The sequence below is a fragment of the Streptomyces sp. NPDC055243 genome (genome assembly GCF_044544025.1).
Taxonomy (GTDB): domain Bacteria; phylum Actinomycetota; class Actinomycetes; order Streptomycetales; family Streptomycetaceae; genus Streptomyces.
In genome coordinates this window covers 1-55,379 of the sequence record NZ_JBITWR010000011.1, presented here as the reverse complement: position 1 = coordinate 55,379, position 55,379 = coordinate 1, and the positions used below count along the sequence as shown (strand labels likewise).

The 55,379-nt window shown below is 69.6% G+C and carries 58 protein-coding genes (1 of these 58 running past the window's edge); 27 read left to right on the top strand and 31 right to left on the bottom strand.

Annotation, left to right across the window (positions count from 1 at the left end):
- The 4 genes from ACIGXX_RS29125 to ACIGXX_RS29110 all read left to right on the top strand — a co-directional run.
- A protein-coding gene (locus tag ACIGXX_RS29125; protein ID WP_399980056.1) for a plasmid mobilization protein crosses the window boundary here: on the top strand, positions 1-33 show its final stretch. The gene continues 375 nt to the left of window position 1, outside the view; 33 of the gene's 408 nt are visible here — the last part of the coding sequence; its start codon lies off the left edge, out of view; it ends in the stop codon at positions 31-33.
- Positions 34-37: 4 nt separating this feature from the next.
- Positions 38-1,714, top strand: coding sequence for a mobilization protein (locus tag ACIGXX_RS29120; protein WP_399980053.1), 1,677 nt, complete (start codon positions 38-40; stop codon positions 1,712-1,714).
- 167 nt (positions 1,715-1,881) lie between these two features.
- Entirely contained in the window at positions 1,882-3,600 is a 1,719-nt protein-coding gene (locus ACIGXX_RS29115) for a hypothetical protein (RefSeq protein WP_399980051.1), read from the top strand.
- Positions 3,601-3,625: 25 nt separating this feature from the next.
- Positions 3,626-4,021, top strand: a complete 396-nt coding sequence (locus ACIGXX_RS29110; RefSeq protein WP_329336177.1) for a hypothetical protein — start codon at positions 3,626-3,628, stop codon at positions 4,019-4,021.
- A 38-nt stretch (positions 4,022-4,059) separates the two neighbouring features.
- On the opposite strand, the gene ACIGXX_RS29105 is transcribed toward ACIGXX_RS29110, so the two are convergent.
- From ACIGXX_RS29105 to ACIGXX_RS29095, 3 genes are read right to left on the bottom strand one after another with little or no spacing between them, the layout of a single operon-like run.
- Entirely contained in the window at positions 4,060-4,779 is a 720-nt protein-coding gene (locus ACIGXX_RS29105) for a WbqC family protein (protein ID WP_399980047.1), read from the bottom strand.
- A 28-nt stretch (positions 4,780-4,807) separates the two neighbouring features.
- Positions 4,808-5,497, bottom strand: coding sequence for a YdcF family protein (locus tag ACIGXX_RS29100; protein ID WP_399980044.1), 690 nt, complete (start codon positions 5,495-5,497; stop codon positions 4,808-4,810).
- Positions 5,494-6,537, bottom strand: coding sequence for a helix-turn-helix domain-containing protein (locus ACIGXX_RS29095; protein WP_399980041.1), 1,044 nt, complete (start codon positions 6,535-6,537; stop codon positions 5,494-5,496). The genes ACIGXX_RS29100 and ACIGXX_RS29095 overlap by 4 nt, the downstream gene beginning before the upstream one ends.
- A 119-nt stretch (positions 6,538-6,656) precedes the next feature.
- Here ACIGXX_RS29095 and ACIGXX_RS29090 point away from each other — a divergent pair, with 119 nt between their 5' ends.
- The 5 genes from ACIGXX_RS29090 (at position 6,657) to ACIGXX_RS29070 (ending at position 9,452) form a co-directional block, all read left to right on the top strand.
- The gene (locus ACIGXX_RS29090) at positions 6,657-7,073 is read left to right on the top strand and encodes a hypothetical protein (protein WP_399980038.1); all 417 of its coding nucleotides are present in this window, start codon (positions 6,657-6,659) and stop codon (positions 7,071-7,073) included.
- Positions 7,070-7,501, top strand: a complete 432-nt coding sequence (locus ACIGXX_RS29085; protein ID WP_399980036.1) for a hypothetical protein — start codon at positions 7,070-7,072, stop codon at positions 7,499-7,501. Before ACIGXX_RS29090 ends, ACIGXX_RS29085 begins: the two co-directional genes overlap by 4 nt.
- 68 nt (positions 7,502-7,569) lie before the next feature.
- Positions 7,570-8,691 (top strand): hypothetical protein, encoded by a 1,122-nt coding sequence (locus tag ACIGXX_RS29080; protein WP_399980033.1) that lies wholly within the window; start codon positions 7,570-7,572, stop codon positions 8,689-8,691.
- Positions 8,688-9,041 carry an ASCH domain-containing protein gene (locus ACIGXX_RS29075; protein ID WP_329336200.1) on the top strand — a complete coding sequence of 118 codons (354 nt, stop codon included), beginning with the start codon at positions 8,688-8,690 and terminating at the stop codon, positions 9,039-9,041. The genes ACIGXX_RS29080 and ACIGXX_RS29075 overlap by 4 nt, the downstream gene beginning before the upstream one ends.
- Positions 9,042-9,263: 222 nt before the next feature.
- Positions 9,264-9,452 (top strand): hypothetical protein, encoded by a 189-nt coding sequence (locus tag ACIGXX_RS29070; protein WP_399980030.1) that lies wholly within the window; start codon positions 9,264-9,266, stop codon positions 9,450-9,452.
- A 207-nt stretch (positions 9,453-9,659) separates the two neighbouring features.
- Here ACIGXX_RS29070 and ACIGXX_RS29065 read toward each other — a convergent pair whose 3' ends face one another.
- Positions 9,660-10,196: a winged helix-turn-helix transcriptional regulator gene (locus tag ACIGXX_RS29065; protein WP_399980027.1), complete on the bottom strand. Its 537-nt coding sequence runs from the start codon at positions 10,194-10,196 to the stop codon at positions 9,660-9,662.
- Positions 10,197-10,526: 330 nt separating this feature from the next.
- Between ACIGXX_RS29065 and ACIGXX_RS29060 the strand changes: the two genes are divergently transcribed.
- The 4 genes from ACIGXX_RS29060 to ACIGXX_RS29045 all read left to right on the top strand — a co-directional run bounded on the left by ACIGXX_RS29060 (position 10,527) and on the right by ACIGXX_RS29045 (position 13,058).
- Complete coding sequence (locus ACIGXX_RS29060; RefSeq protein ID WP_399980024.1) at positions 10,527-10,961, top strand: hypothetical protein; 435 nt, start codon at positions 10,527-10,529, stop codon at positions 10,959-10,961.
- A gap of 258 nt (positions 10,962-11,219) precedes the next feature.
- A complete protein-coding gene (locus ACIGXX_RS29055) occupies positions 11,220-11,492 on the top strand; it encodes a multiubiquitin domain-containing protein (RefSeq protein WP_399980021.1) in 273 nt (90 codons plus the stop codon).
- Complete coding sequence (locus tag ACIGXX_RS29050; RefSeq protein ID WP_399980018.1) at positions 11,470-12,654, top strand: ThiF family adenylyltransferase; 1,185 nt, start codon at positions 11,470-11,472, stop codon at positions 12,652-12,654. Before ACIGXX_RS29055 ends, ACIGXX_RS29050 begins: the two co-directional genes overlap by 23 nt.
- Positions 12,651-13,058 (top strand): DUF6527 family protein, encoded by a 408-nt coding sequence (locus tag ACIGXX_RS29045; protein WP_399980015.1) that lies wholly within the window; start codon positions 12,651-12,653, stop codon positions 13,056-13,058. The genes ACIGXX_RS29050 and ACIGXX_RS29045 overlap by 4 nt, the downstream gene beginning before the upstream one ends.
- Positions 13,059-13,290: 232 nt before the next feature.
- Here ACIGXX_RS29045 and ACIGXX_RS29040 read toward each other — a convergent pair whose 3' ends face one another.
- The 3 genes from ACIGXX_RS29040 to ACIGXX_RS29030 all read right to left on the bottom strand — a co-directional run bounded on the left by ACIGXX_RS29040 (position 13,291) and on the right by ACIGXX_RS29030 (position 15,817).
- Positions 13,291-13,872, bottom strand: a complete 582-nt coding sequence (locus ACIGXX_RS29040) for an FMN reductase (protein ID WP_351173435.1) — start codon at positions 13,870-13,872, stop codon at positions 13,291-13,293.
- Positions 13,869-14,969, bottom strand: coding sequence for an LLM class flavin-dependent oxidoreductase (locus tag ACIGXX_RS29035; protein ID WP_351173464.1), 1,101 nt, complete (start codon positions 14,967-14,969; stop codon positions 13,869-13,871). The genes ACIGXX_RS29040 and ACIGXX_RS29035 overlap by 4 nt, the downstream gene beginning before the upstream one ends.
- Before the next feature lie 263 nt (positions 14,970-15,232).
- Positions 15,233-15,817: a TIGR03086 family metal-binding protein gene (locus tag ACIGXX_RS29030; RefSeq protein WP_383820455.1), complete on the bottom strand. Its 585-nt coding sequence runs from the start codon at positions 15,815-15,817 to the stop codon at positions 15,233-15,235.
- 91 nt (positions 15,818-15,908) lie between these two features.
- On the opposite strand from ACIGXX_RS29030, the gene ACIGXX_RS29025 reads away from it, so the two are divergent.
- Positions 15,909-16,733: a helix-turn-helix domain-containing protein gene (locus ACIGXX_RS29025; RefSeq protein WP_351173429.1), complete on the top strand. Its 825-nt coding sequence runs from the start codon at positions 15,909-15,911 to the stop codon at positions 16,731-16,733.
- A gap of 10 nt (positions 16,734-16,743) precedes the next feature.
- Here ACIGXX_RS29025 and ACIGXX_RS29020 read toward each other — a convergent pair whose 3' ends face one another.
- Positions 16,744-17,250 carry a GNAT family N-acetyltransferase gene (locus tag ACIGXX_RS29020; RefSeq protein WP_399980010.1) on the bottom strand — a complete coding sequence of 169 codons (507 nt, stop codon included), beginning with the start codon at positions 17,248-17,250 and terminating at the stop codon, positions 16,744-16,746.
- A gap of 826 nt (positions 17,251-18,076) precedes the next feature.
- On the opposite strand from ACIGXX_RS29020, the gene ACIGXX_RS29015 reads away from it, so the two are divergent.
- Positions 18,077-19,429, top strand: coding sequence for an MFS transporter (locus tag ACIGXX_RS29015; RefSeq protein WP_361470891.1), 1,353 nt, complete (start codon positions 18,077-18,079; stop codon positions 19,427-19,429).
- Between the two features lie 8 nt (positions 19,430-19,437).
- On the opposite strand, the gene ACIGXX_RS29010 is transcribed toward ACIGXX_RS29015, so the two are convergent.
- Together ACIGXX_RS29010 and ACIGXX_RS29005 are read right to left on the bottom strand one after the other, a co-directional pair.
- Positions 19,438-19,689 carry a hypothetical protein gene (locus tag ACIGXX_RS29010; protein WP_399980006.1) on the bottom strand — a complete coding sequence of 84 codons (252 nt, stop codon included), beginning with the start codon at positions 19,687-19,689 and terminating at the stop codon, positions 19,438-19,440.
- 133 nt (positions 19,690-19,822) lie between these two features.
- The gene (locus ACIGXX_RS29005; protein WP_351173461.1) at positions 19,823-20,242 is read right to left on the bottom strand and encodes a MarR family transcriptional regulator; all 420 of its coding nucleotides are present in this window, start codon (positions 20,240-20,242) and stop codon (positions 19,823-19,825) included.
- A 192-nt stretch (positions 20,243-20,434) separates the two neighbouring features.
- Between ACIGXX_RS29005 and ACIGXX_RS29000 the strand changes: the two genes are divergently transcribed.
- From ACIGXX_RS29000 to ACIGXX_RS28990, 3 genes are all read left to right on the top strand, one after another.
- Positions 20,435-20,770: a YnfA family protein gene (locus ACIGXX_RS29000; RefSeq protein ID WP_135335738.1), complete on the top strand. Its 336-nt coding sequence runs from the start codon at positions 20,435-20,437 to the stop codon at positions 20,768-20,770.
- Positions 20,771-20,840: 70 nt separating this feature from the next.
- Positions 20,841-21,623: an SDR family NAD(P)-dependent oxidoreductase gene (locus ACIGXX_RS28995; protein WP_399980003.1), complete on the top strand. Its 783-nt coding sequence runs from the start codon at positions 20,841-20,843 to the stop codon at positions 21,621-21,623.
- On the top strand, positions 21,620-21,775 hold the full coding sequence (locus ACIGXX_RS28990) for a hypothetical protein (RefSeq protein ID WP_351173414.1): 156 nt from the start codon (positions 21,620-21,622) through the stop codon (positions 21,773-21,775). The genes ACIGXX_RS28995 and ACIGXX_RS28990 overlap by 4 nt, the downstream gene beginning before the upstream one ends.
- Positions 21,776-21,788: 13 nt before the next feature.
- On the opposite strand, the gene ACIGXX_RS28985 is transcribed toward ACIGXX_RS28990, so the two are convergent.
- Complete coding sequence (locus tag ACIGXX_RS28985; protein ID WP_366462537.1) at positions 21,789-22,982, bottom strand: RtcB family protein; 1,194 nt, start codon at positions 22,980-22,982, stop codon at positions 21,789-21,791.
- Positions 22,983-23,164: 182 nt separating this feature from the next.
- Here ACIGXX_RS28985 and ACIGXX_RS28980 point away from each other — a divergent pair, with 182 nt between their 5' ends.
- From ACIGXX_RS28980 to ACIGXX_RS28970, 3 genes are all read left to right on the top strand, one after another.
- On the top strand, positions 23,165-24,055 hold the full coding sequence (locus tag ACIGXX_RS28980) for a DUF3558 domain-containing protein (RefSeq protein ID WP_351173408.1): 891 nt from the start codon (positions 23,165-23,167) through the stop codon (positions 24,053-24,055).
- A gap of 116 nt (positions 24,056-24,171) precedes the next feature.
- The gene (locus tag ACIGXX_RS28975; protein ID WP_361470885.1) at positions 24,172-25,026 is read left to right on the top strand and encodes a DUF3558 domain-containing protein; all 855 of its coding nucleotides are present in this window, start codon (positions 24,172-24,174) and stop codon (positions 25,024-25,026) included.
- Positions 25,027-25,198: 172 nt separating this feature from the next.
- A complete protein-coding gene (locus tag ACIGXX_RS28970) occupies positions 25,199-26,620 on the top strand; it encodes a DUF2637 domain-containing protein (RefSeq protein WP_351173402.1) in 1,422 nt (473 codons plus the stop codon).
- Between the two features lie 7 nt (positions 26,621-26,627).
- Here the strand turns inward: ACIGXX_RS28970 and ACIGXX_RS28965 are convergent, their stop codons facing one another.
- Both ACIGXX_RS28965 and lysS read right to left on the bottom strand, forming a co-directional pair.
- On the bottom strand, positions 26,628-26,837 hold the full coding sequence (locus ACIGXX_RS28965; RefSeq protein WP_366462538.1) for a hypothetical protein: 210 nt from the start codon (positions 26,835-26,837) through the stop codon (positions 26,628-26,630).
- Between the two features lie 284 nt (positions 26,838-27,121).
- Positions 27,122-28,867 (bottom strand): lysine--tRNA ligase, encoded by a 1,746-nt coding sequence (gene lysS, locus ACIGXX_RS28960; RefSeq protein ID WP_399979997.1) that lies wholly within the window; start codon positions 28,865-28,867, stop codon positions 27,122-27,124.
- A 146-nt stretch (positions 28,868-29,013) separates the two neighbouring features.
- On the opposite strand from lysS, the gene argS reads away from it, so the two are divergent.
- Positions 29,014-30,783, top strand: a complete 1,770-nt coding sequence (gene argS / locus ACIGXX_RS28955) for an arginine--tRNA ligase (protein WP_351173394.1) — start codon at positions 29,014-29,016, stop codon at positions 30,781-30,783.
- A 6-nt stretch (positions 30,784-30,789) separates the two neighbouring features.
- Here argS and ACIGXX_RS28950 read toward each other — a convergent pair whose 3' ends face one another.
- Positions 30,790-31,998, bottom strand: coding sequence for a PLP-dependent aminotransferase family protein (locus ACIGXX_RS28950; RefSeq protein ID WP_383820474.1), 1,209 nt, complete (start codon positions 31,996-31,998; stop codon positions 30,790-30,792).
- A gap of 134 nt (positions 31,999-32,132) precedes the next feature.
- Positions 32,133-33,554, bottom strand: a complete 1,422-nt coding sequence (locus ACIGXX_RS28945; RefSeq protein ID WP_399979992.1) for a helix-turn-helix domain-containing protein — start codon at positions 33,552-33,554, stop codon at positions 32,133-32,135.
- Positions 33,555-33,747: 193 nt separating this feature from the next.
- Here ACIGXX_RS28945 and ACIGXX_RS28940 point away from each other — a divergent pair, with 193 nt between their 5' ends.
- Together ACIGXX_RS28940 and ACIGXX_RS28935 are read left to right on the top strand one after the other, a co-directional pair.
- Complete coding sequence (locus ACIGXX_RS28940) at positions 33,748-34,278, top strand: DUF4232 domain-containing protein (RefSeq protein WP_351173385.1); 531 nt, start codon at positions 33,748-33,750, stop codon at positions 34,276-34,278.
- Positions 34,279-34,485: 207 nt separating this feature from the next.
- Complete coding sequence (locus ACIGXX_RS28935; RefSeq protein ID WP_366462542.1) at positions 34,486-35,388, top strand: NAD(P)-binding domain-containing protein; 903 nt, start codon at positions 34,486-34,488, stop codon at positions 35,386-35,388.
- Here the strand turns inward: ACIGXX_RS28935 and ACIGXX_RS28930 are convergent.
- The 7 genes from ACIGXX_RS28930 to ACIGXX_RS28900 all read right to left on the bottom strand — a co-directional run bounded on the left by ACIGXX_RS28930 (position 35,385) and on the right by ACIGXX_RS28900 (position 43,281).
- Entirely contained in the window at positions 35,385-36,362 is a 978-nt protein-coding gene (locus ACIGXX_RS28930) for a zinc-binding dehydrogenase (RefSeq protein ID WP_351173379.1), read from the bottom strand. The genes ACIGXX_RS28935 and ACIGXX_RS28930 overlap by 4 nt on opposite strands.
- Before the next feature lie 105 nt (positions 36,363-36,467).
- Positions 36,468-37,457 carry a porphobilinogen synthase gene (hemB, locus tag ACIGXX_RS28925; protein WP_399979988.1) on the bottom strand — a complete coding sequence of 330 codons (990 nt, stop codon included), beginning with the start codon at positions 37,455-37,457 and terminating at the stop codon, positions 36,468-36,470.
- Between the two features lie 141 nt (positions 37,458-37,598).
- Positions 37,599-39,257, bottom strand: coding sequence for a bifunctional uroporphyrinogen-III C-methyltransferase/uroporphyrinogen-III synthase (locus ACIGXX_RS28920; protein WP_351173373.1), 1,659 nt, complete (start codon positions 39,255-39,257; stop codon positions 37,599-37,601).
- Complete coding sequence (hemC, locus tag ACIGXX_RS28915; protein WP_399979984.1) at positions 39,254-40,213, bottom strand: hydroxymethylbilane synthase; 960 nt, start codon at positions 40,211-40,213, stop codon at positions 39,254-39,256. The genes ACIGXX_RS28920 and hemC overlap by 4 nt, the downstream gene beginning before the upstream one ends.
- Positions 40,210-41,946 (bottom strand): glutamyl-tRNA reductase, encoded by a 1,737-nt coding sequence (locus tag ACIGXX_RS28910; protein ID WP_399979981.1) that lies wholly within the window; start codon positions 41,944-41,946, stop codon positions 40,210-40,212. The genes hemC and ACIGXX_RS28910 overlap by 4 nt, the downstream gene beginning before the upstream one ends.
- Positions 41,943-42,698, bottom strand: coding sequence for a redox-sensing transcriptional repressor Rex (locus tag ACIGXX_RS28905; protein ID WP_351173364.1), 756 nt, complete (start codon positions 42,696-42,698; stop codon positions 41,943-41,945). Before ACIGXX_RS28905 ends, ACIGXX_RS28910 begins: the two co-directional genes overlap by 4 nt.
- 304 nt (positions 42,699-43,002) lie before the next feature.
- Complete coding sequence (locus tag ACIGXX_RS28900) at positions 43,003-43,281, bottom strand: glutaredoxin family protein (protein ID WP_351173361.1); 279 nt, start codon at positions 43,279-43,281, stop codon at positions 43,003-43,005.
- Between the two features lie 125 nt (positions 43,282-43,406).
- Between ACIGXX_RS28900 and ACIGXX_RS28895 the strand changes: the two genes are divergently transcribed.
- The 3 genes from ACIGXX_RS28895 to ACIGXX_RS28885 all read left to right on the top strand — a co-directional run bounded on the left by ACIGXX_RS28895 (position 43,407) and on the right by ACIGXX_RS28885 (position 46,990).
- Positions 43,407-44,360, top strand: coding sequence for an HAD-IB family hydrolase (locus tag ACIGXX_RS28895; protein ID WP_351173358.1), 954 nt, complete (start codon positions 43,407-43,409; stop codon positions 44,358-44,360).
- 301 nt (positions 44,361-44,661) lie between these two features.
- Entirely contained in the window at positions 44,662-45,453 is a 792-nt protein-coding gene (locus ACIGXX_RS28890; protein ID WP_351173355.1) for an ECF subfamily RNA polymerase sigma factor, BldN family, read from the top strand.
- Positions 45,454-45,751: 298 nt separating this feature from the next.
- Entirely contained in the window at positions 45,752-46,990 is a 1,239-nt protein-coding gene (locus ACIGXX_RS28885; RefSeq protein ID WP_366462544.1) for a DUF5667 domain-containing protein, read from the top strand.
- 113 nt (positions 46,991-47,103) lie between these two features.
- Here ACIGXX_RS28885 and ACIGXX_RS28880 read toward each other — a convergent pair whose 3' ends face one another.
- The 9 genes from ACIGXX_RS28880 to ACIGXX_RS28840 all read right to left on the bottom strand — a co-directional run bounded on the left by ACIGXX_RS28880 (position 47,104) and on the right by ACIGXX_RS28840 (position 55,242).
- Positions 47,104-48,195, bottom strand: coding sequence for a lysophospholipid acyltransferase family protein (locus ACIGXX_RS28880; RefSeq protein ID WP_399979974.1), 1,092 nt, complete (start codon positions 48,193-48,195; stop codon positions 47,104-47,106).
- A 14-nt stretch (positions 48,196-48,209) separates the two neighbouring features.
- On the bottom strand, positions 48,210-49,256 hold the full coding sequence (locus tag ACIGXX_RS28875; RefSeq protein WP_351173346.1) for an NAD-dependent epimerase/dehydratase family protein: 1,047 nt from the start codon (positions 49,254-49,256) through the stop codon (positions 48,210-48,212).
- 438 nt (positions 49,257-49,694) lie between these two features.
- Complete coding sequence (locus tag ACIGXX_RS28870; RefSeq protein ID WP_003948845.1) at positions 49,695-49,793, bottom strand: 30S ribosomal protein bS22; 99 nt, start codon at positions 49,791-49,793, stop codon at positions 49,695-49,697.
- Positions 49,794-49,919: 126 nt separating this feature from the next.
- Positions 49,920-50,129, bottom strand: a complete 210-nt coding sequence (locus tag ACIGXX_RS28865; protein ID WP_157869005.1) for a helix-turn-helix domain-containing protein — start codon at positions 50,127-50,129, stop codon at positions 49,920-49,922.
- Positions 50,130-50,261: 132 nt separating this feature from the next.
- A complete protein-coding gene (locus ACIGXX_RS28860; RefSeq protein WP_351173342.1) occupies positions 50,262-51,077 on the bottom strand; it encodes a phosphatase in 816 nt (271 codons plus the stop codon).
- A gap of 172 nt (positions 51,078-51,249) precedes the next feature.
- A complete protein-coding gene (locus tag ACIGXX_RS28855) occupies positions 51,250-52,425 on the bottom strand; it encodes an acetoin utilization protein AcuC (RefSeq protein ID WP_399979969.1) in 1,176 nt (391 codons plus the stop codon).
- Positions 52,376-53,593 (bottom strand): MFS transporter, encoded by a 1,218-nt coding sequence (locus tag ACIGXX_RS28850; protein ID WP_399979966.1) that lies wholly within the window; start codon positions 53,591-53,593, stop codon positions 52,376-52,378. Before ACIGXX_RS28850 ends, ACIGXX_RS28855 begins: the two co-directional genes overlap by 50 nt.
- Before the next feature lie 110 nt (positions 53,594-53,703).
- Positions 53,704-54,450 (bottom strand): VC0807 family protein, encoded by a 747-nt coding sequence (locus ACIGXX_RS28845; protein WP_399979962.1) that lies wholly within the window; start codon positions 54,448-54,450, stop codon positions 53,704-53,706.
- A gap of 147 nt (positions 54,451-54,597) precedes the next feature.
- Positions 54,598-55,242: an HAD family hydrolase gene (locus tag ACIGXX_RS28840; RefSeq protein WP_361470858.1), complete on the bottom strand. Its 645-nt coding sequence runs from the start codon at positions 55,240-55,242 to the stop codon at positions 54,598-54,600.
- Positions 55,243-55,379 lie beyond the last annotated feature (137 nt).

The following is a 55,379-nucleotide window of genomic DNA, read 5'->3' as shown; positions in this document are numbered from 1 at the left end:
GCAGCGGTCGCCCAGATCACAGAGGGGCGGTGAGCCATTGATCCCGAAGATCATCCTCGGCAAGGGGCCAAAGGCGACGCGCCGCACGATCGGCTACCTCTTCGGCAAGGGCCGGGCCAACGAGCACATCGACCCGCACCTGGTGGCCTCCTGGAACGACTTCGCCCCCGACCCCGGCCGCAGCCCCCATCGCGACCCGAAGGACGTGGAAGACCAGCTCGCTGCGCAACTCGACCAGCCCGTGCAGATGCTGGGCGACAAGGCACCCAAGCACACCGTGTGGCACTGCCCCGTCCGCGCCGCACCCGAGGACCCGATCCTCACCGACGCCCAGTGGGCTGACATCGCCCGTCGGATCGTCGCCGCCGCCGGCATCGCCCCCGAGGGGGATGAGGAAGCCTGCCGCTGGGTGGCCGTCCGCCACGCCGACGACCACATCCACATCGCCGCCACCCTCGTACGCCAGGACGGCCGCCGCCCTCAACGCGACTATGACCAGCGGGCCGTCCAGCGCGAAGCCCGCCAGATCGAAGTCGACTACGGACTACGGCGGTTGAAGCCGGGCGACGGCACTGCCGCCAAACGCCCCACCAGCAAGGAGCACTTCAAGGCCAAGCGCCTGGGCCAGGAAGCGGCCACACGCGAGGTCCTGCGGCTACGGGTCCGCCGTGCCGTCGCCGCGGCAGCCGACGAGGCCGAGTTCTTCGCCCTACTGGACGCCACCGGCGTGACCGTGCGCCTCAAGCTCGGCCCGTCCGGCGACGCCCTCGGCTGCAACTTCGCCCTGCCCGGCGACACCAACGACAAGGGCGAGCCGGTCTTCTACTCCGGCTCCACCCTCGCCCCCGACCTCTCCCTCCCCAAGATCCGCCAACGCCTCGCCAGCACGAGCCCCGAACCTGTCACCGTCCGCCCGAGCAACCCGTGGCACCAGGCCACCGCCGCCACCGAACGCATCCCTCACCACCTCGCCTTCGGCGACGACCCCACGGCTCAAGGACAGCTGGTCGCGCTCGGCACCGCACTGGACCTCCTGCCGCTCACCGGGCCAACCACTCTCAGGGCCGAACTCGAACAGGCCGCAGCCTCCTTCGAGCGCGCCACCCGCTCCCGCATCACCGCCGACCTCAACAGCACCCGCGTCCTACGCAGCAGCGTCCAGGCGATCTTGCGCGACCGCCCCCAGGACCGGGATGGGACCGGATTCGCGATGCTCTTGGACGCCATGCTCACTGCCGTGGCGTTCGCGATGCACTGGCACCGCACCCGCCAGCATGCCCAGCAGGAGGTGGCCGCACAGCGGGCCCTCCTCCACCTGCAGGTCGCGTACGCGCGGGTCGCCGAGCCGGTCCTGACCGACCTCGCGCACCGCTCCCCCAGCCTCCAGATCAAGCGCCGCTTCGCCTACCACCTCCAGGAGGTCGTACCGGAACACGCCGAGCGCATCCTCAACGACCCCGCCTGGGACGCACTCGCCACCGTGCTCGCCGAGGCAGAAGCGGCGGGACACAACGCGGCCACCGTCCTCGACCAGGCGCTCGGCCGGCGCACCCTGGAGGACGCCCACAGCCCCGCCCGCGCACTGACCTGGCGCATCCGGCGCCTCGGCGAGCGTCATGCCCCCAGCCCACGAGCGCAGACAGCCAACGCACGCCACGCCGTAGAACGCCACGCCATGCCGCCGTTGCAGCAACTCCGGAGTCGGAAGCGCTGATCAGGCTCTCGTCGAGCCATCAACTTCTGGATGCACGACCAAGCTCCGAGTATCCGAACCACGGGCTGATCGACTTCGGACTACAGGCGCCTTTCGGTCAATGTTCAACAGGGCACCTCCGTGCACGGCTTGTACTGGTTTGCGGTCTGGCCGCGCTCGTCGAGCACGTGGACGATGCCCCTCTGTGCCTGCCGAGGCGTCATCGCGGCCGGCCCGGTAGAAACGGGGGTGGGGAGTTGGCGTTCGCGGAGCACCAGTCAGCCTTTTCGGCGCCTGCGGTACCGCTGGGGACTGCGGACGGTGCCGGGGAAGTGATCCGGCACGGCGCGTACACCGAGGGCGTCACTCGTCGGTTGAGTGCCGCCGCCTTCGCCCGTACGGACTGGCTCGCCGTACTGCGCACCCAACTGGCGGAACTGTGGAAAGCGCTGAAGGCAGCGGTGCGGAAACGCCTGCGATGGCTGTTCCCCGCCAAGGAGGAAGTAAAGGCCGCCGACACCGCCGAGCCGACGCCTCCATCGGTCGTGCTGGGCGAGGACTACGCGGTCTGGGTCCGGCGTCGCATCAAGAAGTCAGCCCGGCCGGTGCCGGTCTACGGATTCCACCAGGAACCCGTCATTCACGCGAGCGACCGAGCCATCCGCCACATGCGAAGACGACGGGCAGCCGTCTTCGCAGTGATCACGCTCGTCGTCTGGCAGACGATCGCCGGCGCTCTGACCGCGGGCTGGGCAGCCCTGGTTCTGTTGGCCGGTGTGTGGGGCGTCTACCTGGTCGAGCGCTATCTGGCGCAGGAGCGGTTCAACGCTCTCTTGGCTGGAGAACTACACGCGCCCGCCCCGGCCGCGCAGGCTCACGCCCTGCCGTACCTCTACGAGCGTCGCTCAAGCGGGGACAGGCATCGGTTCCTCGGAGCAGGTCTGCAGGCATGGCATGAGGCGGTCATCGGCATCGACATCGAGCCCGCTCCCGAGGGCCAAGACGAGGAAGAAGACACCACCGGACCGGTCCCAGGCTTCGGTTCGCCGGGGCAAAGCCCGGGCCAGCCGGACATGGCCGAGGTGGCCAAGGCGGTCTTGGAGGCGCTGGCCAAGCACAACAAGCCTGTGGCCCGCAAACCGCTGAAGCACTTCACCGTTGCCCAACTGCACGCCCATGTCGCACGCCGCCTGGACGACCCGGCGCCTGCTCATCACCGAGACCACCCCATCCCGCGCATGGAGGTCATCGGGATCGCCGGCATCCACTACAAACGGTGGGACCAGATCGACGACGACACGTGGCGCAGCCTGCACACCCTCGCCGTGGACAGCTTCGGTGACAAGCCCGCCGAAGAGATCGCCCGCCGCTACATCTGGGCCCGTGTGACCGCCTGGAACGGCGACCTCATTGCCGCCATACTCGTCCACTTCGCCTACCAGGGCGGCTTCCTACGCGTCACCGTCCGCCCGCACATCATGGGTCCGCTCCACCCGAAGGTCGCCGGACTCAAGCCCGCCGACCGCCGCACCCTCAAGTGGCTTGGCCGCACGGCCTTCAACGCCCTCGGCGACATGTACGTGGGGCTCGACCGGCTCATACGCCGCACGCCGCGCAAGCGCCCTGAACTCGATCCCGGCAGCGGACCGGTCAGCCTTCGCGAGGTCCATAGCGTCCGCTGGATCGATGACATGCACACGAACGACGACGCCCGCTACTACGTGCAGATGATGCAGCGCCGCGTCTTCGACTCCACCGAGATCTTCCTGCGCAACCACAACGTCGACATCGCCGCCTACCAGCAACAGGCCACCGCGATCTACAACTTCGGCGTCATGAACGGCGGCACCATGACTGGCCCCGTGCAGGCCACGCCGTTCTCCGCCAACCCCTCCATGACGAACTGACCGGCAAGACCCCCAGGAGCCCCGCATGGCCAGCCGCCGCCAGCCCGACCCGGTCCCGAACGGTCCCAACTTCGGGATCATCAACACCGGTCACATGACCGGGCCCGCCCAAGCTGCAGCGTTCTCCCAGAACGTCAGCCAGACCAACAACATCACCAACGAAGCCGTCACCGAAGCCCGCGAAAGCATCGAGGGACTCCGACGCCGCCTGGAAGAACTGCGCGGCCAGTACCCCGAAGTGGATGCCGCCCTGCGCGACCTCGACATGATCACCCCGCGCCTGGATGAACCCGAACGCGATCCCGGCACCCTGCGCTACATGCTCCAGAACCTCGTCGAACGCTGCGGCGGCATCCCCAACCTCCTCACCGCCGCCCAACTCGTCCAGTCCACCGTCCTGGCGCTGCTCCCCGGCTCCTGACCAGAGGAAAGACGTCTCCCTCGAAGGCGTCGGCTCGGTTATGCAGGGACTCCAAGCTGATGGGCATCTCGTTGGGCAGTCAGTTGGTTCGCCAGCTCCGCGGGCCCGATCTTACTCAGGGCCCAAAGGCTGCTTGATCGCCTGGCCCACGCCCAGAGGGAGTCGCCCACAGGGGTGTGGAAAGGGACCACGGGAATGCCGTGGACATCGAAGGGGCCGGTGTCGAGGTAACGCAGACCGCCGGTGCCGCACAGATAGTGGGTGCTACAGGTGGCTGCCGCAAGGTCGGCGAGGCGCTCGGATCGGCCTTGCCTGGTCGGGATCTCGCTGCTTTCCGGCACGTCCCCTGACCATCCGACGACGTTGAGCAGGGCAATTGTCGATGTTCGGGCGAGATCAGCCACGCGATCCGTGGTGGCAAGGTCGTCCACGAGCGCGTCCACGACATCAGAGACCGCATCCCAGTAGGGGCTACCGCCGTAGTACTGCCGCACGAGCAGCTGAACCGTCCGACGCGACCGCACGGGATCAACGAGCCGCGCCTGGCTGATCAGCGTCGAGCGCCCGTTGGGCAGGTGCGTCGGGAGTGTGAGCCACTGCTGCCGTGCGGGCTCGTCCAGGGCCGCCAGCCGAGCCCGGTGCTGGTAGTCGCGCCGGGCGAACTGGACGTCGTCCAGCACGATCCACCGGTCGGCGGCGTACAGCTTGGCGAGCGTGGACAGCCGTGGGAAGAGGTTCGGCTGGTGGATCGCGCACACCCCGCCCGGCGGACCGACGTGCGACGGGTCAGGTGCTGATGAGGCGGCTGTCGAAACCCGCGCCCAGGAGGCGTTCGTAGGCATCATGCACATCCCCCGGTACGTCCTGCCCAACGGCGAAGCCGAGCTTCGGGTACTCGATCACCCGTTGCAGGTCGCCCACGAGCATGTCGACGACGAGCTTCTCGTCGCCGATCGACTTGATGTAGTCGTCCAACTCCAGCGGCTCGGAGGCACATACGACCTCGGCCTCGGGCCACAGCTTGCGGCAGGTCGCGTACGAGCGGCGCTCCATGTACGGCTTCGAGATCAGCAGCAGCGACTCCACCCCAATGCCGGCCTCGGCCAGCAGCTCGCGGGAGAAGGTGATGTTCTGGCCGGTGTTCGCGGCCTTCGCCTCAACCAGGATCGCCTCGTCCGGCACACCCAGGCTCAGCGCGTGCTCGCGGTAGTGCACGGCCTCGCCGCGCGGGAAGCGGGCACGCGTAGTGGGGCTGTTGCCGCCGCTGAAGACCACGACCGGGAAAAGGCCGGCGCGGTATAGATCGGCAGTCGCAGTGGCCACCCCCAGGTCGTGACTGCCCAGGCCGATCGCGGCGGAGCAGGGCCGCTGTTCGTGGCCCATCTGATGGTAGTTCCAGATCAGCGTCGCGTCGTGGAACTGCTCGTCGGTGATCTGGCGCTGCTCGTGCTGGGGCACTGGCACTCCCTGGCTCATCTCTGCGGGCCCGTTCGGATGCCCTCGATGCTGCGCAGCTGGTGGCTCAGCCCGTACTGGCGGGCCACCTGCGCCGCCTGATCGAGGACGGACAGCCCATCATTCCGGGTCGCCGCATCCGACAGAAGGATGTGCCCGTACGCGGTGTCCAACCGCACCCGCTGCATCGGGGAGTCGATCGTGCCCGTGGTACGCGCGATGTCGATGTAGTGCAGGGCCTGTGTCAGGTCGCCGACACCGCGATGCGCGAGGGCCAGCTTCTGATGCGCCACGGACCAGTCCTCAGGCTCGCCGAGTTCCTCGAACTCGCGGGTGGCGGCCGTCATGACTTCCGTGGCGTAGCCGTTGTTGCCTTCCTTGCTCAGGGCCGTGCCGATCCACAGCCGGGCCCTGGCTCGGTCGCGTCGGCTGAGGCGTTCGTCTGCGGCGAGCTGCTCGTATCGATGAGCGGCGGCATCGAGCTGGCCTGACATCTCCCGTACGACAGCGAGGGACAGCTCGATCTGGGCCACCCTGCGCGGGATGTCGAGCTCGGAGAACATGCCGCGCGCGGTGAGGTAGGACTGGCGAGCGGACAGTGGGCCGAGGATCGCGCCTTGGTCCCGTTGCACGTCGCCGAGCAGGACGAGCGAACGCCCGTACAGGTATAGGCCCTTGTCGTCGAGGTCGTGGGGGCCTTGGCTGACCAGCCACCGATTGAGCAAGGTCGAGGCGAATGGAAAGTCCTGACGGCTGACACAGACCACGGCGCGCTCGATGTCCTCGGTCCAGGTCTCGTAATCCGCCGGTCTCACGGCCTTCCGTGCGGGGAACAACAGCGTTTCGAACCGGGCCTGGGCCGCGGTGTCCGCCCGTGCGAGCGCGGTGTCGAGGATCGCCTGTGTGTCGGGACGGGGCTGAGTCCCGGTGCCGAGGCTCTCCCACTTGGCCACTGTGCGCAGAGCCACACCGAGGTGCTCGGCGAAGGCACGGGTGCTCATACGCAAGGCGGCGCGAAGGGCTCTCGCCTCCTGGCCTGTCCACTGCTGCACGTTGACCACGGATTACCTCCCTCCGTCACGTATGGAAGCACTCTCGGTGACGACGTGGGGCGGGAAGTGCAACGGAAGTGCAACAGCAGGTCATTTCAAGGCCGTTCACGGCAGCCGACGCTGTGCTCATGGACGACGAACTCATCACGGAACGCCGCCCCGTAGCCTTCCCTCAGGTCTTCGGCTACCTGCGCCATGCAACCAGCAGCCCGGCCCGTCACAGCGCACTTGTCAGCTGCCTCACCGAGTACTGCCGACGACACGAACTCGCCCTCTGCGGCGTCTTCATCGACCGCAACACCACGGCAGCCATCCGCTCGCCGGCCTTCGTCGGACTCGTCGACGCCCTCGAACTGCCCGACACATACGGTGCCGTGATCCCCGCGCTGAACCACCTCGGGCCCAAGGGCCTCAGTGCCGAGCGAAGGCGACGGATAACAGCGGCGGGTGCCCGCCTGATCGTGGTCCGTACCTCCAAGCCGATGACGGGGGCTGCACTGGCCTGCGGCTCCAGCTCCAACCTCCAGCGACGGGCGGACACATGACATCCGTGCGTGACGCGCTGCGCAGCGCCCCCCTGGTCAGCGACGTGCCCGGCCTGCGCCTGCTGAAGGTCGGCGACGGCTGGGACCTCGTGCGAACCTCTGCCGAGACGGGCCTACTGGCCCTGGCCCACCTGCGGGCAACCGGCGCCACGATCGGCCCGGTGCTCTATGACGGACCCAACGAGCGCCTCTACTACGCCATCGAGCCTGGCACCGCCGACTGCTGGAACGGCCTGCCCGTACGGCATCTCTCCACCAACAGCTGGCTCGTCGCACCCGGCTGGGAGGTGATCGACGACTGGTACGGCGGCTGGTGCGAACTTCCCGACGACGACACCCTCACGGACGCCGAAACCCTCCGGATGGCGCTCCAGCACCCGTACGTCACCGCTGACAACGCGAAACGCCGCTCCGACGCCTGCCTCTGAAGCCCCGCGGCCCCGCCCCACACCTGGCAGCGGCGCCTTTCATCCGACCCGACCGCAAGGGGACATCCGTGACGACCCACCCCGTCTCACCGAACACCGTCCTCGCCAACGCACTTCTCCGCACAGAGGACGTCCTGACCCCGCGCATCCTGGCCACCCCACCCGAGCGGATCGTGCTGGTCGTCGGCACCCAGATCAACGGTGCCCCGCACATCGGCACCTCGCTCGTCCAGTCCCTCGCCTTCGCCATGGCCGCCCGCCTGCGCGACCGATTCGGCATCCCCAGCACGGTCGTCTTCAGCGCCCTCGACAACGCCCCGTACGAACTGGCCACAGACCCAGCCAGCGGACATCGTTACCAGCGCGCCTACGCCCAAGCCCTCGGCGAGAAGGCCCTGACCGACCTCGTCACCGCGCTATACCAACCCCTGTTCACGGCCCTGACCCGGCGCCTGGGCATCCCCCACCATGTCGAGACCTACACCCAGCAGCAATCCGGCGAATACTTCCGCCGAACCTGGCTACGGCTCCTCCCCCGCATCGACGCAGCCCGCTGGTGGCTGGCCCCCTCCACCGGCGCCCCACACCTCCGAGTTCCGTGCCCCCAACACGGCTGTGGCTGGTCCGAGAAGCACGCTGAACGCACCAGGGTCCTCCTCACCGACCGGGAAACCGCCGCCGTCTCCGCGGTCTGTCTCCACCACGGCCCGTACCGAGCCACCATCACGCCCACCACCGGCGCCTACCTCGACCTGGCGACCCTGTACCGCAACCTGGTCAAGGAACTCACGCTCACGAGCACGCCGACCCGGGAAACCCTGTACGTCATGGTCAAGGGCGGCGACTGGGTCTTCGGCTCCATCCTGGTCGACGAAGCCCTCCAGGCCGTCGGCCTCACCCGTGCACAGCTACCCGCCCGGCTGTTCTGCCCACAGGTCGTCACCGACACCGGCGCGAAACTCTCCAAGTCGCTCATCCGCGAAGGCCATGCCCCCTTGTCTGAGGGAGCGGCCCGCTGGATGCTCGACACCCGGGAATGGCCCGGCACCGTCACCGAGTACGCGGACCAACTGCTGGCCATGACCCAGATGATGCTGTCCGACCCCCGTCACTTCTTCCGCTCGTACTCCGCAGCCGAGATCGGCCGTCTGATCACCGCACCAGCGCCCAGGAGCATTTCCGCCCCATGAGCAACACCACCGGCCGCGTCCACGAACTCAACCTCTACCGCCAGTACTTCGACCTCGTCGCATCAGGCGAGAAGACCATCGAGGTACGGGTCAAATACCCCCACCTCGCCGACCTCGCCGCCGGCGACACCATCCGCTTCCGCATCAAAGGCACCGAGGAGACCTGCGAGGTCACGGTCAAACGGGTCACCGAGTACTCCAACTTCGAGGCCCTGCTCGACGGCGAGGGGCCCTCCAACGTCAACCCCACCGCCACCCGTGACGAGCAACTCGCCCGTATCCGGGCCATCTACCCACCGGCGAAGGAAGCCCTTGGCGCCATGGCCATCCGGATCGGCCTTCTCCCCTGACTCGGAGCCCGCCCCACGAGGTGCGGTCCTACTCGGTGTCCCGCTCCCCAGAGGTCCCGGGCGGCGGCCCGGTGGTCGTCCGCGGGATCAGCGTTGTCGGCAGGACGATGTGCTGCTCATGGTCCGCGTCGGAGTCGTCGATCAGCCGCAGAGCCGGAGTCGCTGTACGGGACCAAGGGGCTGGACCCGGCGACCGGCTTCATCAGCAGCACCGAGCCGTTCGTGGGGCTGCGGAACTACGCCGACATCTTCGGCTCCGCCGGAGAGCAGTTCTGGAACACCACCTTGTTCACCGTCGGCCTGGAGGCGGTGATCGGCGTGGCCATGGCCCGATCATGCAGAGGGCTACAGCCGCACCGCGAACCACTCACCCGCACCCGCAATGAGCTCCGCTCTCCCGCCTCCGCCTGAACTGCATCGATCTCAGAACCTGACGAGGAGGCTGTCGAATCCGGCACTCAGAAGCCACTCGTAGCATCTCGGGCCACAGCTGGCGGCCGGTCCCACACGAACGCGTCCATGTACGGCTTGGAGATCAACAGCGCTGAAGCCCGGACGAACTCGGCGGGCCGGCAGCGTACTGAGCCTTCACGAGTGGGGCGAAGGCCCGGCTGCCCCTCAGAAGGCAGGCACGCAGTAGATGAATTCCTTGCCGCCTCGGTCAGGGCCCGCGGAACGTTCACGCCGGAGTGCTCCCGCTTCCAGGAGACGCTTGAGCCGATTATTCGCGTTGGGCAAGGAGATGTGCAGTTCCTCGGCAAGCTCCGCCGCACGGAAGGCACTGAGTTTGCGTGCGCGCTGATAGGTGTCCGTCAGGACTTCTGCATCCCCGAGGAGGGTGTGACTCTCGGCATCCACGGCAAACTGTTTGCGCCTTTGCAGACACACGTTGACTGCGTCCCGGGTCTCCTCGTTCAATCCTGCGAGCTGCACGGCTTCCACGGCATGACCTTCAGCCGAGAGAAGCGTGTAGAACTTGCCGAGGAACTCGTCCGCGAAGCTGTTGGTCATCGCAACGACGCCGACGAAGTCGATCGTCAGCATGGGCAGGACATCAGACTGCCGCAGGTGCTCTTCCAGGTCGGCTCGCGCTGCCGCCCCTCGGGCGCGCGTGAAGAGGAACTCGCCGTAGGGCTGTACGGGGAAGGTGCTCATTCCTTGCCTCGTCGTTTTCATTGAACGCATTGAAGCATAGTGAGGTTACGGCGCAAATGAGACTCTCAGCCATGCCCATGTGCCGTCCACGGGCATGCCCGTGGTGAAGCCGCGCACGGCAGGTGCCCCCGCGAGATGTCTGGCGGCTCGCACAAACCCGTGCCCACTTCGCAGGACAAGCCGGGTTGGCCCGGTGCCGCCGGCCTGACTGAGCAGGTCGGGCAGCCCGTTGCCACGACCTCCCCCGGTACCGCTGATGCCACGGCGGAGGGCCCTACGGAGTGCAGTTTCACTGTCCGCCAAGTCGGCGTGGTCGGGGTTTCGGCTCAGATGAGCGAGGACCCCAATGCCGTTGTCGCAGATGGCTACTTCCAGGCGACGTGTTCCAGTGGTCTTTCCGGTGTACGTCTGGGCAGCTATATAGGCACCCCCAGGGCCGCAGCCATGACTGACGGCATTGTCGATCAGCTCACCGACACTGCGGGCGACCTGAGCACCCGGAGACGCACCAAGGTTGGCAACAGCGAGAAGACCTATGCGCTCACCTACGTCGTCGGCGGTCTCCGGGGTCAGGAGAGTGGTCTCAAGGAGAGTCCCGCGATGGTCACGCCGGTCGTCGAACGGAACGGCCCCGACGACAGTGGCGCCCTCTGGAAGCTGGGCGAGGAGGTCCATCCGCTGCAAGTAGGAGGCGACACGAGGATCCGAGGGGAGACGCAGCACACTCTCGCCGGACATGACAGAAGCGGCTTGGGCGAGTGCTGATACGGCGGCGAGGTCGAGTGGGCTGATGAACTGCAGCCGCGTGGCGTCGACGGTGAGGGGCTCGCCGGGGTGGAGATGGAGAGCCAGGTCGGCGCGGAGCAACGGGTGGCGTCCGACGAGTTCGAGTAGCACGACAGACCAGGATGCCAGGGGCACCGCCCAAGAACGGGTGTCACCCGTTCAGGCGTGTCGCGTGCGACTGCGGTGACCCGTGATACGGTTTCACTGGCTTCAATGAAACCGATGAGAGGAGCCGAGGTGCCTGACGTCTCCGCAGCCCCCAACACCTACCAGCGCGACTACAAGATCGTCGTGAACGCACGCGAGAAGACCGTCCACCAGGACACCCTGACCTTCGAGGAGGTGGTCCGGCTGGCCCTCGATCCCGTCCCATCGGGCCCGAACGTCCTCATCACGGTCAGCTTCCGGCACGCTCACCAGAAGCCCGCCGACGGCACCCTGAGTACCGGCGAGAGCGTCCAGATCAAGAACGGGACGGTGTTCACCGTTGTCGCCACTGACAAGTCGTAGCGCCGACCTGAAGCGCCTCCAGGACGAGGGCTTCGAGGTCGAAGTGAAGGACGGTCACCTACTCATCCACCATGTCCCGTACGTGGCAGCAGACCGTACGGTGCAGTTCGGAGTCCTGGTGTCGGAGCTGACGTTGGCCGGCGACGTCACCACGACTCCGGGCACCCACACAGTCCACTTCAGCGGCGGCACGCCCTGCGATGCCACCGGCAAGCCGCTGAGCAAGCTCATCAACGCGACTACCAGCGACGTGCTGGCGGGCGTGCAGACAGCGTGCATGTTCTCCAGTAAGCCGGTCGGGACGGGCGTGTACGTCGACTACTACGAGAAGATCACCGCGTACGTGGCAATCGTTTCCTCCCCGGCCCACACACTGGATCCCGACGCAACGGCGCAGACGTACAGGGTGGTGCCCTCCGAGCCGCAGGACTCCGTTTTCCGCTACGCCGACACTGCGTCCAGCCGGGCCGGCATCGGGGCCGTCAGTCAGCGTCTGGCCGCGATCGAGAACGTGGCGATCGTCGGCCTGGGCGGAACCGGCGCGTACATCCTTGATCTGATCGCCAAGACCCCGGTCGCACGGATCCATCTGTTTGACGGCGACCGCTTCCTTCAGCACAACGCCTTCCGCGCACCCGGTGCGCCCTCCGAAGAGGAACTGCAGGGGGCGCCGCTGAAGGTCGACTACTACGCGGACCTCTACGGAAAGATGCGGACCGGCATCGTCCCGCATCCGATGTTCGTGGAGGAGACGACCATCGAGGAACTGCGCGGGATGGACTTCGTGTTCCTCGCGCTCGACAAGGGAGCGATCAAACGTCCGATGGTCGGCCGACTCGAGGAGTACAGCATCCCCTTCATCGATGTAGGCATGGGCGTCCTCGTGTGCGACACCTCCCTGACGGGCCTGCTACGGGTGACCACCAGCGTTCCCGGCCAGCGCAACCACGTCCATGAACGGCAGCGAATCCCCTTCGCCGACTCGGACGAGGACAACGCATACGCCAGCAACATCCAGATCGCCGAGCTGAACGCGATGAACGCCTCTCTCGCCGTAGTGAGGTTCAAGAAGGTCTACGGTTTCTACGTCGACCTCGAGCACGAACACCACAGCGTCTACCAACTGGACGGGAACGTTCTCACCAACGAGGACACGGGGTGACGGACGCTCGGATCGCACATGTGTTCGTCGACTGCTTTCCCGAGCAGTTGGACCAGGGCGTGGTGTACATCTCCATCCGCTACGCCCTGGTCACCCACCTGTGCTGCTGCGGCTGCGGGTACGAGGTCGTCACTCCCCTCGCGCCCCGGGAGTGGAAGCTGACCTTCGACGGGATCTCGATCTCCCTGCACCCCTCGATCGGGAACTGGAGCTTCCCGTGCAAGTCCCACTACTGGATCCGCAACAACACAGTCGCATGGGCTAGGCAGTGGACCGAGAAAGAAATCTCCGCCAGCCGCAGACCTGTGTACCCAACAGCTGAGGCCATGCCCCGAACGAGGCCGAGGGCTACGACCTTCCTGGCCCCTTTCAAGTGGCTGACCGCACTGCGGAAGCGCAAGTGAGGGCACATCCAGGGCACATGAGCCTGGGAAACGGCGTTGACCCGTGAGAACTACCGAGAGGAGTTTTCCCAGGCCAACGCACACTCCCTTACGAACCCCCAGATCAGCGTCCTCCCGCCCCCAATCGCTGCACGAATGGCAGGATTTCAGCCACCGGCTGCATGACGCGGGGCATCAGGCGTACTGCCTGGTGTGGCCCTGACGCCCCCGCGCCGTCGCGCGTAGGCCGCGTCTACTCCGGCCGCAGCGCGGCGAGTTGCCGCTCGAAGGGGATCAGCTCCTCCTCCTGGACCGCCGCGGGCCGCATGATGTCGGCCAGTTCGGCCGCGGCCCTCTCGATGCGCTCCTCCAGGCCGTCCGCACCCCAGTCCTCGGACGCCGCGTACACGGCGGTCGGCACGACCACCGCCCGCAGGTAGGCGAACAGCGGGCGCAGCGCGTGCTCCAGGACCAGCGAATGGCGCGGGGTGCCGCCGGTCGCCGCGATCAGGACCGGCGTACCGGCGATCGCGTCCTTGTCCAGAACCGTGAGCACGTCGAAGAACGACTTGAACAGGCCGCTGTACGAGGCCGAGAAGACCGGCGTGACGACGATCAGGCCGTCGGCGGCCTTCACCGCGTCCGCCGCCGCGCTCAGCTCCGGCCCCGGGAACCCGGTGACGAAGTTGTGCGCGATCTCCACGGCCAGGTCGCGGAGTTCGACGACCTCGGTCTCCACGTCGGCGCGGCGTCCGGTGGCCGCCGCCAGGCGGTCGGCGAGCAGCCGGGTGGAGGAGGGGACGCTGAGCCCCGCGGAGACGACGACGAGCTTCATGCGGTGACCTCGCTTTCGATGCCGCTCTGGGTGGCCGCCACGCGGGCGGCGTGGGTCGGGGCGTCCGGAACGGTCGCCGGGCGGTTCTTGGCGAACTCCTCCCGCAGGACCGGAACGACCTCCTCGCCGAGGATGTCCAGCTGCTCGAGGACGGTCTTCAGAGGAAGGCCCGCGTGGTCCATCAGGAACAGCTGGCGCTGATAGTCGCCGACGGCGTCCCGGAAGGACAGCGTCCGGTCGATCACCTGCTGCGGAGAACCGACGGTCAGCGGCGTCTGGGACGTGAACTCCTCAAGAGAGGGTCCGTGTCCGTAGACGGGCGCGTTGTCGAAGTACGGCCTGAACTCCTTCACCGCGTCCTGCGAGTTCTTCCGCATGAACACCTGACCGCCGAGCCCGACGATCGCCTGCTCCTCGGTGCCGTGCCCGTAGTGCGCGAACCGGCGGCGGTAGAGGTCGACCATCTTCTTGGTGTGCTCCTGCGGCCAGAAGATGTTGTTGTGGAAGAACCCGTCTCCGTAGTACGCGGCCTGCTCGGCGATCTCCGGGGAGCGGATGGAGCCGTGCCAGACGAAGGGCGCGGTGCCGTCCAGCGGGCGGGGCGTCGAGGTGAAGGACTGAAGGGGCGTACGGAACTTGCCCTCCCACGTCACGACGTCCTCGCGCCACAGGCGGTGCAGGAGCGCGTAGTTCTCGACGGCGAGGTTGATGCCCTGGCGGATGTCCTTGCCGAACCACGGGTAGACCGGGCCGGTGTTGCCGCGGCCCATCATCACGTCGACCCGGCCCTCGGCGAGGTGCTGGAGCATCGCGAAGTCCTCGGCGATCTTCACCGGGTCGTTCGTGGTGATCAGGGTGGTGGAGGTGGAGAGGATCAGGTGCTCGGTGCGGGCGGCGATGTAGCCGAGCATCGTGGTGGGCGAGGAGGGGACGAACGGCGGGTTGTGGTGCTCGCCGGTCGCGAAGACGTCGAGCCCGACCTCCTCGGCCTTCAGCGCGATGGCCACCATGGCCTTGATGCGCTCGTGCTCGGTGGGGGTGCGGCCCGTGGTGGGGTCCGGCGTCACGTCGCCGACGCTGAAGATCCCGAACTGCATACCGGATCCGGACTGCATGGCTGACTCACTCTCCGCAGGTTGTTGACGCTTCAACTATACCTACGGAACGGTGGCGGGCCAGGGGGTATTCCCCCCGGGGCGCCCGGCGGTCCCGGGGGGTCCGGCCGGGCTGGCGGGATCTGGGCAGGCCCGCGGAGGTCCGGCCGGGCTGGCGGGATCTGGGCAGGCCGACGGGGTCCGGGCAGGCCGACGGCTCCGGTCGGGCCGGCGGGGCCAGGAGGGGGCACGGCATCCAGGAGGGGTTACGGCGTCCAGGAGGGGGCACGGCCCGTCTCGGCCAGGAGCCGCTCCAGCTCGGAGGCCCCCTCCCCCACCGCGACCGGCTCCCCGAAGACGCCCATCTTCCGGGCCGTCGGACCAAGCCCCGCGACCGCTTCCCGCAGCGCGGTGACCACACCGCTGCTCTCGGGGGCGGCCTCGAAGTCCTGCCCCGTGGCACGGGCCAGGTCCCAGGCGTGCACCGTCAGGTCGAGCAGGGCCATGCAGCCGACGGTCCTCGCGGGCATGTCCATCGCACCCGTGGTGCCCTCGTCCGCGCCGGGCGCGGCCCAGGCCGCGACCAGCTTCCCCGCTTCGTCCGCGAACCGGTCGCGCCAGTCGGGACTCTCGGCGACGAGATCGGGCGTCTCACCGAACTCGGCGTCCTTCTTGGCGGCCAGCGCCTGGAACTGGACGATCACCTGGAAGAGGTGATTGACCAGGGCCTTCACGTCGTACTCGGCGCAGGGAGTAGCAGCGGCAAGGCGGTCGTCCGGGATGGCGCGGACCACGGGGACGGCGTGGGCGGTGGCCGCCTTCAACAGGTCGGCGATGCTGTTCTCGGTCATGCCGTGACGGTAGGGCGACGAGGGCTCCGGCGGCTTGAAGAAACACGACACGGCGGCAGACCGCGGCAGACCTCCGGCATACGATCCAGCCATGGCCGACGCCTCCGAGACCGCCCCGCGCAGCGACACCAAGGGCATCGTCGACGCTGCCGGACTCTTCACCCACGCACGGTTCCGCCGGCACCTCCCGGCGCCCGCGCTGCGCCCCTACGTGGAGCAGTACTGGCTGATCGACTGGGACCTGACCCAGCCGTACGCCTCGCACGTCGTCCCGCACCCGTCCGTGAACGTCGTCTTCCAGACCCTCCCGGGCCAGGAGCCGTTCGCCGAAGTGGCGGGGATCGGTCTCGACCTCTTCACGCAGAAGCTGGAGGGGCGTGGCCGGGTGTGCGGGGCGAAGTTCCGCCCGGGCGGCTTCCGCCCGTTCGCCCCTTCGGCGCCGGTGTCCAGATGGACGGGGCGGCGGCTCCTCCCCCTGGAGGAGGTCTTCGGGGCGGTCCCCGAGGGCGCACTGGAGGCGGTGCTCTCCCCTCCCGAGGAGCAGGCCCGCGTGGCAGCACTGGACACGTTCCTCCTGGCCATCGGCCCCACCCCCGACCCCCAGGCGGACCTGGCCATGGACCTGGCCGAACGCATCCGCACGGACCGCGGGGTCCGCCGCGTCAGCGAGTTCGCCCGGGCCCAGGACATGTCCGTACGGACGCTGCAACGACTGTTCAACGCGTACGTGGGGGTCGGCCCGAAGTGGCTGATCCTGCGCCACCGGATCCACGAGGCGCTGGAGCGCGCGGAGACGGAACGAAACCTGGACTGGGCAGAGCTGGCGGCCACGCTGGGCTACGCGGACCAGGCCCACCTGATCAGAGACTTCACAACAACGGTGGGCGTACCCCCCACGGCCTACTCACCCCACTGACGCCAGTCGTTCAGACACTCAGGTCGACGCTCCAGTCGTTGCACCGCATCCAGCGCCCCTTCGGATACTCGAAGTCGTGCTCGCCCCCCAGGGTGAACCCGGCCTTCCTGCACACCCCGTTGGAAGCCGCGTGGTCCGCCGAGGGGAAGGCGTGCAGCTGCCGGTGCCGCCCGGCGGCCCGTGCCTCCTCGACGACCAGCCGCGCGGCCGCCGCCGCGACGCCCCGCCCCTGGAACCCGGGCAGCACGCCCCACCCCGTCTCCCAGGCGGGCTCCCCCTGCCAGTTCGTCTCCCAGTACCCGATGACCCCGACGGCAGCACCGTCGAGCACTATCCGGAACATCTGCCCCCGCTCCTCCAGCGCCAGATAGCGGCGATGCCGGGACACCAACTGCTCATCCGTCTCGGGCCCACCCAAGTGCGCGGTCATCTCCGCGGAGTTGCAGGCGACCAGCAACTCGAAGTCGCCCTCCGCCCAACGAACCAGATCCGGCCCCGCCAGCGTCGATCTCTCCATGCCGACCACCGTACGACGAGGGTCTGACAACGCCCGGAGACAAGACGCCCCACGCCCCGCAGCCGGCAACGAGACGCAAGGGGACGGGCCGGTATGTCCGCCCGGAGCACGGCTCCCAACACTCCAGAGCCGAAGCAACCCCACGGCCACCGGACGACAGCGAGGACGGACATACCGGCGCGGCACCGCACCCACGCCCGGACCGGCCCCGCACCGCGCCCCACGGCCCGCAGTCGGCAACGAGACGCAAGGTGACGTGCCGGTATGTCCGCCCGGAGCACGGCTCCCAACACTCCGGAGCCGAATCAGCCCCACGGCCACCGGGGACGATAGCGAGGACGGACATACCGGCACGGCACCGTCCCCACCACCGAACGGGCCCCGCACCGACGGCCGGACGCACCACCGGCCGGTCGCCCCACCGACCGGCCGCCCCGCCGACCAAATGCCCCGCCGATCGACCGCACGCACCGCTGACCAGCGACGAAGCGCCACCCCCACAAACCGCCTTGACAGCACAGACCCCCCTCCCGCACATTTACCTGCGTGACGCAGATTCTGCACAGCGCCGCACATTCTCCGCTGTGACTGCGCGACCCCTCTGACCGCGTGACCTCGACACCACACCTCGCACCCGACCTCGCCCCCGACCTCCCACCCGAAGGAACTCCCCGTGCCCACGAAATCCCCAACCCCCACCCCCACTCCCACCCACGCCGATCCCGCCCCGGACCACGCCCTCACCCCCACGAAAGACAGCGCCCCACTCCCGCCCCCGCCCCCACCCGCACCCCTCCCCCCACGAAAACGCTGGGCCGTCCTAGGCGTGATCCTCGCCGCCGACGTGCTCGACCTCGTCGACGCCACCATCACCAACATCGCCGCCCCCACCATCACCAAGGACCTCGGCGGCGGCCCCGGACTCATCCAGTGGCTCGGCGCCTCCTACGCGCTCGCCCTCGGTGTACTCCTCGTCATCGGCGGCCGGCTCGGCGACAAGTACGGCAGGCGGCGCCTCTTCCTGCTCGGTCTCGGCGGCTTCACGCTCGCCTCGGTCGCCTGCGGGCTCGCCTTCAGCCCCGAGTCGATCACCATCGCCCGCCTCGCCCAGGGCGCCTTCGGCGCGCTCGTCATCCCGCAGGGCTTCGGCATCCTCGCCGCGGTCTGGCCCCGCGAGGAGATCGGCAAGGCGTTCAGCCTCTTCGCGCCCGCCATGGGGCTCTCCGCCGTCGGCGGCCCCATCCTCGCCGGGTTCCTGATCGACGCCGACCTCGGCGGCCTCGGCTGGCGGTCCATGTTCCTGATCAACCTCGTGCTCGGCGGCGCGGCCCTCGCCGCCGCCGCCCGCCTCCTGCCCAAGGACTCCGGCGACAGCACCACCTCGATCGACGGCACCGGCTCCGCCTTCCTCGGCGCCACCATGCTCGGGCTGCTCTCCGGCCTCATCGACGGCTCCACGAACGGCTGGACCGCCACGCCCCTCCTGCTGATCGCCGCGGGCCTGGCCTTCTTCGCGCTCTTCTGCCACCGCCAACGCACCGCGCGCAACCCGCTGATCCAGCCCTCGCTGCTGCACAACCGCGGCTTCACATCGGGGCTCGTCCTCTGCGTCGGCTTCTCCGCCGCCGTGTCCGGACTGCTCTACGTCATCTCGCTCTACCTGCAAGAAGGGCTCGGCCGCTCACCGTCCGGCACCGCGCTCGGCCTCGTCCCGCTCTCCGTGGGCATCGTCGTCGCGTCCATCGCCTGCCACGGCCTCATCGGCAGGCTCGGCCGCACGCTCGTCCTCATCGGCCTGCTGATCATCCTGACCGGCACCGGATACCTGCTCGCCCTCGTAGCGAACTCCGGTACGGAAACGAGCAGTTGGCTCCTCGCCCCGCCCCTGCTCGTCATCGGCCTCGGCATGGGCACCTGCTTCGGCACCGTCTACGACATCACCATCGGCGACATCGCGCCCCAGGAGGCGGGCAGCGCGAGCGGCTCGCTCAGCGCGGTGCAGCAGTTGGCCAACGCGATCGGCGCGGCCACCGTCGTCACCGTCTTCTTCAAGAACGCCGACGGCGGCCCCGACCACGCCATGACGGTCACCCTCGCGGTCGTCGCGGGCGTCACACTGCTCTGCTGCGGCCTCGTACGACTCCTCCCGCGCAAGCCGCAGGAGGAGCAGCACCACTAGATCGGTCCTTATGAATCGCCGGAACGACGGCTGCGGAAGCGCTCCAGGACGAAAGCGCCGAGGAGCACGAGACCGATGGCGACGACCTTGCTCCCCTGATATCCGGTCACCACGCCACCCGGGGCGCCGGAGCCCAGAATCCCCCACAGCGCCCAAGCGATCCCGGCGACGACGAGGAGGGCGGCCCCGATGGGGCCGATGCCCCACCACCACGGCGCCTGGGGATGCTCGTCGGACCGGTCGCGTTCATCGTGCGCCAAGGCTCTTCTCCAGGTCATGGGTGCGGGGACGGGGCGGGACCTGAGAGACGCGTGGTGCACCCCACCCGGTTGCCTACGCCACGCCCGCACCACGCCCGCACCACGCCCGCACCACGGCTCCGCCCCAGCGGGGTCAGCCGTCCAGCTCCCCGCCCCGCAACCGCGCCACCTGCGCCGCACTGAACTCCACGGTGCGGCGCATGTGGCCGATGAGCAGGTCCAGTTCGTCGTCGTCGTACCGCTCGAAGAGCGCGAACCAGCCGCCCCCGAGCTTGTCCCACATCCGCCCGAACTCCGCCACCGCGTCCGGCACCGTCGAGACCAGGACCCGCCGCCGGTCGGCCGCGTCCCGTTCCCGTACGACGTAACCCGCCTTCTCCAGGCGGTCCACGAGCCGCGTCGCCGAGCCCGTCGTCAGACCGGTCAGCTCGGCGATGCGGCCGGTCGTGACGGGCCCTTCCTCCAGGCTGAGCAGGTTCAGGCACTGAAGGTCGGTGGGGTGCAGCTTCAGGTGGTCGGCGACGGCCTGATTGAAGAGGGCGTACGAGGCCATGTAGCGCCGCGACTCGACGGACAGCTCGTCCACCAGAGCAGCACGCCGCGCACCGGCACCGGTCGTCTTCGTGGCCACGCGGGACCCCCTCCTCCAGCTCCGAACAACATCTGCGTCAGACAGAAAGCGTACGGCGCAGATACCCGACGCCACAGGGGACCGGGACGAACTGCCTCATGCCACGATCTCCCCATGCTCATCGCCCGCTCCGCCGCCCTCTTCGTCCTCGCCGCGCTCTTCGAGATCGGCGGCGCCTGGCTCGTCTGGCAGGGCGTACGCGAGCACAAGGGCTGGGCATGGATCGGCGCGGGCGTCATCGCCCTCGGCGTCTACGGCTTCGTGGCCACGCTCCAGCCCGACGCCGAGTTCGGCCGCATCCTCGCCGCGTACGGCGGGGTCTTCGTCGCGGGCTCGATCGCCTGGGGCATGGTCGCCGACGGCTACCGGCCCGACCGCTGGGACGTGACCGGCGCGCTGATCTGCCTGGCCGGCATGGCGGTGATCATGTACGCGCCACGGGGCCGCTGAGAGCCACCGGCGGCCCGCCTATCCTTGGCCGAGGAACAGGACAGAACGTACGTACGCCCAAGGAGCAGCCATGACCGCCGCCGCGAACGCCGCGCCCGCCGCCACCCGCATCGCGATCGTCACCGGCGCGAGCAGCGGCATCGGCGCCGCCACCGCGCGCGGCCTGGCGGCAGCCGGCTACCGCGTCGTCCTCACCGCCCGCCGCAAGGACCGCATCGAGGCCCTCGCCGCCGAGCTCACGGCCGCGGGCCACGACGCGCTGGCGTACGCCCTCGACATCACCGACCGCACGGCCGTGGACGAGTTCGCCACCGCCTTCCGCAAGGTCGCGGTCCTGGTCAACAACGCGGGCGGCGCGCTCGGCGCCGACACCATCGCCACCGGCGACCCGGCCGACTGGCGCCAGATGTACGAGACGAACGTCATCGGCACCCTGAACGTCACCCAGGCCCTGCTCCCCGCACTCACCGCGAGCGGCGACGGCACGGTCGTGGTCCTCTCCTCCACGGCCGGGCACGGCACGTACGAGGGCGGCGGCGGCTACGTGGCCGCGAAGCACGCCGAGCACGTCCTGGCCGAGACCCTGCGCCTGGAGATCGTCGGCACCCCGGTCCGCGTGATCGAGGTCGCCCCCGGCATGGTCAAGACGGAGGAGTTCGCCACGACCCGCTTCGGCGGCGACGAGGAGAAGGCGGCGAAGGTCTACGCGGGCGTACCGGCCCCCCTCACGGCGGCCGACGTGGCGGACACGATCACCTGGGCGGTCACGCGCCCGCCCCACGTCAACATCGACCTCCTGGTGGTCCGCCCCCGCGCCCAGGCCTCCAACACGAAGATCCACCGCGAACTGTGACGCCCCCCTCCGAGGACAAGAGCGCCGAGCGGCGACACCTCGCCCAGGAGACCAAGAACGAACGCCTGGTGTGGTGGTACCTGGCGTACTTCCTCTTCGGCATCCACATCATCGCGTTCGTCATGATCTTCGCCATCAAGAACGCGAAGTAGGGAGAAGCAGGGATCAGCCCTTCACGCAGATGACCTGCTTGAGCTTGGCCACGACCTCGACGAGGTCGCGCTGCTGGTCGATGACCTGCTCGATCGGCTTGTACGCGCCCGGGATCTCGTCCACGACACCCGAGTCCTTGCGGCACTCGACGCCCCGCGTCTGCTCTTCCAGGTCCTGCGTCGAGAAGCGCTTCTTCGCGGCGTTGCGGCTCATCCTGCGGCCCGCGCCGTGCGAGGCCGAGTTGAAGGACGCCTCGTTCCCGAGACCCTTCACGATGTACGAACCGGTGCCCATCGAGCCGGGGATGATCCCGAAATCGCCGCTTCCGGCACGGATGGCGCCCTTCCGCGTGACCAGCAGATCCATCCCGTCGTACCGCTCTTCGCTGACGTAGTTGTGGTGACAGGAGATCACCGGCTCGAAGGTCACCTTCGCCTTCTTGAACTCCTTGCGGACCACGTCCTGGAAGAGCCCCATCATGATCGAGCGGTTGTACTTCGCGTACTCCTGCGCCCAGAAGAGGTCGTTCCGGTACGCCGCCATCTGCGGGGTCTCCGCGATGAAGACCGCCAGGTCACGGTCGACCAGACCCTGGTTGTGCGGCAACTTCTGGGCCACACCTATGTGGTGGTCGGCGAGCTCCTTGCCGATGTTCCGGGAGCCGGAGTGCAGCATCAGCCAGACCGAACCTGCCTCGTCGAGACAGAATTCAATGAAGTGGTTGCCGCTTCCGAGCGTTCCCATCTGCTTCGTGGCCCTCTCCTGGCGGAATTTGACCGCATCGGCGATCCCGTCGAAGCGCGACCAGAAGTCGTCCCACGCGGACGTGCCAAACCCATGCAGCCGCCCCGGATCCACGGCATCGTCATGCATGCCCCGCCCCACCGGAATCGCCTGCTCGATCTTCGACCGCAGCCGCGACAGATCCCCCGGCAGATCGTTCGCCGTCAGCGACGTCTTCACCGCCGACATGCCGCAGCCGATGTCCACCCCCACCGCCGCCGGGCACACCGCGCCCTGCATGGCGATCACCGAGCCGACTGTCGCGCCCTTGCCGTAATGGACGTCCGGCATGACGGCCAGGCCCTTGATCCAGGGCAGCGTCGCCACGTTCTGGAGCTGCTGGAGTGCGACGTCCTCGACCGAGGCCGGGTCCGTCCACATCCGGATCGGTACCTTTGCCCCGGGAACCTCCACGTAAGACATAACGTCCTCATTCCCCCGTAGTTGAACACACGTGTTGAAAGTCTCGTAGCGCAAATACCGGAGCCAAGGTCAACGAAAGGGATGACGGACCGGCGTCCACGGCATTGCGTGCGATACACATTGTGTCCACCGGTCGCCCATCAGCGGCAACCCAATATCCCTGGCGAGAAGGAGCCCACACGGTGCAGCGGAAGGCCTACGTACCAGGCGTCGCAGCTCTCATCGCGGCGCTGCTCGCCGGCTGCACGGGCGGGGGCGCGCTCGGCGGCGAACCGGACGACTCGAAGCCCGGCGACACCGGCGGCACCACCGCGGCCGCCGAGCCCGGCAAGTACCGCACGCTCCCCGAGCCTTGCGGCCAGGTCGACCGCAGCACGCTCGACTCGATGCTGCCCGGCATCAAGGAGATGCCGGACGAGGAGCAGCAGGAGAGGGCGTACGAGGGTGCGCCCACCGTCACGTACGACACCGATCGGCGTGTGGGCTGCCGCTGGAAGGTGGAGTCGTCGGACGCCACCCACCATCTGCTCGTCGACTTCGAGCGCGTCGTGTCGTACGACGCGGAGGTCAGCGACGACACCCGCGCCACGGAGGTCTACTCGTCGAAGGCGCAGAAGGCCGATCTGCCCGAGCCCTCCGGCACCCCGACCACCGACGAGGAATCGGATGACGCGGGGGCGGATGCCGAGCCGTCCACCGGTGCGGGGACAGCCAAGACGGACAAGACGGGCAAGGCGGACAAGGGTGAGTCCGGCAAGGGGGGTGACGGCAAGGGTGACGCGGACGGCAGCGCCTCCAGCGGAGCCCCGGAAGACGCCGTCACACCCCTCGGACTCGAGCCCCGCATCCTGGACGATCTGGGCGACGAGGCCTTCATCGACGACGCGCTCACGACGTCCGCGTCCGCGACCCGGCACCGCACGGTGACTGTGGTGTTCCGCACGTCGAACGTCGTCGTGACCGTCGAGTACGACGAGCAGCCGGGGCGTCGCACCGACATCCCCGACAGCAAGGAAATGCAGGACAAGGCGCAGGAACTGGCCGGGAGCCTGGCCGACAGGTTCTCCGATTAGGGACGGTTCGGACGGGGCACCGGCTCCCCGGAAGCGGAGTCGTCCGCGTCGGGCACGGCGTACCGTGGCCCATCGAACCGACGACAGCCGTCTTGAGTGACTTGAGTGAAGGAACCATGCACCGACCAGCACAGCGACTCACCCGCATACTCACCTGCGCAGCCGCCGTACCGGTGATCTTCATTGCCTCCGGCTGCTCCTCCGACTCCGGATCGGGTTCGGACGGGGCCAAGAAGGACTCGGGCTCGAAGGCGTCCGCCTCGGCCCCGGGCAAGGACAAGGCCGCGACCGTGGAGAAGGCGGCGTTCGGCAAGCTGCCCGAGCCCTGCGACGTCCTGTCGAAGAAGACGCTCGACGACCTCGTCCCGGAGGCGAAGGACAAGTCGGGCAAGGCGGGCACGTCCGACGACACGTCGGCGCGCGGCACCTGCTCCTGGGACAGCCTGGACAACAACGGCGTCGACGGCTCGCAGTTCCGCTGGCTCCGCGTCTCGCTGATGCGCTTCGACTCGGACGCGTCGCTCGGCAGTGGCGCCAAGCGCGCGCAGAACAACTTCGCCAAGCAGGTCGCGGACGCGCAGGCGACGGACGGCGCGAAGAGCGTCAAGACGGAGCCGGTGCCGGGCATGGGCGACCAGACGACGGTCGTGGCGTACGACCTGAAGAAGGACAAGGAAAACTTCAAGCAGCAGACGGTCGTGACGCGCGTGGAGAACGCCGTCGTCACGATCGACTACAACGGCGCGGGCCTGGCGGGCGACAAGGCGCCGAGCGCGAAGGACCTGTCCAAGGCCGCCGAGAAGGCCGCGAAGGAAGCCTCCGCGGCGGTCGTCTCCGCGAACAAGGCCGACGGCGGCAGCACCGGCGGCAGCGGCTCGAAGGAGTCGGACAGCCCCAAGCCCGACTCCAAGTCCAGCAGCAAGTCGGACCCGAAGTCGGACTCCAAGTCCAGCGGCAAGCCCAAGAGCTGACGCCGGACGCGGAATCCGCGGCACGCGCCACGCGGGCAACTCGCGGCGCGGTCAAGGCAGTTGTGGAGCCCGGCCCCTCGGTGGCCGGGCTCCTGCCGTACCGGCACGCGGTCTTCCGCATGCGTGTGCCAGGCTGTCGCTCGCAACAAACCGAACAGGGAGGGGTTCGCGGGTGGCCGCGATGCAGCTGACACGCACGCACCGAATACTCATCGGCGTGGTCGTCGCCGGTGCGGTCGTCATCGCCGGCATCGGTTTCGCGGGGTCGTACGCGGCCGTGCGCGAACTCGCCGAGCAGAAGGGCTTCGGCAGCTTCTCGGTGGTCTTCCCGATCGGCATCGACGCGGGCATCTGCGTCCTGCTGGCGCTCGACCTGCTCCTGACGTGGATCCGCATTCCCTTCCCGCTGCTGCGCCAGACGGCGTGGCTCCTGACGGCGGCGACGATCGCCTTCAACGGCGCGGCGGCCTGGCCCGACCCGCTGGGCGTGGGCATGCACGCCGTCATCCCGATCCTGTTCGTCGTCTCCGTCGAGGCGGCGCGGCACGCGGTGGGCCGGATCGCGGACATCACGGCCGACAAGCACATGGAAGGCGTACGCCTCACGCGCTGGCTCCTGTCGCCCGTGCCCACGTTCAAGCTGTGGCGCCGGATGAAGCTGTGGGAGCTGCGCTCCTACGAGCAGGTCATCAAGCTGGAGCAGGACCGCCTCATCTACCAGGCCCGCCTCCAGGCCCGCTTCGGCCGCTCCTGGCGCCGCAAGGCCCCCGTGGAGTCCCTGATGCCGCTGCGCCTGGCGCGCTTCGGCGTCCCGCTCGCGGAGACGGCCCCCGCGGGTCTCGCGGCGGCGGGCATCGAGCCCGCGCTGCTTCCGCCTGCGCCGGTTCCTGCGGAGCCGCAGCAGCCGCAGCAGCCGGAGCTGGTGGCGCCGACGGCGCCGCAGCTGGAGGCGGAGCCGGTGCAGCAGGGGCATCTGGGGCAGGAAGTCCAGCCCCAGCAGCAACAGCAGCCGCCGGAGCCCGAGCCCGAGGTGGCGCAGGTGAGCCCGTGGTTCGCGGCTCAGCAGCCTTCGTACGTCCCTGAAGAGCCGCACGACCAGTGGTACGCCGACCAGCAGGCGTACGCGGAACAGCAGGCCTACGTCGAGCAGCAGCAGTACCTGGAGCAGCAGCAGGCGTACTTCGACGAGCAGGACCGTGCCGGTCAGGCGGAGGTCGACCCGGCGTTCCAGGTCCCCTCGGGCGCACCCGGCCGCACCCGCCCGCTCAGCGGCCAGCGTCTGATCCCGGGGCCGCGCGAGGAGGCGGAAGAGGCTGCTGGGCAGGAGGCGGCCGAGGAGCTGCCGGTTCCGGATGACGTTCCCGGGCTGCCGGACGACGTCTCGCGCGACGAGGCGTACTTCGTGGCGTTCCGGAAGTACGTGAGCGAGCGCGGGGACTACCCCAACGCCCGCCAGTTCGGCCTGTACCTGATGGACCTGTACGGCGTGACCGGCCAGGCGGGCGGCCCTCCGGCGGAGAGCACGCTGCGCCCGTACCTGCGGGACTTCCGGAGCCGCTACCAGGAGGAGCTGGACTCCGAGTACAGCACGTAGCCGAGGTTCAACCCACGCTGCGGGCACGCTTCTTGCCGGTCTCGCCCCAGACGGCGAGGGCGGCGCCGACGACGGCCAGGGCGAGGTATCCGGGGGTGGGGATGTCCCACCACTTGTGGAGGAGGCCCCACGGGTTGTCCCCGAAGGTGCGTCCGGCTGCGCCGAGCGCGCCCTGGATCCCGACGACCCATCCGACGATGGCGATGATTTCCTTCATACGTCCACGATCGCTCGCCCCGGGGCGTTGTTCGTCCTGCCCCGGAGTGATCTCCCGGTAGTCCCAAAGATGCAAGCCGGCTACCGCTTCCCCTCCACACCCCCGCCGGATCCCCCGCAGCCTCGCCTGCCCCCGAACAGGCAACCGAGCGGCCGTTCAAGCGGTGGGGCACGAAGCGGGGACCCATCCGAAGGCGCCCCGGCGGCTCACGGCAGGTCCGTGGGATGCGGAGGGGGCGCCGGCCAGAAACTGGACGGCGCCCCCGATCACGTACAAGCCAAGCGCTAAGCGCCCAGCAGCTTGCGGACCCGCTCCGCGCCCACGGCGAGCAACAGCGTGGGCAGCCGCGGACCCGTCTCCCGGGTCACCAGGAGGCGGTACAGGAGGGCGAAGAACGAACGCTGCGCGACCTTGATCTCCGGGGGGAGCTCCTTGGCCGTGGCGTCCGCCGAGAAGCCCGCCTGCACCTTCGGCACGCCGTACACGAGGTGCGTGAGCCCGTCGAGGGACCAGTGCGAGTCGAGGCCCTCCAGGAGCAGCCGCAGCGACTCGCGGCCCTCGTCGTCCAGGGAGGACAGGAGCTCCGCGTCCGGCTCGGCCCGCACGATCGTGCGCGCGTCGGCCGGGACCTGGGTGGTGATCCAGTTCACGGCCCGGTCGAGGCGCGGCCGCGCCTCGTCGAGGGACGAGATCGGGTCCGAGGGGTCCAGGTCCCGCAGGATGCGCAGCGTCTGGTCCTCCGCCCCCGCCGTCACGTCCGCCACGGACGCCAGCGTCCGGTACGGCAGCGGACGCGGCGTCTTGGGCAGCTCACCGGCGGCCGTACGCACCGCACGCGAGTGCGCGGCGGCGTCGGCGGGCAGCACGGAGCCGTCCGCGACCTTCGCGTCCAGCTTGTCCCACTCGTCGTAGAGCCGCTGGATCTCCTGGTCGAAGGCGATCTTGAAGGACTGGTTGGGCTTGCGGCGGGCGTAGAGCCAGCGCAGCAGCGGCGCCTCCATGATCTTCAGGGCGTCCGCCGGGGTCGGCACACCCCCCTTGGAGGAGGACATCTTCGCCATCCCGGAGATGCCCACGAACGCGTACATCGGACCGATCGGCTGCACGCCGTCGAAGATCTCGCGCACGATCTGCCCGCCGACCACGAACGACGACCCGGGAGAGGAGTGGTCCACGCCGCTCGGCTCGAAGATGACGCCCTCGTACGCCCAGCGCATGGGCCAGTCGACCTTCCAGACCAGCTTGCCGCGGTTGAACTCGTTCAGGTGGACGGTCTCGGTGTGCCCGCAGTCCGCGCACACGTACGACAGCTCGGTGCTCGCGTCGTCGTACGACGTGACCGTGGTCAGGTCCTTCTCGCACGCGCCGCAGTACGGCTTGTACGGGAAGTACCCGCTGCCGCCGCCGCTGCCGTCGTCCTCGCTCGCGGCGCCGGACCCCTCCGCGGCCTCCAGCTCGGCCTCGTCGACCGGCTTCTGCGACTGCTTCTTGCCCGAGGCCTTCTTGGTGCGGTACTGGTCCAGGATCGCGTCGATGTCACCTCGGTGCCTCATCGCGTGCAGGACCTGCTCGCGGTAGACGCCCGAGGTGTACTGCTCGGTCTGGCTGATCCCGTCGTACTCCACGCCCAGCTCGTCGAGCGCCTCGGTCATGGCCGCCTTGAAGTGCTCGGCCCAGTTCGCGTACGCGGAACCGGCCGGGGCGGGCACGGAGGTGAGGGGCTTGCCGATGTGCTGGGCCCAGGTCTCGTCGACGCCGGGGACGCCGGCCGGGACCTTGCGGTACCGGTCGTAGTCGTCCCAGGAGATCAGGTGCCTGACCTGGTGCCCGCGCCGCCGGATCTCGTCCGCGACCAGGTGCGGGGTCATGACCTCGCGGAGGTTGCCCAGGTGGATCGGGCCCGAGGGGGAGAGCCCGGAGGCGACGACGACCGGTTTGCCCGGGGCACGACGCTCCGACTCGGCGATGACCTCGTCCGCATAGCGGGAGACCCAGTCGGTGGTATCGGTGCTCTGAGCCACGATCGGCACGCCTTTCTTCTTCTGATCTTCTTCTACGTGGGTACCGCTTGTCGCGGCCATTCTCCCAGCTCCACCCGCAACCGCGAAAACCGCTTTTCTCTGCATGGGATACTTGCCGGGTCTATCTGCACCTCGAGGAGAACGGCATCCACTCCATGGCCTCGGTCACGTCCCTCACCGCCTCCGTCCACCAGCGCCTCGCGGACGCCCTCTCGGCTGCCCTGCCGGAGGCCGGCTCCGCCGACCCGCTGCTGCGACGAAGCGACCGGGCCGACTACCAGGCCAACGGCATCCTGGCCCTCGCCAAGAAGGCGAAGGCGAACCCGCGCGAGCTCGCGACGAAGGTCGTCTCGGAGATCACCGCCCCGGACCTGATCAGCGAGGTCGAGGTCTCTGGGCCCGGCTTCCTGAACATCACGGTCACCGACAGGGCGATCACCGAGAACCTCGCCGCGCGCGCCGCCGACGGCGACCGCCTCGGCGTGCCGCTCGCTGAGCACCCGGGCACGACGGTCATCGACTACGCCCAGCCGAACGTGGCCAAGGAGATGCACGTCGGCCACCTGCGGAACTCGGTCATCGGCGACTCGGTGGTCCAGATCCTGGAGTTCACCGGCGAGAAGGTCGTCCGGCGCCACCACATCGGCGACTGGGGCACGCAGTTCGGCATGCTCGTGCAGTACCTGATCGAGCACCCGGACGAGTTGGGCCACAAGGCCGCCGAGGGTGACGAGGCGGGCGAAGAGGCGATGTCCAGCCTCAACCGCGTCTACAAGGCCTCGCGCACGCTCTTCGACTCCGACGAGGAGTTCAAGACGCGGGCCCGGCGCCGGGTGGTGGACCTCCAGGCGGGCGACCCCGAGACCCTCGCGATCTGGCAGCGGTTCGTGGACGAGTCGAAAGTCTACTTCTACTCGGTCTTCAACAAGCTGGACGTGGAGATCCACGACGAGGACATCGTCGGCGAGTCCGGCTACAACGACATGCTGGCGGAGACCTGCAGCATGCTGGAGGAGTCCGGCGTGGCGGTCCGGTCGAACGGCGCGCTGTGCGTGTTCTTCGACGACGTGAAGGGCCCGGACGGCAACCCGTCCCCGCTGATCGTCCAGAAGTCCGACGGCGGCTTCGGGTACGCGGCCACCGACCTCTCCGCGATCCGCGACCGCGTCTTCAACCTCAAGGCCGACACCCTGCTGTACGTCGTGGACGCGCGGCAGTCGCTGCACTTCAAGATGGTCTTCGAGACGGCCCGCAGGGCGGGCTGGCTGACCGAGGACGTCAAGGCGGTGCAGCTCGGCTTCGGCACCGTCCTCGGCAAGGACGGCAAGCCGTTCAAGACGCGTGAGGGCGAGACCGTACGCCTCATCGACCTGCTCGACGAGGCGATCGACCGGGCGTCGGCCATCGTCCGCGAGAAGGCCCAGGACCTCTCCGAGGAGGAGATCGCCGAGCGCGGTGCCCAGGTGGGCATCGGCGCGGTGAAGTACGCGGACCTGTCGACGTCGGCGGTGCGCGACTACAAGTTCGACCTGGACCAGATGGTGTCGCTGAACGGCGACACGAGCGTGTACCTCCAGTACGCGTACGCCCGTATCCAGTCGATCCTGCGCAAGGCCGACGACGTGTCCCCCAAGGCGCACCCCGAGCTCGAACTGGCCGAGGCGGAGCGGGCGTTGGGCCTGCACCTCGACCAGTTCGCGGAGACGGTCGCGGAGGTCGCCGAGGAGTACGCGCCGCACAAGCTGGCGGCGTACCTCTACCAACTGGCCTCGCTGTACACGACGTTCTACGACAAGTGCCCGGTCATCAAGCCGAAGCCGCCGCAGGACATCGCGGAGAACCGCCTGTTCCTCTGCGACATCACGGCCCGCACCCTGCACCAGGGAATGGCCCTGCTCGGCATCAGGACGCCCGAGCGCCTCTGATCCCCGTCAGGGGCGCAGCGCGCCCCCGAGCCTCCGCAGTCCCTCGGCGATCTCGTCGGGGGACTGCGTCACGAAGCACATCCGCAGGGTGGCGACGTCGGGCTCACCGGCGTAGAACGGCGCCCCCGGCACGTACGCCACGTCGTGCTTGACGACCTCCGGCAGCAGCGCGGCGGTGTCGTACCCGTCCGGCAGCTTCGCCCAGACGAACATGCCTCCCTCAGGACGGCCCCAGGAAGAGCCCTGCGGCAGCGCGTCGGCGAGGCCCGACAGCATGGCGTCGCGCCGCTCCCCGTACGCCGCCGCGACCCGCGCCACATGCGCGTCCAGGTCGTTGTCCGCCAAGTACCGCGCCGCGGCGAGCTGGTTGACGGTCGGCGTGTGCAGGTCCGCGGCCTGCTTGGCGATGGCGCAGGCCCGCAGCAGCGCCGCGGGCGCACGCAGCCAGCCCAGGCGCAGGCCCGGCGCCATGACCTTGGAGAAGCTGCCGAGCAGGACGGTGCGGTCTTCGGCGCCGGGGTACGAGGCGATCCACGGCACGCGCTCGCCCTCGAACCGCAGCTCCCCGTACGGGTCGTCCTCGACGATCCACAGACCGCGCCGCGCGGCGATGCCCGCGATCGCGGCGCGCCGCTCGGCCGGCAGGGTGCGGCCGGTGGGGTTCTGGAAGGTGGGCACGGTGTAGAGCAGCTTGGGCCGGTGGAGGGCGACGAGTTCGTCGAGGGCGTCGGGGTCGATCCCGGCCTCGTCGCACGGCACGGCGACCACCCGCGCGCCCGCGAAGGCGAAGGCCTGGAGCGCCGCGAGGTAGCAGGGGTTCTCGACGAGGATGGTCTCGCCGGGCTCGATGAGCGCGGTGGCGAGCAGCGAGAGCGCCTGCTGCGAACCGGTGGTGACCATCAGGTCGTCGGCGCCGGTGGCGAGCCCGCGCGCGGAGAACCGCCCGGCGACGGCGGTCCGCAGGGCGGGTTCGCCCTCGGTGGTGGAGTACTGGAGCGCGCGCTCGGGCTGCTCGGCGAGCACGGCCCGGAACGCGGCGGCGATGCCTTCCTTGTCGAAGAGGCCGGGCGCGGGCAGCCCGCCCGCGAAGTTGATGACCTCGGGCCGCGCGGTGACGGCCAGGATGTCCCGTACCGGCGAGCCACCGACCGAGGCGGCGCGGGCGGCGAGCGGCGGGGTGGGGGCGGCGATCGCTTGGTCGGCTGTGGCGGTCATCTACGGCTCCTTCGGCACGGGCGGATGGCTCGAATCGCACCCTAGGCACGTAAGTGCCGCCTACACGCGCCATTCCGGGATACGGACTGGGCCGGACGCCCCCGCCGGACGCCCCGCCGGACGGGCCCCGGCCGCTACGCCGGCGGGTCCGGCACGTCGTCGTTGTCGCGGTTCGTCTTCGTCCACTTCTTGCTGTTGAGCGAGAACCCGTAGACGGGACGGCCCTTGTCGCCGCTCGTGGCGAACGGCTTGCCCGTGTCGTCGATGCGCACCGTGCCGCGCCGGCCGCCGCTCGACCACTCCAGCTCCAAGTACCACTTCACATAGCGCGTGTTGGCGGTCGCGTTGACGAAGAACGCCTCCGGGTCGCTCGCGCTCACCGTGTAGGGGAAGCCGCTTTCGCCCTCCTGCGGGGTCGGGCGGGGCACCGACGCGTCGAGGTTGACGTCGAAGGAGTGCCGGGGAACGTTGCCGCCGCAGCCGACGCCGAGGTACCCCATCTTGTAGTTGTTCCACGCGAGGGGCGCGCTGGTCGAGGCGACGCGGACGTTCAGCGACTCCAGGACGACGGTGTCCTTGCCGGTGCCCTGGACGGTCAGCTTCACGGTCTGGTCGCGGGCGTTGACCGCGCCGTTCGCGGCCACCCACCCGGGGGCGTCCTGCTCGTTGGGGGGCGTGGAGAGTTTGTCCGGGGCCTTGTCGACGAGATACGGGGTGCCGCAGGGGTCGTACCAGAACTGGGGCTGGGTGGTGACGGTCACCGGGACACCGCCCCGGCCCGCCTCGCCCTTGCCGTCGTCCCCGGGGGCGGGCGCCTGCGTCCCGCCGCCGGAGCCCTTGCCCTTGCCCTTGTCCTCGCCTCCCGGCTTGTCGGAGTCCGTCGCCTCCTTGCCCGGCTTGCCCTTGCCGGACTCCTTCCCGGAGGGCGAGGCGGACTTGGCGCCGTCCGGGCCCCGCTCCCGCTTCCCGTCGTCGGAGATCGCGGAGTCGCCGGCCACCTTGTCGGATTCACCGCCTCCGGACGCGGCCTGCACGGCGACGGCGGTGGCGCCGAGCGCGAGGACGACACCGGCGGCGACGAGTGCCCGCGCCCGGGGCACACGTCTCCCCTCGCGCCGCGCCGCCGCCGTGGGGGTCGGGCCGATCAGGAAGCCGGGCGCTCCGTCGTCGGAGTCGCGGTGGCCGTTGCCCTCACCGTCACCCGCGTCATGGGCGGCCGGAGCAGCCGCGGCATCGGCAGCCGGAGCAGCCGCCGCGTCGGAGGCCGCCACGGACGCGGGCGACTGCTCCGCCTCCTTGCGGTCGCCCCTCGACGCGTCGGCCAGGATCCACCGCCGGTGGACCTCGACCATTTCCTCCCGCGATGCCCCGCACATCCGGGCGAGCCGCTCCAGCGGAGCGAACTCCGTCGGTACGGCCGAACCGCTCACATAGCGGTGCAGCGTCGACGTCGACACATGCAACCGCTTGGCCAGCGCCCCGTAACTGAGCCCCGACCTCTCCTTCAACTCCCGCAGCAACTCCGCGAGATCGCCCGCCCCCACGCTCTCTCCCATTCCATCCAGCCGTTCCAAGGAACGGCGTCTTCGCAGATCAGCGCCGCAGGAATGTCCCGGCGTCCCCAACTGCCGTGCCGCGCTGGCCGCCGGGACAGAAACCCGCGCAACCTGTGGGCCATACAAGCACGCCGCGTCCGGAAGCCTCCGGGCGCGCCGCACGTCACCCCCGTCACACCGAAAGAGACCAGCCATGCGACTCACCACCAAGGCCACCGCCGCTGCCGCGGCCCTCACCGCCGCTCTCTCGCTCACCGCGCTCGGCAGCGCCGCGTCGGCCGCCACCCCCGCCGCCAAGGCGGCGCCGGTCACCTGCACCGCCGCCACCACCAAGGTCACCGTCCAGGAGGTCGACCGCCCCATCAACCACCTGCTCCTGAAGGCCAAGAACACGGGCACCAAGACGTGTTACGCGTACAGCGCGCCGTTCCTCCGCTTCGACGAGGCGCAGGCCCCCACGCCGTGGCTGGAGGACAGCACTCCGCAGGCGGTGGTCACGCTGAAGCCCGGCCAGAGCGCGTACGCGGGCATCGGCACGTCGTCACCGGAGGGCACGGACGGCTACCAGGCCCACAGCCTGGACGTCCTGTTCTCCAACCGCGGGGCGAACGGCAGCGTGGGCGCCCCCGCGGCCGCGAAGCTTCCGTCGGGCGGCGTGTACGTGGACAGCTCGGCGTTCGTCACCTACTGGCAGACATCGGCGGCCGACGCGCTGGTGTGGTGACCGGCGGGACCCGCGCGCCCGCCTTGCCGGGCGCGCGGGTCCCCGTGACGCGCGGGTCCCCGTGACGCGCGGGTCCCCGTGACCGGCGCTCCCTCACCAACCTCCCGGTAAGTACGCACAAAAAAGTCGGTACTTGTCCGCTCCTCCGTACGCGGGAAGGATCGAAGGCGTTCCCACCCCACGCCCTCCGATCGGAGTCCCCCAGCCATGCCCGCACAGCCCACTCAGCCCGCTCACCCCTCCCAGTCCCCCGTGACCGTCCTCGGCCTCGGCCTCATGGGCACCGCGCTCGCCTCCGCGCTCCTCAAGGCGGGCCATCCCACCACCGTGTGGAACCGCACCGCCGCCAAGACGGGCCCCCTGGCCGCCCAGGGCGCGACGCCGGCGGCCACCGCCAGGGACGCCGTCACCGCGAGCCCGCTCACCATCGTCTGCCTCACCACCAACGAGAACGTCCGCGCCCTGCTCGCCCCGGAGGCGGAGTCCCTCGCGGGACGCACGCTCGTCAACCTCACGAATGGATCGCCGTCCCAGGCAAGGGAGTTGAGTGACTGGGCGGCGGCTCACGGCATCACGTACATCGACGGCGGCATCATGGCCGTACCCCAGATGATCGCGACGCCCGGCGCGTACATCCTCTACAGCGGCACGGACGAGGCCGCCTTCGAGGCACACCGCGCGACCCTGTCCGCGCTCGCCGACACCAAGTGGGTCGGCAAGGACCCCGGCCTGGCCGCCCTCTACGACCTCTCCCTGCTCACCGGGATGTACGGGATGGTGATGGGCGTGGCGCAGGCGTACGCGCTGATCGGCAGCGAGGGCATCGCGGCCCGCGAGTTCGCACCGCTGCTCAAGGACTTCGTCGCCGCGATGACGGACGGGATCGTGCCAGGCACGGCCGAGGCCGTCGACACCGATCAGCACCTCACCGATGTGTCCAACCTCGCCATGAACCGCGAGGCGTTCCCCAACTTCCTCCAGGCGTACGCCGAGCAGGGTCTGCGGTCCGAGATGTTCGAGCCTTTCCAGGCCCTCCTCGACCGTGCGGTCGAGGAGGGGCACGGCGCCGACGGCCTCTCCCGCCTGGTGACCCTGCTCAAGCAGGGCTAGGGCACGAGCACGACCTTGCCCGTGGTCCCGCGCCGCTCCATGGCAGCGTGGGCCCTCCCCGCCTGAGCCAGCGGGAACGTCTGCACCGCCGGCACCAACTCCCCCTTGGCGGCGGCCTCCAGGGCCCGCCGCTCGTGCTCGGGGCCGTCCTCGGGCCGCTCGATCAGCCGCAGCAGCGCGTTGACGACGGAGATCCCCCGCTCCTCCACGACCTCGGCGTCCGGCTCGAATCCTTCCTGCGAGGACCAGCCGATGACCACGTAGCGACCGCCCGCACCGATGAGGCCGAACGCGGCGGCGGACTTCTCGCCGCCCACCCCGTCGAGCACGACACTCACCCGGCGCCCGTCCAGGCGCTCACGCACGCGGTCCGCCCAGCCGGGCTCGTCGTAGTCGACGGCGAGATCGGCGCCGAGCTCCCACACGGCCTCGACCTTGTCGGGCCCGCCGGCGGCGCCGATCACGACCGCGCCGAGTCCAACGGCGTACTGCACCACGAGCCGCCCGACGCCACCGGCGGCGGACGTCACCAACACCACGTCGTCGGCGGTCAGTCGGGCGGTGTCGAGGAGGCCCATGGCCGTCGCCCCGGTCATCACCATGGTCACGGCGGCCTCGAACCCGAGCCCGTCCGGCACCTCGTGCAGCTGCGCGAGCTCGGCCACCGTCAGCTCGGCGTACCCTCCGGGCTCGCTGCGCGGGGTCACCACTCGCCGTCCCAGCCAGGAGGGGTCCACATCGGGCCCCACCGCGTCGACGATCCCGGCGACCTCCCCGCCGAAGACGGCGGGCAGTTCGGGCAGCGGCGGCGCCATGTCGCTCGCGTCGCCCCGCCGCATGACGGTCTCGACGTGGTGGACTCCCGCCGCCCGCACGGCGATCCGCACCTGGCCCGGCCCCGCGACGGGGTCGGGCACGGTCTCGTACGTCAGGTTCTCGGCGGGCCCGAACTCGTGCAGAACAACGGCGTGCATAACGTCCTCCTCAGAACGTCGACGGTCCGTCGTCCGGACGTCGATGCACACCACTCTGTGACCTCAACCAAACTTGAGGTCAAGCGGTCGGCCGGGGGCGCTCCCTCAGAGCTGCCGCGCCACCTCGGTGGCCCAGTACGTGAGGATCATGTTGGCGCCCGCGCGCTTGATGCCGGTGAGCGACTCCATGATCGCCTTGTCCCGGTCGATCCAGCCGCGCTCGGCGGCGGCCTCGATCATCGAGTACTCACCGGAGATCTGGTACGCGGCGACCGGCACGTCGACGGCGTCGGCGACCTTCGCCAGGATGTCCAGGTAGGGGCCCGCGGGCTTGACCATCACCATGTCGGCGCCCTCTTCGAGGTCGAGCGCCAGCTCGCGCAGGGACTCACGGGCGTTGGCCGGGTCCTGCTGGTAGGTCTTGCGGTCGCCCTTCAGGGACGAACCGACGGCCTCGCGGAAGGGGCCGAAGAAGGCGGAGGAGTACTTCACGGTGTAGGCAAGGATGGAGACGTCCTCGTGCCCGACCTGGTCCAACGCGTCCCGGACCACGCCGATCTGACCGTCCATCATGCCGCTCGGGCCCACCACGTGGGCGCCCGCGTCGGCCTGGACCTGCGCCATCTCGGCGTACCGCTCCAGGGTGGCGTCGTTGTCGACGCGCCCCTCGGCGTCGAGGACACCGCAGTGACCGTGGTCGGTGAACTCGTCCAGGCACAGGTCGGACATGACGATGAGGTCGTCGCCGACCTCGGCGCGCACGTCGCGCAGGGCGACCTGGAGAATCCCGTCCGGATCGGTGCCGACGGTCCCGGCGGCGTCCTTCTTCGACTCCTCCGGCACCCCGAAGAGCATGATCCCGGAGACCCCGGCCTCCATGGCCTCGACGGCGGCCTTCTTCAGGCTGTCGCGGGTGTGCTGGACGACGCCGGGCATGGCGCCGATCTCCACCGGGGCACTGATCCCCTCGCGCACGAACGCGGGCAGGATCAGGTCGGCCGGGTGCAGCCGCGTCTCGGCGACCATGCGGCGCATGGCGGGCGTGGTGCGCAGCCGGCGGGGCCTGGCCCCGGGGAAGGATCCGTACGTGGTCACTGTCTCTCTCACCTCACGCTGTGTTTGGCTCTCCGGCCCGCCCCAGCCCCAACCCCGAACGCCGGACAGGCTGGATATCCAGCCTGTCCGGCGTTGGAGGACGAACTCGGCGAAGCCGGTGATCAACGGTACGCCTGGACGTCAGGGCGCCGTACGCCGCCTTCGCGAACCGGGCCGCCGCTCGCTGGGCCTGGTGACGGGGTCCCCCGCATCGAGCGCGGCCGTGCGACGTCTCGTGCCGAACTCGGCGAGCGCCTCGGCCAGCTTGTGGACGGAAGGCTCCGGAGCCATCACGTCGACCCGGAGCCCGTGCTCCTCCGCGGTCTTGGCGGTGGCGGGGCCGATGCACGCGATGACGGTCACGTTGTGCGGCTTGCCGGCGATGCCGACGAGGTTGCGCACGGTCGAGGAGGACGTGAAGAGCACCGCGTCGAAGCCGCCGCCCTTGATCGCCTCACGCGTGTCCGCCGGGGGCGGCGACGCGCGCACCGTCCGGTAGGCGGTGACGTCGTCGACCTCCCACCCGAGATCGATGAGCCCGGCGACCAGCGTCTCCGTGGCGATGTCGGCCCGCGGCAGGAAGACGCGGTCGATCGGGTCGAAGACCGGGTCGTACGGCGGCCAGTCCTCCAGGAGACCCGCGGCCGACTGCTCGCCGCTGGGCACCAGGTCGGGCTTCACGCCGAAGGCGACGAGCGCCGCGGCGGTCTGCTCGCCCACCGCCGCGACCTTGATCCCGGCGAAGGCACGGGCGTCGAGCCCGTACTCCTCGAACTTCTCGCGCACGGCCTTGACGGCGTTCACGCTGGTGAAGGCGATCCACTCATAACGACCGGTGACGAGCCCCTTGACCGCGCGCTCCATCTGCTGGGGCGTGCGGGGCGGCTCCACGGCGATGGTGGGCACCTCGTGCGGCACCGCTCCGTAGGACCGCAGCTGGTCGGAGAGCGAGGCCGCCTGCTCCTTCGTACGCGGGACGAGCACCCGCCACCCGAAGAGCGGCTTCGACTCGAACCACGACAGCTGGTCGCGCTGGGCGGCGGCGGACCGCTCACCGACCACGGCTATGACGGGCTGGCCTCCGTCGGGCGAGGGCAGCACCTTCGCCTGCTTGAGGACCTGGGCGATGGTGCCCAGGGTCGCCTGCCACGTGCGCTGACGCGTCGTCGTACCGGCGATCGTCACCGTCATCGGGGTGTCCGGCTTGCGGCCGGACGACACCAGTTCACCGGCGGCCGCGGCCACGGAGTCCAGGGAGGTCGACACGACCAGGGTCCCGTCGGACGCCCCCACCTCGCTCCAGCAGCGGTCGGAGGCGGTGCGCGCGTCGACGAAACGCACGTCCGTGCCCTGCGCGTCGCGCAGCGGAACACCCGCGTAGGCGGGTACACCGACCGCCGCGGCGATGCCGGGCACGACTTCGAAGGAGATGCCCTCGGCGGCGCAGGCGAGCATCTCGTCGGCCGCGTAGGTGTCGAGGCCGACGTCGCCGCTGACGGCACGCACGACCCGCCTGCCGCCGCGTGCCGCCTCCATGACAAGATTGGTGGCGGCTCGCAACGCCGACGCTTCGGCGATCGCTGACGCGTCGTCAACCGTCCCTGGCTGAGGTGTGTCCACACCTCCCCTGGCATGCGCGCGAACGACGTCGAGCACATCCGGCTCGGCGATCAGCACGTCCGCTCGGGCCAGCGCCTCCACGGCGCGCAGCGTAAGTAGTCCCGGATCTCCGGGTCCGGCACCCAGGAAGGTGACGTGCCCGTGTGCGGGAAGGCCGGCAAGGTTCGAGGTGGGGCTCAAAGTGCTCGCTCCCCCATCAGACCGGCCGCGCCCTTGGCAAGCATCTCGGCAGCGAGTTCGCGGCCGAGCGCCATGGCTTGGTCATGCGTCTCAGGCACGGGACCGGTGGTGGACAGCTGCACCAGCGTCGAGCCGTCGGTTGCCCCGACGACGCCGCGCAGGCGCATTTCCTTGACAATCTGCCCGTCGGCCAGCAAGTCGGCCAACGCACCCACAGGTGCGCTGCAACCGGCTTCCAGGGCGGCGAGCAGGGATCGCTCGGCGGTCACGGCGGCCCGGGTGTACGGGTCGTCGAGCTCGGCGAGCGCGGCGGTCAGCGACGCGTTGGACGCGGCACATTCGATCGCCAGTGCCCCCTGGCCGGGGGCGGGCAGAACTGTGTCGACCGACAGGAAGTCGGTCACCTCGTCGATCCTGCCGACGCGGTGGAGTCCGGCGGCGGCGAGCACGACGGCGTCGAGCTCACCCTTGTGCACGAACCCGATGCGGGTGTCGATGTTCCCGCGGATCGGCACGGTCTCTATGGCGAGTCCGTGGTTGCGGGCGTAGGAGTTGAGCTGCGCCATGCGGCGCGGCGACCCGGTGCCGATGCGCGCACCGGCGGGCAGCTCCGTGAAGGTCATCCCGTCGCGCGCGATGAGTACGTCACGGGGGTCCGCGCGCAGCGGTACCGCGGCCAGGGCCAGGTCGTCCGGCTGTGCGGTCGGCAGGTCCTTCAGCGAGTGGACGGCGAAGTCGACCTCGCCGCCGAGCAGCGCGTCACGCAGGGCGGTCACGAAGACGCCGGTGCCGCCGATCTGTGCCAGGTTCTCGCGGGACGTATCGCCGTACGTCGTGATCTCCACGAGCTCTACGGGGCGGCCGGTCACCCGGCTCACTGTGTCGGCCACCTGCCCGGACTGGGCCATGGCCAGCTTGCTGCGCCGTGTCCCGAGCCTGAGTGCCCTCTCGGTCATGCCCGGCCTCGTTTCGGGTCTGTTTGTTGAACGTTCTGATCGGTGGGTTCATTGATCTTGTCGGCCCTGCTGACGGCGGCGACCGTCTGCGGGTCGAGGTCGAAGAGGGTGCGCAGCGCGTCCGCGTACCCGGCGCCGCCGGGCTCGCTCGCCAGCTGCTTGACCCGCACGGTGGGTGCGTGGAGCAGCTTGTCGACGACGCGGCGGACGGTCTGGGTGATCTCCGCGCGCTCCTTCTCCGGAAGTCCGGGGAGCCGTCCGTCGAGCCGCGCGATCTCGTTCGCGACGACGTCGGCGGCCATGGTGCGCAGGGCGACCACGGTCGGCGTGATGTGCGCGGCCCGCTGCGCGGCGCCGAAGGCGGCGACCTCGTCGGAGACGATCGCGCGGACCTGCTCCACGTCGACGGCCATCGGGGCGTCGGCGGACGCGTCGGCGAGCGACTCGATGTCGACGAGGCGTACGCCGTCGATGCGGTGCACGGCCGCGTCGATGTCGCGGGGCATGGCCAGGTCGAGCAGGGCGAGCAGGACGTTGCCCGTCTCGACGAGCGAGGGCCTGCGGCGGTTCTCGGGCACCCGTCCGGTGGCGGCGACGGCCGCGGCGAGCGCGGTGATGGTGTCGGCCTCGTTCTGCGGGTCGTCGCGGCGCGCGGCGGGCGCGTTGTCCACCCAGGCCGCGTGCTGCTCCAGCGTCGCGGCGTCCATGCCGGCGACGGCGTCCTCGCCCATGACGGAGAACCCGACCCCGCGGGGCACGGCCGCCCCGTCGCCGGAGAGTCCGAGCGGGCAGGCCTCGTCGTCGGCGGCGGCGGTGTCGGTGGTGCCGCCGTGCGGAGCCGAGGGGGCCGAAGTCGTGGGTCCGAGGGGCGCGCCCACCGCGACGGGCGCGCCCGTACGGTCGGCGACTCCGGCCGCGACGGCCTCGGCGGTCAGCACGAGGCCGGTGGCGCCGGTACAGGAGACGGCGACGTCTGCACGTGTCAGTTCGGCCGCCACCTGGTCCATCGGCACGGCGCGCGCGATGGTGCCCGTGCCGCCCTCGGCGAGGATCTCGGCCAGGCGGTGCGCCCGGTCGAGGGTGCGGTTGGCGACGACGACCTCGTCGACCCCGGCGCGCGCGAGCGTCGCCGCGGCGAGCGAGGACATGGAGCCCGCGCCGATGACCAGGGCGCGCTTGCCCTTGGCCCACGCCTCGACCGGCTCGCGCCCGGCGAGCTGTTCGAGGCCGAAGGTCACGAGCGACTGCCCGGCCCGGTCGATTCCGGTCTCCGAGTGCGCGCGCTTGCCGACCCGCAGGGCCTGCTGGAAGAGGTCGTTGAGCAGGCGCCCGGCGGTGTGCAGCTCCTGGGAGCGCGCCAGGGCGTCCTTGATCTGGCCGAGGATCTGCCCCTCGCCGACGACCATCGAGTCCAGGCCGCAGGCCACCGAGAACAGGTGGTGGACGGCTCGGTCCTCGTAGTGGACGTACAGATAAGGGGTGAGCTCTTCGAGGCCCACGCCGCTGTGCTGGGCGAGCAGGGTGGAGAGCTCGGCGACGCCCGCGTGGAACTTGTCCACGTCGGCGTACAGCTCGATGCGGTTGCAGGTGGCGAGCACGGCCGCTTCGGCGGCGGGCTCGGCGGCCAGCGTGTCCTGAAGGAGCTTGGCCTGGGCGTCGGCGGCAAGGGCGGCCCGCTCGAGCACGCTCACCGGCGCGCTGCGATGGCTCAGCCCCACGACGAGGAGACTCATGCCGGCATCACGGCGGGGACGTCCCCGTCGGGTCCTTTGCGCTGCTGCTTGGCGGCGACGGGCGGCACGGCGCCGTCGGCCGCCGCTTCCTCGCCGGCCTTGCGCTGCTCGTGGAAGGCGAGGATCTGCAGCTCGATGGAGAGGTCCACCTTGCGTACGTCGACGCCGTCGGGCACGGAGAGAACGGTGGGCGCGAAGTTCAGGATCGAGGTCACACCGGCGGCGACGAGCCGCTCGCAGACCTGCTGGGCGGCGCCCGCCGGGGTCGAGATGACGCCGATGGAGACGCCGTTGTCGCTGATGATCTTCTCGAGGTCGTCCGTGTGCTGCACCGGCATCCCCGCGACGGGGGTGCCCGCCATCGCCGGGTCGGCGTCGATCAGCGCGGCGACCCGGAAGCCGCGCGAGGCGAACCCGCCGTAATTGGCGAGCGCGGCGCCGAGGTTACCGATGCCGACGATCACGACGGGCCAGTCCTGGGTCAGACCGAGTTCGCGTGAGATCTGGTAGACGAGGTACTCGACGTCGTAGCCCACACCGCGCGTCCCGTAGGAACCGAGGTAGGAGAAGTCCTTGCGCAGCTTCGCGGAGTTGACCCCCGCGGCGGCCGCGAGCTCCTCGGAGGAGACCGTGGGCACCGAGCGCTCCGACAGTGCGGTGAGGGCTCGGAGGTACAGCGGAAGCCTGGCGACGGTGGCCTCGGGAATCCCTCGGCTGCGGGTCGCCGGTCGGTGAGTTCGGCCAGTTGCCACGGTGCTCCTGCGGGTAGAGCGGGGCTGCAGGCGGTCACACGTCCCCAGACCGCCCCGTCGAAAGCAGGCTATGTCTTTGTGAACGCGTGCACAAAGATGGTGTCCGATTTGCCCGGCCAACGTGACCGGGGTCACGCGCCCCTGGCGCACGTTCCGAGAACCGGCGCACATGAGGCTGCGGTGCTCACTTGATGGGGGCAAAACCGCACACTCTCCTCACGATCATCGCCCCCGAGACCAAACCGCCCACGATCCTAAGGGACCATTCGGGCTGTTTGGACTCGTCGGTCAGTGACGATCAGGATTACGGAGCGAGCTCGCGGCGCAGTCGATCTTCACTCACCCGCCAGAAGGTGTGCTGTTCACCGTCCACCAGGACCACCGGAATCTGTTCCCAGTAGGCCCGGTTGAGCTCTTCGTCCTGCGTGATGTCCTTCTTCTCCCATGCGACTCCCAGCTCGCCGCAGACCTTCTCGATCACCAGCTGTGCGTCATCGCACAAATGACAGCCGGGCTTACCGATCAAGGTGACCGTCCGGTCCTGGGGCTTCTTCTTCTCCGTACGGCGAAAAATCGGGCTCATGACACCATTCTCGCCCCGCCGACGCGCCGCGCGGCCCGTCCGTTTAACGGTGCGGTCGCGGAGAGTTCACAGCGCCGAATCCTGCCGACTCCGGAACGACCGAACGAACTAGCTATGCTCACGACATGGCCGCTCTCGGATGGCTCACCCCCCGTAGGCGCTCCGCCACCGCGCGGAGCGTGTTGGCAGGCGAGGCCTCGGCTGAGGCAGCGCGCAAGACCTCCCAGGAGATGGAGGCACTCGACGACGCCGCGGCCCTCGCCACGGCGCCCGAGGAGCCGGAGGAGCCGGAGTTCCCGGTCTTCGGCGACGACAAGGCCGCCGCCTTCTTCGACCTCGACAACACCGTGATGCAGGGCGCCGCGATCTTCCACTTCGGCCGCGGCCTCTACAAGCGGAAGTTCTTCGAGCGCCAGGAGCTGGCCCGATTCGCCTGGCAGCAGGCGTGGTTCAGACTGGCCGGCGTCGAGGACCCCGAGCACATGCAGGACGCCCGCGACAGCGCCCTGTCCATCGTCAAGGGCCACCGGGTCGCCGAGCTGATGTCCATCGGCGAGGAGATCTACGACGAGTACATGGCCGAGCGCATCTGGCCCGGCACGCGCGCCCTGGCCCAGGCCCACCTCGACGCGGGCCAGAAGGTGTGGCTGGTCACGGCCGCCCCGGTGGAGACGGCGACGATCATCGCCCGCCGCCTGGGCCTGACCGGCGCGCTCGGCACGGTCGCCGAGTCCATGGACGGCGTCTATACGGGAAAGCTCGTCGGCGAACCCCTGCACGGCCCCGCGAAGGCCGAGGCGGTCCGCGCACTGGCCTCCGCGGAGGGCCTGGAGCTGGCCCGCTGCGCCGCGTACAGCGATTCGCACAACGACATCCCGATGCTTTCGCTCGTCGGGCATCCGTACGCGATCAATCCCGACGCCAAACTGCGCAAGCACGCACGCGAACGGGACTGGCGCCTGCGGGACTACCGCACCGGCCGCAAGGCCGCCAAGGTCGGCATCCCGGCCGCCGCGGGCGTCGGAGCCATCGCGGGCGGCACGGCCGCGGCGATCGCCCTGCACCGCCGCCGCCACTGAACATTCTCTCGGTCCTACCCCGCCCGGGCTCTCGCCAGTCACGTTGGTAGCACTCGGCCACAACACGCCCCGCGCTTAGACGGAATGTGACCTGTTTCGATCAACAACCGGTCACAGTGCGCTACTTGAACGGGCATAGACCGGTTACAGAAGCGACGTAATCGGTGATTTGAGCAACTGGGTGTAGTGCCGCCTGTACGAAGCGTTATTCTCCTCAGACGCATTACGGACCCCACACGTCGCTACGACGGGTGAACGGTTCCGCACTGCACGTGATGGAAGCTCTGCCTCTGGGAGTCCCGTGTACCCACACGTCGGGGTTGACGCCTCGGGCCTGGCTACGCTGCGCGCAACGGTCGCCGACCGCTTGCGCGGCTTCGTCCCCACCGCGTACGCCGGCCCCGCCGTCCCCGCATTTGCCGTCCCCACACCCGCCGGGCCCGTCTATGCCCTGGCGGACAGCGGCGCGGCGGTCAGCAGACGGGCCCGTTCCGCCTCTGCCGCCACCTCAACCCCCACCCCCCGCCGTCCCGCCGCGGACAGCGACAGCGCCCGCATGATGGACCTCGTCGAACGCGCCCAGGCGGGCGAGTCCGACGCCTTCGGCCGTCTCTACGACCAGTACAGCGACACGGTCTACCGCTACATCTACTACCGCGTCGGCGGCAAAGCGACCGCCGAGGACCTGACCAGCGAGACCTTTCTGCGCGCCCTGCGCCGCATCAGCACGTTCACCTGGCAGGGCCGCGACTTCGGCGCCTGGCTTGTCACGATCGCCCGCAACCTGGTCGCCGACCACTTCAAATCGAGCCGTTTCCGCCTCGAAGTGACCACCGGCGAAATGCTCGACGCCAACGAGGTCGAGCGCAGCCCCGAGGACTCCGTCCTGGAGTCCCTCTCCAACGCCGCACTGCTCGACGCCGTGCGCCGCCTCAACCCCCAGCAGCAGGAGTGCGTGACCCTGCGCTTCCTGCAGGGACTCTCGGTCGCCGAGACCGCTCGGGTGATGGGCAAGAACGAGGGCGCGATCAAGACCCTCCAGTACCGCGCGGTCCGTACGCTGGCCCGGCTCCTGCCGGACGACGCGCGCTAGCGCCGCGCGCCACCGATAGCCCTCTGTAGCCGTGCGGAGCGTTCAACTGACCCTCCGTGGCGGCCAGATGGCCGCCACGGAAATTGAGCGGTCCGATCATCCTCCGTCCGTAACCCAAGTGCCGCGACGCTCGTTGTGCGGGATGCAGGCTCCCTGTGGTTGCTCCCTGACTTTCCCCGAGCTCATATTGAGCAGGGGACACCCCACTCGATCACTCGATCGTGTGGAAGTGCTCAGATGTTGCAACCCTCAGGACCCCCTGGGGAGTCGACCGTCATGACGAGAGGAGGTGCCGCCAGTGATCGCGAACGTATCGGCACACCGGCGGGCGAACGCCTTCGCCCAGGCCCTGGAGGAGCAATCCGACCAGGGCCCGGCGGCCGAGCAGACCGAAGGTTCCGTCACACCCGAATCCGTGCCGTCCGAACAGACGGCCCCGGACCGGATGTTGACCCTCGCTACCGGCCTCGGCGAGCTGCCGAAGCCGGAGCTGGATCCCGAGGTCAAAGTGGTCCAGCGGGCCCAGCTCGTAGCTGCCATGGAGGCCATGCTCCTTGAGGGCACGGCCGCGGGCGGTGGGACCATCGGCACCTCGGTGCCCGAACAGCGGTCCCGCAAGGGTGCCCACAGGGCCACGGGACTGCGCAAACTGAAGCCACGCTCCAGGCTGTCGAAGGGCATCGCCGCGGGCGGGCTCACCGTCGGCGTCGCCGCCGGTGCGTTCAGCGGAGTGGCCGCGGCCAGCTCCGACGCGCTGCCCGGCGATTCGCTGTACGGCCTGAAGCGCGGCATGGAGGACCTCAAGCTCGGCATGGCCGACGGCGACAGCGACAAGGGCGGGGTCTATCTCGACCACGCGTCGACGCGCCTGAACGAAGCCCGTCGGCTGATGGAGCGGGGCCGCTCCGGCGACCTCGACCACGAATCCCTCGGCGAGGTCAGGCGAGCCCTCTCGGGCATGCGGCACGACGCCACGGAAGGCCACCGCCTTCTGCACCAGGCGTACGAGAGGGACGGCTCGATCGGCCACATCCAGACCCTGTCCGCCTTCACCGAGTCGCACCGCAGGAGCTGGAGCGACCTGCAGAGCAGGCTGCCCGTCCAGCTCGGTGACGTGGGCGAGCAGGTGAGCTCGGTCTTCGACGCGATGGACCAGGAAGTGGACCCCCTCCGCTCCCTCCTCCCCCGCACCCCGGACAAGAGCGACGCCCCCGGCCCGCCGAGCCAGGGCGGCTCCTCCGACTCGTCGGCACCGGACAGCCCTTCGGCCCCCGATTCGTCCCCGCGGGACGGCTCGAGCGCCGACAAGGGCGAGCCCCGTCCGTCGGCACCGGACAAGGACGAGGACGACGGCCTGCTGGGCGGCAACACGGGCGGCCTCCTGGACCCCCCGAAGTCCGACACGACCCCGAGCAGCCCCTCGGACGGCGATTCGTCCGACAAGCAGTCCCCGTCGGCCAAGCCGGACGTCACGGTGCCTCCGATCCTGCCGGGGCTGCTGCCCGGCCTGGGGATCGACGAGGAGGACGTGAGGTAGCGGCATGACATGAGGGAGGGGCCAGATCCTGAGGATCTGGCCCCTCCCTCATGTCGCCCCTCCCTCAGGTCACAGGAAGCGCGTGTCACAGAAAACGCGTGTCGTGAGAGAACTCAGAAGAACACGGACCGCCGCTGCACCAGCAGCTTGTACAGCGTGTGCTGAATCTGCTCCCGGACCTGATCCGTCAGGTTGAACATCAGCATCGGGTCCTCGGCCGCCTCCGGCGGATATCCGTCCGTGGGAATCGGCTCCCCGAACTGGATCGTCCACTTCGTCGGCAGCGGCACCGCCCCCAGCGGGCCGAGCCAAGGGAACGTAGGCGTGATCGGGAAGTAGGGGAAGCCGAGCACCCGCGCCAGCGTCTTCGCGTTGCCGATCATCGGGTAGATCTCCTCCGCCCCCACGATCGAGCAGGGCACGATCGGCGTCCCCGCCCGCAACGCGGTGGAGACGAACCCGCCCCGGCCGAACCGCTGCAACTTGTAGCGGTCGCTGAACGGCTTCCCGATGCCCTTGAAGCCCTCCGGCATCACCCCGACCAGCTCACCCCGCTCGAGCAGCCGCTCGGCGTCCTCGGCGCACGCCAGCGTGTGCCCCGCCTTGCGCGCCAGTTCGTTGACCACCGGCAGCATGAAGACGAGGTCCGCCGCGAGCAGCCGCAGATGGCGACCCTCGGGGTGGTTGTCGTGCACGGCGACCTGCATCATCAGGCCGTCGAGCGGCAGCGTCCCTGAGTGGTTGGCGACGATCAGCGCCCCGCCGTCCGACGGGATGTTCTCGATGCCTTTCACCTCGACGCGGAAGTACTTGTCGTACAGCGGCCGCAGCAGGGACATCAGGACCTGGTCGGTGAGCTCCTCGTCGTAACCGAAGTCGTCGACCTCGTAGTCACCCGTGAGCCGCCGGCGCAGAAACGCCAGACCACCCGCGATACGCCGCTCCAGGCCACCGCCACCGCCCCGCGGCTCGGATTCGCCCCCGGTCCTTGCCTCCGGCCCGGGAGCCCCCTGTCGCGAAGGCTCCGGCTCGGCCCTCTCCACCTGCGGCTCCCCGTCCTGCTGGCCCGGCATGGCCGTGACCTCACGCACGGCTGCCGGATCGTTCTTGCGCCGGGCCGCGCCCGCGCCCCTGCGCCGCGACGGGCGCTGCGCACCCGCGCGCGACCGGTCGTCGTCGAACGGAATGACCTTGGCGTCCGCCATCGTTGACGCTCTCCTCAGTTGGCGCTCTGGTTGCCCGCGAAGGGCAGCGTGGCGATCCGATCGATGGCCCCCGCGACGGCCTGCGGCGGCACAAGTCCCGGACCCCGACTGCGTACGAAGTCCGCGAAGGTCTCCGCGGTCGTGTACTTGGGGCTGAAGCCCAGTGTCTCGCGCATCTGCCGGGTGGCCACGACCCGGCCGTGGGTGAGCAGCCTGATCTGCTCGGGCGAGAAGTCCGTCATGCCCAGGGTGCGCAGCGCCTGGCCGACCCAGGTGACCGCGGGCATGAACACCGGCAGCGTCGGGCGCCCCAGGCGCCGCGAGCACTGCGAGAGCAGCAGCAGGCCGTCGCCCGCGATGTTGAACGTGCCGCTGTTGAGCGTCCCGCGCACCGGGTCGTGCGCCCCCAGGCGCAGGACCTCGATCGCGTCGTCCTCGTGCACGAACTGCAGCCGCGGGTCGTAGCCGAAGACGGTCGGCAGGACCGGCAGCGAGAAGTACTCGGCGAGCGGGGAGTCCGCGGCGGGGCCCAGGATGTTCGCGAAGCGCAGCACGCAGACCGCCACGTCGGGGCGGCGGCGCGCGAAGCCACGTACGTAGCCCTCGACCTCGACGGTGTCCTTGGCGAAGCCGCCGCTGGGCAGCGACTTCGGCGGCGTCGTCTCGGTGAAGACCGCGGGGTCGCGCGGCGCGGAGCCGTACACATTGGTGCTCGACTTCACCACGAGCCGCTTGACCGTCGGCGACTTCTGGCAGGCGCCGAGCAGCTGCATGGTGCCGATGACGTTGGTTTCCTTGAGCGAGCCGCGGTTGCCGCCGGCCAGCGCCGTGCCCGTGACGTCCATGTGCACGACCGTGTCGACGGAGAACTCGGCGAGCACCTTGGCGATCGCGGGCTGCCGGATGTCGGCCTGGACGAAGTCGGCGCCGCCCAGATGGTGCACGGGCGGGACCGCGTCCACGGCGACCACCCGGTCGACCTCGGGGTCCCTCAGGACGCGTCGGACGAACCGCCCGCCCAGTTGTCGGGCCACCCCGGTCACGAGCACGACCTTGCCCAAGATCAGCGCCTGCCTTCCCCAGCCCTCGAAGTCCTGCCGCGCCCCATCATGTCTCTCCCGGCACACGCTAGCGGGTCGATGTTGCGCTGTGATGACCGCCCGATGCAGGAAGTGACGACAGCCACATACGAGCGCACGAACCAGGCTCTACGCCCAGACCAGGACGTACATCGGATCGGGACGCACATCCTGCCCAGGACGTACGTTCGAAACAAGCCCCCAGGCGGTCCGGCGAAGCGCGAAAACCGGCCGGAAGACGCCCCGGCGAGTGCCCCGGACGACGCCGGGAAAACGCCGGACGCCCCTGGGAAAACCCTGGGGAGGTCCCCTGCGAGACCCCTCCGAGATCCTCCGAGACCCCTTGGGGACCCCGGAAAGACGCCGAAGCCCCCCCGCCGGATGGCGGGAGGGCTTCGGGGCGCGCTGTACAGCTGTCGCTTACTTCTTGTTGCGACGCTGTACGCGGGTGCGCTTCAGCAGCTTGCGGTGCTTCTTCTTGGCCATCCGCTTACGCCGCTTCTTGATAACAGAGCCCACGACTACCCTCGCTCACTTCTCATCACTCGGTGCGGGGCAGCTGACTGGGCCCACACGACCTACGTCGGCCCTAGCCTACCCGCCCCCGGGTGAGGGACGTAATCGAGGGGGATCGACCGGCTCCGGTCAGCCCGCCTCGACTCCTACATAGGACTCGCGGAGGTACTCGTGAACCGCCTGCTCCGGTACTCGGAATGACCTTCCGACCCGGATGGCGGGCAGATGACCGCTGTGCACCAAGCGGTACACGGTCATCTTGGACACTCGCATCACCGAGGCGACTTCCGCCACGGTCAAGAACTGAACCTCGTTCAGCGGCCTCTGGTCTGCAGCCATGACACCCCACCTGAACCTTCCGCACATGACGGGCACCGGCTTCCCCTTCCGGTGACTCTTCGTCTCTGCGCGCTCACTCCCCAGACTAGGGGCGGATGATGCGAGTGGGGAAGAGGAGTAGCGATCGGCCGCCTACTGTGACAGACACGCTCGATTGAGTACATAGCGAGTAAGCGGTCGGTAGTAATCAGACCGCACAGCGTCATCAAGCGGAACGACGACGGACACCTGCCCCTCGGCCTCTCCGACGAACAGCGCGGGATCGTCCGTATCCGCCAGACCGATCGCCTCAAACCCCAGCTGACCTGCCCCGCAGACCCATCCGTGGTCCCCGATGACGAGCTCGGGAAGCGGCCCTTCGGCCTCCGCTGCGGCCGCGAGAGCGGCTCGAACCGGGAGCGGGGAGTGGCTGTGTGCGCCGGTCTCACTCCCGGTGGGACGCGCGCCGGGTTCCCGCACCAGCGCGACTCCTTGTACGTAGTCAAGGTTGTACGTGCGTAGGCCGAACCGGGTCGTTATGTCGACACTGCTGCCCTGCGCGGGGGTGAGGACGGTGCACCCGGCCGCCGACAAAGCGTCCGCCAGCGCGGCGTAGAAGCCGAGGAGCCGGTGCGGATGGCCCGTCCCGAGGAGCACGGGAAGCTCCCTTCGCGCGGCGTCCGCGAGCCTCTCGGCGAAGGCGTCGAGCGCGGCCAACGTCCGCTCCGGGTCGATGACATCGACCCCCGAGGTGTGCCGCGGGTCGGCGGAGACCCCGCACTTGTCCGCCATCAGCCCCAGGAGGTCACCGGGACCCCAATTCCACTCGGGATCGAGCCCCAGCAGTATCCGCGGGTCCCGGGCCGCGAAGAGCCGATAGCTCCGCAGGCTCTCTTCCCGAGTGGTCGCCACGGGCCCGGCCAGCCGGGCAGCCAACAGATGCGCACGCAACGCTCCGGTGCTCAACACGCAGCGAGCGTCCCGCAGGAACCCTCCCCATACCCCTAAAACCCCGAAAAACCCCCACAGTTGGGCTAACAAGCCGTACGCTCAACGCTCCCCGCGTCCCCCACTGCCCGTCGCTGCCCGCCGCTGCTCGCCGCGGCCTGGGGCGGCCTGGGGCGGAGCCCAGCTTCGCGTCCTACGCCAACAACCCCCGCAGCGGAAACGCCGCCCGGCGAGCGGCGAGCACCGCCTGGTCGAGCCGATCCGCGGGGTCGTACCCCTCGGCCCACTCCGCCCAGGAGACGGGCCACCGCCCGTCCGTCATCCGGGCGGGCGCCAACTGCCGGGTCCGCGCGAAGACTTCCTGCCGCCAGGCCTCGGGAATCGTCTCGGAAGGCGCGACCTCCCGCCCCGCGGCGATCCCCACCAAGTGGGTCCAGGACCGAGGCACCACGTCCACCACGGCGTACCCACCGCCACCGAGAGCGACCCAGCGCCCGTCGGCGTACGTGTGCGCCAACTCGTGGCAGGCCACCTGCACGGCCCGCTGCGCGTCGAGCGACACGGCCAGATGCGCCAACGGATCGTCGAAGTGCGTATCGGCCCCGTGCTGCGTCACAAGGACCTGCGGCCGGAACTCCGCCAACAGCTCGGGCACCACGGCGTGGAACGCCCGCACCCACCCCGCGTCCCCCGTGCCCGCCGGCAGCGCGACATTGACCGCCGACCCCTCCGCCACGGAGTTCGCACCCGTCTCCTCGGGCCACCCGGTCTGCGGGAACAGCGTCCGCGGATGCTCGTGCATCGAGATCGTCAGGACCCGCGGATCGTCCCAGAAGGACGCCTGCACCCCGTCCCCGTGGTGCACGTCCACGTCCACGTACGCGACCCGCTCGGCGCCCAGCTCCAGCAGCCGCGCGATGGCCAGCGAGGCGTCGTTGTAGATACAGAACCCCGAGGCGGACCCCGGCATCGCATGGTGCAGCCCGCCCGCGAAGTTCACGGCATGCAGCGCTTCCCCGCGCCACACCGCCTCGGCGGCGCCCACCGACTGCCCGGCGATCAGCGCCGACACCTCGTGCATCCCCGCGAAGGCGGGATCGTCCGGGGTGCCGAGGCCATAGCTGCCGTTCGCCGACGCCGGATCGGCGGACGCGGCCTTGACCGCGTCCACATAGTCCTCGCGATGCACGAGCCGCAGCGTCGAGTCACCGGCACGCTTGGCCGCGACCACATCCATCTCACGGTCGAGCCCGAAGGCACCGACCAGGCTTCTGGTCAGCGCGAGCCTGACCGGGTCCATGGGGTGCTCAGGACCGAAGTCATAGCCCGTTACTGCCTCGTCCCACATCAGCTGTGCGCGGCCGCTCATGCCCGTCACCGTATCTGTCCGGTCCAGGGGCGAAGGACCGGGCGTACAACAAGGTCACGAGCACCAACACCATGGGAACGAGCATCGCCCCGCGGTAGTTCCAGGCATCCCCGAGCGCCCCCACCAGCGGCGAACCGATCAGGAACCCCACGTAGTTGAAGACGTTGAGCCGCGCCACAGCCGCATCCGATGCCCCGGGAAAGAGCCGCCCCGCCGCTGCGAAGGTCTGCGGAACGATCACGCACAGCCCGAGCCCGAGCACCGTGAAGCCCAGAATCCCGGTCCACGCCCCGGGCGCCACCGCCACGATGGCGAACCCGAGAGCGGCCACCACCGACCCGGCCCGCACCACCGCCACGGCCCCGAACCGCCGCACGCCCAGGTCCCCGAGCCCCCGCCCCAACAGGGTCATGACCATGTAGACGTTGTAGGGGACGGTCGAGACCTCCTCCGAACTGCCCAGCACGTCCTGCAGATACTTCGCGCTCCAGTTGGAGACGGTCGAATCCCCGATGTACGCGAAGGTCATCACCAGGCAGAGCGGCAGAAGCAGCTTGAAGACGACGGGCCCGCCCTGCCCCTGACCTGCGGCACTCGTGCCACTACCGCCATCGGCGTCGACGTACCACCGGCTCCCCACCAGCGCCGCCGGCAACAGCACCACGACCACCGGCAGATACGAGACGAAGAGCGACAGGTCCCAGTGCGCCCCCGCCCACGCCATCGACGCCCCCGCGATCCCGCCCAGGCTGTACGCGGCGTGAAATCCCAGCATGATGCTGCGCCCGTACGCCCGCTGGAGGCTCACCCCGAGCATGTTCATGGACGCGTCGAGCGCCCCCACCGAGAGCCCGAACGCCCCCAGCGCCACGGCCACTTGCCACAGGGCGTCCCCCGCGCCGACCCCGAGCAGCGCCAGGAGCACCACGGGCTGCGCCCACCGCAGCACACGGCTCGGCGGCACCCTCTTGACCAGCCACTCCGTGCCCACGCTGCCGACCCCCGCGAGGATCGGCACGGCGGCGAGGAAGACCGGCAGCAGGCCGTCGGATATCCCGTACCGATCCTGGATGGCGGGGATCCGTGTCACCAGCAACGCGAAGGTGACGCCCTGCACCAGGAAGCTGAACGCCAAAGAGGCCCTGCCGCGCCGCAGCTCAACTGTCATGGCTGCAGAGCGTAGGACCCCTGACTACCGGTGGGTAGATAGATCACTCACCCAATTCCCCACGCCTCCCCCGCGAGACGCCCTCCCCTACGAGGCGAGGCGTCCCACCGTCACCGCCCGAGCGCGGCGACCTCCTCGCTCACCTTCTTCTCCATCGGGTCGACGACCAGGGGCCCGCTGGCCATCACCGTCGCCGTGATGGTGACACCGGCGATCACCCCGCCGAGCCACACCATGGTGTCGACGGGCAGCGTGTAGGCCCCCACGACCCGCACCAGGGCCTCGCCGAACAGCGCCGCACCCCACATCACCGAGAACAGCCGCTCCCTCCGCGCGAACTCCCCCCGCTCGGCGACCAGCCGCTCCCACACGGCGGTACGCACCGGGTCCCCCTTGGTCACCCAGGGCTTGAGCGCCACGGTCATCAGCGGCCGCCCGGCGGCCACGGACACCAGCACGGCGATCCCGATCGTCGCGGTGATGCCACTGTCCTTGGCGAGCATCAGCCGCGGATCTCCGGCGAGGAGACTGAGCAGCAGCCCGACGAGGCCGGCGGCCAGGACGAGCGCCGCGAACCCATTGACCCGACGCTCCCTGACCACACCCCACAGCGTCCGCCCGGCGGGCACCACACTGCTCCAGGCGAGCGCCACGAGCGTACTCATCCCAAAGCCCTTGCTGAGCAGGTAGTACGAGGCCGTGGGCACGACGGCATCCAGCACGAGCGGCTTCAGCGACTCCCAGCGCGACTGTCGCGCGGTGGCCGTGTCAGTGGCGGTGGCCGTGTCCGTGGCTGGGGCCGTGTCCGTGGCTGGGGCCGGGGGTGAGGGTGGGGCTGCGGCGGCGAGCTGGCTCATGGCGATCGGTCCTCCGTCGTCACTGTCACTGGGTACGTCCCGTTCGTTCCCGACGCACTCAGCTTCGCCGCAGCCCCCCATCGGCCGACAGAAACGATCGTCCGGACCTGGCGATGACAAATGTCAGCCCGAACCCCCCGGCCCACGTCATACGAGCAGCTCAGCCAACTCCTTCATGTCCCCGAAGAGTTGAGTTGCCCCCGCAAGCCGCTCGGCGGGCGTCATGGCGGTGAACCCGTACACATCCATCCCCGCCGCCACGGCCGCCCGCACCCCCAGCGGACTGTCCTCGACCACCACACACTTCTCGGGCGCCACTCCCATGCGCTCGGCGGCGTACAGAAAGAGATCCGGCGCCGGCTTCCCGCGCCCCACATCCTCGGAACTGAAGATCCGCTCGTCACCGAACCACCGATCGAGCCCGGTACGCCGATGCCCCACCCGAATCCGCTCATGGCTCCCGGACGAGGCAAGGCAGTAGGGCACCCCGCCGGCCACCAGCTTCTCCAGTACGTCGACGGCCCCCGCCACAGGCTCGAGCTCCCGCTCGAAGGCGGCGAAGACGCGAGCATGGAAGGTCACGTCGAAATCCTCGGGCAACCGCTGCCCACTGCGCTCAAGAACAAGATCGTGTACGCGATGAACGGCGGCCCCCATGTAGTCACGCAGGGAGTCCTCATACGTGGTGGGGTGCCCGAGCTCGGTCAGATAAGCGGCAAGGATGGTGTTGGAGAGCGGCTCGCTGTCCACGAGGACGCCGTCATTGTCGAAGATGACCAAGTCGTATCGCATAGTTCGACCCTAAACGCAGAAAAGGCCCTCTAGGGGGCCTGGAACGCAGAAAACCCCCGCACCAGAGGTGCGGGGGTTTCCCGTTAATAATAGTTCGGCGGCGTCCTACTCTCCCACAGGGTCCCCCCTGCAGTACC

What these genes read in the sequence shown, in the direction of transcription:
- ACIGXX_RS29040 (WP_351173435.1), bottom strand. Translation starts at nt 13,872, where the DNA reads ATGAAGCTCGTCGTCGTCTCCGCGGGGCTCAGCGTCCCCTCCTCCACC.
- ACIGXX_RS28850 (WP_399979966.1), bottom strand. Translation starts at nt 53,593, where the DNA reads ATGACAGTTGAGCTGCGGCGCGGCAGGGCCTCTTTGGCGTTCAGCTTC.
- ACIGXX_RS29035 (WP_351173464.1), bottom strand. Translation starts at nt 14,969, where the DNA reads ATGCAGTTCGGGATCTTCAGCGTCGGCGACGTGACGCCGGACCCCACC.
- argS (WP_351173394.1), top strand. Translation starts at nt 29,014, where the DNA reads ATGGCCTCGGTCACGTCCCTCACCGCCTCCGTCCACCAGCGCCTCGCG.
- ACIGXX_RS28935 (WP_366462542.1), top strand. Translation starts at nt 34,486, where the DNA reads ATGCCCGCACAGCCCACTCAGCCCGCTCACCCCTCCCAGTCCCCCGTG.
- ACIGXX_RS28940 (WP_351173385.1), top strand. Translation starts at nt 33,748, where the DNA reads ATGCGACTCACCACCAAGGCCACCGCCGCTGCCGCGGCCCTCACCGCC.
- ACIGXX_RS29110 (WP_329336177.1), top strand. Translation starts at nt 3,626, where the DNA reads ATGGCCAGCCGCCGCCAGCCCGACCCGGTCCCGAACGGTCCCAACTTC.
- ACIGXX_RS28845 (WP_399979962.1), bottom strand. Translation starts at nt 54,450, where the DNA reads ATGAGCCAGCTCGCCGCCGCAGCCCCACCCTCACCCCCGGCCCCAGCC.
- ACIGXX_RS29030 (WP_383820455.1), bottom strand. Translation starts at nt 15,817, where the DNA reads ATGACCGAGAACAGCATCGCCGACCTGTTGAAGGCGGCCACCGCCCAC.
- ACIGXX_RS29090 (WP_399980038.1), top strand. Translation starts at nt 6,657, where the DNA reads ATGGACGACGAACTCATCACGGAACGCCGCCCCGTAGCCTTCCCTCAG.
- ACIGXX_RS28950 (WP_383820474.1), bottom strand. Translation starts at nt 31,998, where the DNA reads ATGACCGCCACAGCCGACCAAGCGATCGCCGCCCCCACCCCGCCGCTC.
- ACIGXX_RS29060 (WP_399980024.1), top strand. Translation starts at nt 10,527, where the DNA reads ATGAGCGAGGACCCCAATGCCGTTGTCGCAGATGGCTACTTCCAGGCG.
- ACIGXX_RS29005 (WP_351173461.1), bottom strand. Translation starts at nt 20,242, where the DNA reads ATGGCCTCGTACGCCCTCTTCAATCAGGCCGTCGCCGACCACCTGAAG.
- ACIGXX_RS29000 (WP_135335738.1), top strand. Translation starts at nt 20,435, where the DNA reads ATGCTCATCGCCCGCTCCGCCGCCCTCTTCGTCCTCGCCGCGCTCTTC.
- ACIGXX_RS29020 (WP_399980010.1), bottom strand. Translation starts at nt 17,250, where the DNA reads ATGGAGAGATCGACGCTGGCGGGGCCGGATCTGGTTCGTTGGGCGGAG.
- ACIGXX_RS29085 (WP_399980036.1), top strand. Translation starts at nt 7,070, where the DNA reads ATGACATCCGTGCGTGACGCGCTGCGCAGCGCCCCCCTGGTCAGCGAC.
- ACIGXX_RS28930 (WP_351173379.1), bottom strand. Translation starts at nt 36,362, where the DNA reads ATGCACGCCGTTGTTCTGCACGAGTTCGGGCCCGCCGAGAACCTGACG.
- ACIGXX_RS28855 (WP_399979969.1), bottom strand. Translation starts at nt 52,425, where the DNA reads ATGAGCGGCCGCGCACAGCTGATGTGGGACGAGGCAGTAACGGGCTAT.
- ACIGXX_RS28910 (WP_399979981.1), bottom strand. Translation starts at nt 41,946, where the DNA reads ATGAGTCTCCTCGTCGTGGGGCTGAGCCATCGCAGCGCGCCGGTGAGC.
- ACIGXX_RS29100 (WP_399980044.1), bottom strand. Translation starts at nt 5,497, where the DNA reads ATGAGCCAGGGAGTGCCAGTGCCCCAGCACGAGCAGCGCCAGATCACC.
- ACIGXX_RS28965 (WP_366462538.1), bottom strand. Translation starts at nt 26,837, where the DNA reads ATGAAGGAAATCATCGCCATCGTCGGATGGGTCGTCGGGATCCAGGGC.
- ACIGXX_RS28985 (WP_366462537.1), bottom strand. Translation starts at nt 22,982, where the DNA reads ATGTCTTACGTGGAGGTTCCCGGGGCAAAGGTACCGATCCGGATGTGG.
- ACIGXX_RS28865 (WP_157869005.1), bottom strand. Translation starts at nt 50,129, where the DNA reads ATGGCTGCAGACCAGAGGCCGCTGAACGAGGTTCAGTTCTTGACCGTG.
- ACIGXX_RS28900 (WP_351173361.1), bottom strand. Translation starts at nt 43,281, where the DNA reads ATGAGCCCGATTTTTCGCCGTACGGAGAAGAAGAAGCCCCAGGACCGG.
- ACIGXX_RS28880 (WP_399979974.1), bottom strand. Translation starts at nt 48,195, where the DNA reads ATGGCGGACGCCAAGGTCATTCCGTTCGACGACGACCGGTCGCGCGCG.
- ACIGXX_RS29075 (WP_329336200.1), top strand. Translation starts at nt 8,688, where the DNA reads ATGAGCAACACCACCGGCCGCGTCCACGAACTCAACCTCTACCGCCAG.
- ACIGXX_RS29065 (WP_399980027.1), bottom strand. Translation starts at nt 10,196, where the DNA reads ATGAGCACCTTCCCCGTACAGCCCTACGGCGAGTTCCTCTTCACGCGC.
- ACIGXX_RS28995 (WP_399980003.1), top strand. Translation starts at nt 20,841, where the DNA reads ATGACCGCCGCCGCGAACGCCGCGCCCGCCGCCACCCGCATCGCGATC.
- ACIGXX_RS29025 (WP_351173429.1), top strand. Translation starts at nt 15,909, where the DNA reads ATGGCCGACGCCTCCGAGACCGCCCCGCGCAGCGACACCAAGGGCATC.
- ACIGXX_RS28945 (WP_399979992.1), bottom strand. Translation starts at nt 33,554, where the DNA reads ATGGGAGAGAGCGTGGGGGCGGGCGATCTCGCGGAGTTGCTGCGGGAG.
- ACIGXX_RS28975 (WP_361470885.1), top strand. Translation starts at nt 24,172, where the DNA reads ATGCACCGACCAGCACAGCGACTCACCCGCATACTCACCTGCGCAGCC.
- hemC (WP_399979984.1), bottom strand. Translation starts at nt 40,213, where the DNA reads ATGACCGAGAGGGCACTCAGGCTCGGGACACGGCGCAGCAAGCTGGCC.
- ACIGXX_RS28840 (WP_361470858.1), bottom strand. Translation starts at nt 55,242, where the DNA reads ATGCGATACGACTTGGTCATCTTCGACAATGACGGCGTCCTCGTGGAC.
- ACIGXX_RS28895 (WP_351173358.1), top strand. Translation starts at nt 43,407, where the DNA reads ATGGCCGCTCTCGGATGGCTCACCCCCCGTAGGCGCTCCGCCACCGCG.